This window comes from Pseudomonas sp. FW305-E2, assembly GCF_058782925.1.
The window spans coordinates 1-55,280 of the sequence record NZ_JBYSYE010000040.1; the positions used below are offsets into that span (position 1 = coordinate 1).

The window sequence follows — 55,280 nt, forward strand, 5'->3', positions numbered from 1 at the left end:
GGTAAACCCGCTCCTACGGGCGGGTTTACCCGCGAAAGGGCCGTAACAGGCACTGCAAAACCTGGCCTCTGCATTTATCTCAAAGCTTCTGATCAAAAGTTGGTCAAATCCTGAGCAATTTCCGATATAATTCGCGCCCCTCATTTTCGGCAGGCCCTGCGCGCGCTGTTAACCAATGAAACTTATCGTCAAAGTCTTCCCAGAAATCACCATCAAAAGCCGGCCGGTGCGCAAGCGCTTCATCCGCCAGCTTGGCAAGAACATCCGCAACGTGCTCAAGGATCTCGACCCTGAGCTCGCGGTCGATGGTGTCTGGGACAATCTCGAGGTGGTCACCCGCGTCGAAGACGAAAAAGTCCAGCGCGAGATGATCGAACGCCTCACCTGCACCCCGGGTATCACCCACTTCCTGCAGGTAGAGGAATACCCGCTGGGTGACTTCGACGACATCGTCGCCAAGTGCAAGCACCACTTCGGCCACCTGCTGGCCGGCAAGCACTTCGCCGTGCGCTGCAAGCGCGGTGGCCACCATGACTTCACCTCGATGGACGTCGACCGTTACGTCGGCAGCCAGCTGCGCCAGCAGTGTGGCGCCGCCGGGATCGAGCTGAAAAAGCCTGAAGTGCTGGTGCGCATCGAAATCCGCGACCAGCGCCTGTACGTGATCCACAACCAGCACAACGGCATCGGCGGTTATCCGCTGGGCGCTCTGGAGCAGACCCTGGTGCTGATGTCCGGTGGTTTCGACTCCACCGTTGCGGCGTACCAGATGATGCGCCGCGGCCTGATGACTCACTTCTGCTTCTTCAACCTCGGCGGCCGTGCTCACGAGCTGGGCGTAATGGAAGTGGCCCATTACCTGTGGAAAAAGTACGGCAGCAGCCAACGCGTACTGTTCATCAGCGTGCCGTTCGAAGAAGTGGTTGGCGAGATCCTCAACAAGGTCGACAACAGCTACATGGGCGTGACCCTCAAGCGCATGATGCTGCGCGGCGCCGCCCATATGGCCGACCGTCTGCAGATCGACGCGCTGGTGACCGGCGAAGCGATTTCCCAGGTGTCCAGCCAGACCCTGCCGAACCTGTCGATCATCGACTCGGCCACCGACAAGCTGGTGCTGCGCCCGCTGCTGGCCAGCCACAAGCAGGACATCATCGACCAGGCCACCGAAATCGGCACCGCGGACTTTGCCAAGCACATGCCGGAATATTGCGGCGTGATCTCGGTAAACCCGACTACCCATGCCAAGCGTCACCGCATGGAGCACGAAGAAAAGCAGTTCGACATGGCCGTGCTGGAGCGCGCGCTCGAGCGCGCCAAGTTCATTTCCATCGACCATGTGATCGATGAGCTGGGCAAGGACATCGAAATCGAGGAAGTGGCCGAGGCGCTGCCAGGCCAGATCGTCATCGACATTCGCCACCCCGATGCCCAGGAAGACGAACCTCTGGTGCTGGAAGGCATCGAAGTCCAGGCCATGCCGTTCTACGCCATCAACAGCAAGTTCAAGCACCTGGACCCCACGCGCCAGTACTTGCTGTATTGCGACAAGGGTGTGATGAGCCGTTTGCACGCACACCACCTGCTCAGTGAGGGACATGCCAATGTGCGTGTTTATCGTCCGACATAAGACGCCGGGGCTGTATGGCGGCAGTATCCGCCATCGCCCTCCCGACCGCCGGGCCCGCTGAGCCTTAAACAGTACATATTGGCCGCCTACACTGGGCGGCAACCGAATCCTCTGATCGAGATACACTTGTGATCGAAAATCTGCGTAACATCGCCATCATCGCCCACGTTGACCATGGTAAAACCACTCTGGTCGACAAACTCCTGCGTCAGTCCGGCACTCTGGAGCGTAACGAGCTCAATGACGAGCGCGTCATGGACTCCAACGACCAGGAAAAAGAGCGCGGTATTACCATTCTGGCGAAAAACACCGCCATCAACTGGAACGGCTACCACATCAACATCGTCGACACCCCCGGCCACGCCGACTTCGGTGGCGAGGTTGAGCGTGTAATGTCGATGGTCGACTCCGTGCTGCTGCTGGTCGACGCCCAGGACGGCCCGATGCCGCAAACCCGCTTCGTGACCAAGAAGGCTTTCGAAGCCGGCCTGAAGCCAATCGTCGTGATCAACAAGGTTGACCGTCCGGGCGCACGTCCTGACTGGGTTCTGGACCAGATCTTCGACCTGTTCGACAACCTCGGTGCCACCGACGAACAGCTGGACTTCAAAGTGGTCTACGCCTCGGCCCTGAACGGCATTGCCGGCCTGGACCACACTGCCATGGCCGAAGACATGACCCCGCTGTACCAGTCGATCATCGACAACGTACCTGCACCGTCTGTTGACCGCGACGGTCCGTTCCAGATGCAGATCTCCGCACTGGACTACAACAGCTTCCTCGGCGTTATCGGTGTTGGCCGCATCGCCCGTGGCCGCGTCAAGCCGAACACCCCGGTTGTCGCCATCGACACCAACGGCAAGAAGCGTAACGGCCGTATCCTGAAGCTGATGGGTCACCACGGTCTGCACCGCGTTGACGTCGAAGAAGCCCAGGCTGGCGATATCGTCTGCATCAGCGGTTTCGATGAGCTGTTCATCTCCGACACCCTGTGCGCCCCGGATGCGGTAGAAGCGATGAAGCCGCTGACCGTTGACGAGCCGACCGTTTCGATGACCTTCCAGGTCAACGACTCGCCGTTCTGCGGTAAAGAAGGCAAGTTCGTCACCAGCCGTAACATCAAGGACCGTCTGGACAAGGAGCTGCTGTACAACGTTGCTCTGCGCGTTCAGGAGACCGACTCCCCTGACAAGTTCAAGGTTTCGGGCCGTGGTGAGCTGCACCTGTCGGTGCTGATCGAAACCATGCGTCGTGAAGGCTTCGAAATGGCCGTGGGCCGTCCTGAAGTGATCATCCGCGAAGTCGAGGGCGTGAAGCAGGAGCCGTTCGAGAACGTCACCATCGACATCCCTGAAGAATCCCAGGGCAAGGTCATGGAAGAGATGGGTCTGCGTAAAGGCGACCTGACCAACATGGTTCCGGATGGCAAGGGCCGCGTTCGTCTGGAGTACAACATTCCAGCCCGTGGTCTGATCGGTTTCCGTAACCAGTTCCTGACCCTGACCAACGGTGCAGGCATCCTGACCTCGATCTTCGATCGCTACGACACCATGAAGTCGGGCCAGATGTCCGGCCGCCTCAACGGCGTACTGGTTTCGGTCGAGACCGGCAAGGCACTGACCTACTCGCTGGAAACCCTGCAGGCTCGCGGCAAGCTGTTCGTTGAACACGGCCAGGAGATCTACAACGGTCAGATCATCGGCCTGAACAGCCGTGACAACGACCTGGGCGTGAACCCGACCAAAGGCAAGAAGCTCGACAACATGCGTGCTTCGGGCAAAGACGAAGTCATCGCCCTGGTGCCACCAGTTCGCCACACCCTCGAGCAGGCCCTGGAATTCATCCAGGACGACGAGCTGTGCGAAGTGACGCCTAAGTCGATTCGTCTGCGCAAGAAGATCCTGGACGAAGGCGAGCGTACCCGCGCAGCCAAGAAAGCCAAGAACTGAGTTAGCTCAGGCTGAATGAAAACGCCCCCGGTCGAAAGGCCGGGGGCGTTTTTGTTTGCCTTGTGGAAAGCTCCAGTAGGAAGCGACTGTGTTTTGCAGGTGCTTGTTCGACGGCAAACCGAGGAGCCTTGTGACAATCAGAGGCCCTGCCTAGGTTGGCTGGCTCTTGCTTTGGAGCTTGGAACATGAATTGTCGTTACCTGTTGTTTATTCCGTGTCTCGCCGTCAGTTTTCAGGCCAGTGCCCAGCAGGCGTGTAGCGCGCTGCGACCGCAGGAATTAGCCCGCTGTCATGTCGAGAAGGTGAGACAGGCACCCTTGCAGTACCAGTTGGAGCAGAAGACACCCGCACAGGGCTATACGCTGTATCAATACCGGATGACCTCACAGACCTGGTCACCTGAGCCCGTTGTTGAGCCCCGCCTGTGGGAGCACCGCGTCGAACTGTTCGTGCCAGACGTGGCATTGGCGGAGAAAGCGTTGGTAGTGGTCAATAACGGTGTGAGGTTTGGTGAGGAACAACAAATCCCTGACTACTCGTCCGAGGCGTTGAGTGCCATTGCCGTGCAGACACAGACTGTTGTGGCGTCGATCAGCGATGTGCCCAACCAGTATGTGACCTTCCGTGATGCACAAGCGCCGATGCGCGAGGATGATGCCGTGGCCCACACCTGGGCGCATTGGCTGCGTAACGACGCGGCTGCCCCGGAGCTGCCGCTGCATGTGCCAATGGCCGCTGTCGCCAGCAGGGGCATGGACCTCATGGCTGACGCGTTGCCCGAGCTACGCCTCGAGCAGTTCATCATCACCGGTGCCTCGAAACGCGGTTGGAGTGCATGGCTGACGGCCATGGCCGATGATCGGGTAGTTGCCATCGTGCCCAGCGTCATCGATGTTGCCGACACTTCCAGCATGCTGGAGGGCTTGCGCAAGCGGTACGGTGGTTCATGGCCATTGGCGCTCTGGCCCTATCAGGCTGCGGAAGTCTTGCAGCAGTTGGGCAGCCCGGCCTTCGCTCGGTTGATGGCACTGATGGACCCGATGCAGTACCTGGATGAGCCGGGTGCTCGCCTGAAGATACCGAAATACCTGGTGTCCGCCAGCGGGGATGATTTCTTCGCCCCTGATCACGCCACGGACTACCTGCAGCGCCTGCCTGGCCAGACCAGCCTCAGGGTGCTGCCGAACTCGGACCATGGGGGCGTGCGTGCGCATGTTGTCACTACCCTCGTGCCGATGGTTCAGCGTATCCAGGCCAGCCTGCCCATGCCTCGCGTGCAAGTGGCTCCGGGCGAAGGAGCTGCGCATGTGCTGGTACGGCTTTCGGAAATGCCTGTAGCAGTGAAGGTGTGGACTGCGGCTAACCCCTTGGATCGGGACTTCCGCCATGCCTGTGGGGTACGCTACACATCGCAGACGATCATCCCCAGTGAGGCCTTCAGCCTTGACTGGGCGCCGCCGGCGCAAGGCTGGCAGGCGCAGTTTGTAGAGGCGCGGTTTGCTGATGGTTTCGTTGTCACCAGCCCGGTCAGCGTTTTGCCGCAGACTTATCCTGAGCATCCACCAGCGGATCAGGGGGGGGCTTGCCGGAGCTTCCCCGCTGGTTGAAATGGGAGCGGTGGGTTCAGTGCTTCATGCCCAACTCGGCATCGCCACAGAATCGAGCGCCGCCTGCGCGGCGCTCGATTTATGCCCCGGCGCAAGACTCAACGCCCAACCACCTTGGGCTTGTAGGCACAATACCCCGGCCGCGGCCCGACCTTGGGGTGGTTGCGGCAGGTATCCGGGCGCTTGTCATAAATGGTGCACAGCCGGCTTTTACGATCCAGGTACATGCAGTCGTCGTTGCTCATCCGGGTCAGGGTGAAGATCCCGGACTTCTGGTTGAAGCGCTCGATGATGCCTTCTTTTTGCAGGCGCTTGGCCACGTTCTTGGGGGGGTCGTCTTTTTCGAACTCGTCGACCACGCCGATACGGATCAGATCCTTGATCTTCACCTCCACCGGCAGGGTGCAGCAGGTCGAATGGCAGCCATGGCACATGTTGCTGGTATAGCGCTGCCAGGTCTCCAGGCGGTCGACTTCGGCCGCGGCGATCAGGGTCGTTTTCATCTTTATAGGGTGGATCACGGTCTTGGGGCGCGCGATGATACCGGAATTGTTCAATTTATGAACAACCTTTTGCCGGAATCGCAGAGTGGGCATGAAAACTGCGAACCGTAACTGTCGCTCTCTGTCGAAGGGTCTAGTCTCAACACTCTCCCTCCGCTTTCGTCAACTTGCCCGAGGATGCCGCATGTCCCAGGAACCCAAAGCACGTGACGCCGAAGTCGCGGATTTTCGCGCTGCTGTACTGAACAAGCTGACCTACGCGGTCGGCAAGGACCCCGAGCACGCCTTCGACCATGACTGGTTCGAAGCCATTGCCCTGGCCGCGCGCGATCACATGGTCGACCACTGGATGGATCACACCCGGCAGGCCTATCGGCGCAGCCAGAAGCGTGTCTACTACCTTTCCCTGGAGTTTCTCATCGGCCGCTTGCTGTACGACAGCCTGAGCAACCTGGGCCTGCTGGACGTCGCCCGCGATGCGCTGGAAGGGCTGAATGTGGACCTCGAACGCATTCGCCTGCTCGAGCCGGACGCCGCGCTGGGCAATGGTGGCCTTGGCCGTCTGGCTGCGTGCTTCATGGAGAGCATGTCTACCCTGGGTATCGCTGCCCATGGTTACGGCATCCGCTACGAGCACGGGCTGTTCCGTCAGGCCGTGGTCGATGGCTGGCAGCAGGAACAGACCGAGAACTGGCTGGATTTCGGCAACCCCTGGGAGTTCGAGCGCGCCGAGGTGATCTACCCGATCAGCTTTGGCGGCAGTGTCGAAACGGTGCACGATGCAAGCGGTAGCCAGCGCCAGGTATGGTGGCCTGGCGAGACGGTGCGGGCGGTGGCCTACGACACGCCGGTAGTCGGCTGGCGCGGATCCAGCGTCAACACCCTGCGCCTGTGGCGCGCGCGCGCGCTGGAAGAGCTGCACCTGGAGCGCTTCAACGCCGGTGACCATTTGGGGGCTGTGGCTGAAGTGGCGCGTGCCGAGAGCATTTCGCGTGTGCTTTACCCCGCCGACAGTACCGAGGCCGGTCAGGAACTGCGCCTTCGCCAGGAGTACTTTTTCGTCTCGGCTTCGCTGCAGGACTTGCTGCGGCGCCACCTGAACATGCACAAGGACCTGCTCAACCTGCCTGATGCAGCGGCCATCCAGCTAAACGACACCCATCCCTCGATTGCGGTGGCGGAGCTGATGCGGTTGCTGGTGGATCAGCACGAAGTGCCTTGGGAAAAGGCCTGGGAACTGACCGTCGGCACGCTCGCCTACACCAACCATACCCTGTTGCCAGAAGCCCTGGAAACCTGGCCGGTAGCGCTGATGGAGCGCATGCTGCCGCGGCACATGCAGATTATCTACCTGATCAATGCCTACCATATCGATGCGTTGCGGGCCAAAGGCCTGCACGACTTCGACGTGCTGCGCGCGGTTTCGCTGATTGAGGAAGACAACGGCCGACGGGTGCGCATGGGCAATCTGGCGTTTCTCGGCTCGCACAGCGTCAACGGCGTGTCGGCGCTGCACAGCAAGTTGATGAAAAGCACGGTGTTCTCCGAGCTGCACAAGCTCTACCCGCAACGGATCAACAACAAGACCAACGGCATTACCTTCCGCCGCTGGTTGTACCAGTCCAACCCTCAACTGACCGAGATGCTGGTCGAGGCGCTTGGGCCGGAACTCAAGGACGACCCACAGACGCGTCTGGCGGGCCTGGTGCCGTTCGCCGAAAAAGCCGGTTTCCGCAAGCAGTTCGCTGCCCAGCGGCTGCACAGCAAGCGCGCCCTGGCCAGCATCATTCAGGATCGTATCGGCGTCACGGTCAACCCCGAGGCGCTATTCGACGTTCAGGTCAAACGTATTCACGAATACAAGCGCCAGTTGCTCAACCTGCTGCACACCGTTGCACTGTACCAGGCCATACGCAACGACCCTGGCACCAACTGGGTGCCGCGGGTGAAGATCTTCGCTGGCAAGGCTGCGGCCAGTTACCACCAGGCCAAACTGATCATCAAGCTGGCCAACGACATCGCCCGTGTGGTGAACAACGACCCGACGGTGCGCGGCCTGCTGAAGGTGGTGTTCCTGCCCAACTACAACGTCAGCCTGGCCGAGAGCATCATCCCGGCGGCGGACCTTTCCGAGCAGATATCCACCGCAGGTTACGAAGCTTCCGGTACCAGTAACATGAAGTTCGGCCTCAATGGTGCGCTGACCATCGGCACCCTGGATGGTGCCAATGTGGAGATGTGCGAACAGGTGGGGGCCGACAACATGTTCATCTTTGGCCTGACCGCGCAGCAGGTTGAAGCGCGCAAGCGTGCCGGTGATTTTGGCGCCAATGCCGCCATCGCTGCTTCCAACCGCTTGACCGATGTGTTGCAGGCCATTCGCAGTGGTGTGTTCTCGCCAGACGACCCGTCTCGGTACACCGGGTTGATCGACGGCCTGGTGGCCTACGATCGCTTCCTGGTGTGTGCCGATTTCGATGCCTACTGGGATGCCCAGCGGCGGGTCGAGGATCTGTGGCACACACCGCAGGAGTGGTGGCGCAAGGCGGTGCTCAATACCGCGCGGATGGGCTGGTTCTCCTCGGATCGGACTATTCGCGAGTATGCGACCGAGATCTGGAAGGCGCTGGACTGAGGCGGGCCTGTGCTGGCTTGTTCGCGGGTAAACCCGCGCCTACAGGGCCCTTATCCACCTGTAGGCGCGGGCGCGTCCGCGAATGGCCCCACAACCAGACCACCGGCCTGGCGAAGGCTGAACTACCGACCTATTGTGCCGTCTGAGAGCCGTGGCGAGTCTCATCACTCGCTAGCCCGTCACTCTCCCTGTAAACTGCGGGGGTTTTTCATCCCCCCAATCCGTTCGGAGCCATACATGTCCCGCGTTACCCTGAGTCGCTATCTGATTGAGCAGACCCGCAGCAACAATACCCCTGCCGATCTGCGCTTCCTGATCGAAGTGGTAGCGCGTGCGTGCAAGGAAATCAGCCATCACGTGTCCAAAGGCGCCCTCGGCGGTGTGCTGGGCAGCATGGGCACTGAAAACGTGCAGGGCGAGGTCCAGAAGAAACTGGACGTGATTTCCAACGATATCCTGCTGGAAGCCAACGAGTGGGGCGGTCACCTGGCTGGCATGGCTTCCGAAGAAATGGACAACGCGTACCAGATCCCGGGCAAGTACCCGAAAGGCGCCTACCTGCTGGTCTTCGACCCGCTGGACGGTTCGTCGAACATCGACGTCAACGTGTCGGTCGGTACCATCTTCTCGGTTCTGCGTTGCCCTAACCAGTACCTGAGCCAGAACGAAAGCCTCAACGAAGAAGCGTTCCTGCAGCCAGGTACCGAGCAGGTTGCTGCCGGTTATGCCATCTACGGCCCGCAGACCATGCTGATCCTGACCCTGGGCAACGGCGTCAAGGGCTTCACCCTGGATCGCGAACTGGGCAGCTTCGTGCTGACTCACGAAAACATCCGCGTACCGGAGACCACCGCCGAGTTCGCCATCAACATGTCCAACCAGCGCCACTGGGAAGCCCCGGTACAGCGCTATGTGGGCGAACTGCTGGCAGGCGAGACCGGCCCGCTGAAGAAGAACTACAACATGCGCTGGATCGCCTCGATGGTGGCCGACGTGCACCGCATCCTGACCCGTGGCGGCCTGTTCATGTACCCACGTGACGCCCGCGAACCAAGCAAGCCGGGCAAGCTGCGCCTGATGTACGAAGCCAACCCGATGTCGTTCATCATCGAACAGGCCGGTGGCGCTTCCACCAACGGTTACGATCGCATCCTCGACATCAAGCCAGAAAGCCTGCACCAGCGCGTGTCGGTGATTCTCGGCTCGAAGGAAGAGGTCGAGCGCGTCACCGCTTACCACAAGGAGTAAGTCATGCTCGCACCTTGGCAGCCGTTGCTGGAGTGGTGGTTCGGTTGGGGCACCAGTGCCCAGGCCGTGGCTGACGAGAAGAGCACGCTGTGGTTCGGCAAGCATTACGATGCCGAGGCCCATGCGCTGTTTGGCGACCTGGTCGAGCATGCCCTGGCGGGTGGGCTCGAAGAGTGGCAGCAAAGCCCGCAGGGCTGGCTGGGCCTGCTGATTTTGCTCGACCAGCTGCCACGCATGATCTACCGCGACACGCCGCGCGCCTTCGAGGGCGACCGGCGTGCCCAGGTGGTCGCCATGCAGGGCCTGCAGAAGGGCTGGGACTACCAGCTGCTGCCGATCCAGCGCGTGTTCGTGCTGCTGGTACTGGAGCATGCCGAAGTGCTGGACTGGCAGAACCTGTGCGTGGAGCGTTATCGAATGCTGCTGGACGAACAGCCCGAGGCCAACCGCCGGCTGTTTGAAGGCTTCCTCGACTATGCCGAGCAGCACCAGCGGGTAATTGCCCGCTTCGGGCGCTTCCCGCACCGCAACCTGGTGTTGGAGCGGCCGAGCACCAGCGAAGAGATGGACTTTTTGCTGGAGCCTGGGTCCCGGTTCTGAGGCCCAAGGGGCCTGCTGTGCAGGCATCGCGACGCAAGGCCGCTCCCATTGGGGGCGGCCTTTTTTATTGGGCGCATGATTAATGCTTTGTGATTAATCGCACAGTAGTGGCCATCCGACCAATGGTGTAGGGACATAGGGGGTGGGGCAGGGAACCTGGGAGGGATTTTCACGTCGAAGGTCACTGCAGGCCACTCGCCTGTATCATCTTTCAGGAGTGTCCCTTCATGTCGTTGCGTTCCCTCGCCCTGTTGTCGCTGTGCGTCGTGCTGACTGCCTGCAGCAAGATCAATCAGGAAAACTATTCCAAGATCAAGGCCGGTATGAACAAGGCCGAGGTCGAGCAGTTGCTCGGCACGCCGACCGAGTGTTCTGGCGCGTTGGGCATGAGCAGCTGCACCTGGGGGGACGAGAAGAGCTTCATCAGCGTGCAGTACGCAGCTGACAAGGTGCTGATGTATTCCGGGCAGGGCCTCAAATGAGGCGTGCGTACCTGCTGATGGGGGTATGCCTGGCGTTGCTGCTGGGCGGTTGTGCAGGTTCCGTGCACGACCCGCTGGCGCCGAAAACCGCCGGCCATGTCGACCTCAAGCGCTACCAGGGCAAATGGTACGAGCTGGCGCGCCTGCCCATGCGCTTCCAGGAAGGCTGCGAGCAGTCCGAGGCCCATTACAACCTCAGGCCTGATGGCAGTTATGGCGTGCTCAACCGCTGCCGCACCATGGGTGATGAATGGCTTCGCGCCGAAGGGCATGCGAATATCCAGGAGCCGGGGCACACCGACAAGCTATGGGTCGAGTTCGATAACTGGTTCACCAGGCTGGTACCAGGCGTGGCGCGGGGTGAGTACTGGATTCTTTATGTGGACGAGCACTACCGTACGGCCATCGTCGGCAGCCCGGACCGCAAATACCTTTGGATTCTGTCGCGCACACCGACACTGCCGGCCTGGGAGCGTGAGAACCTGCTGTCCAGGGCGCGGCAGCAGGGGTATGACACCAGCCGCTTGATCTGGCGGGCGTCCGATCAGCAAATAGTAAAAATGCATTGAGTTTTTTTTGGGGGTTGCGTTGCAACCCTTCGCGGGCAAGCCCGCTCCTACAGGTTCTGCGCTGAACCCTGGGCTGCCCCCAAGACATTTTGTGGGCAGTCCAACCTGTGGGAGCGGGCAAGCCCGCGAAGGGCTGCAATGCAGCCCCGATACACTCAGCCCAAAAGCTGGCGCAACACCTCGGCAAACGCCCGCCCGCTTTCTTCTTCTTGCGCATGCCGCCCCTGGCGCACCACCCAGTGCCCATTCACCATCACATCGCGCACCTGGCGATCGCCGCCGGCAAACAGCCAACGGTTGAGAATGGCATCACCCTCCGCCATGGCGATGTAGGGGTCCTGCCCATCGAGCACCAGCCAGTCGGCACGCTTGCCCACCGCCAACTCGCCGACCGCCTGCCCCAGCGCCTGTGCACCACCGGCCAACGCCGCGTCATACAGCGTGCGCCCGACCATCGGTTGGTCGCCGCGATACAGGCGGTTGCGCCGCTGGTCCCGCAGGCGCTGGCCATATTCCAGCCAGCGCAGCTCCTCCACCACGCTCAACGACACATGGCTGTCCGAGCCAATGCCCATACGTCCGCCCTGTGCCAGGAAGTCCACTGCCGGGAAGATCCCATCGCCCAGGTTGGCTTCGGTGGTCAGGCACAACCCGGCCACTGCGCCGCTGCGGGCCATGGCAGTGACTTCGTCCGGTTCGGCATGGGTAGCGTGTACCAGGCACCAGCGGCGGTCCACGTCCACGTGCTCGTACAGCCACTGCAGCGGGCGCAGGCCGCTCCAGGCCAGGCAGTCGTCGACTTCCTTCTGCTGTTCGGCGATGTGGATATGCACTGGGCACTGCCTGTCGCTGGCCGCCAACACTTCGGCGATCTGCCCAGGCGTTACCGCCCGCAGCGAGTGGAAGCACAGGCCCAGTTGCTGCGCCGGTTGCGCGGCCAGCAGCGGGGCGAGCTGGGCTTGCAGCTGCAGGTACTGCCCGGTGGAGTTGATGAAGCGCCGCTGCCCGTCGTTCGGCGCCTGGCCGCCAAAGCCTGCATGGCTGTACAGCACCGGCAGCAAGGTCAGGCCGATGCCGCTGTCGGCTGCGGCCGCGCTGATGCGTCTCGACAGCTCGGCCGGGTCGGCGTAGGGCTTGCCGGCCTGGTCGTGGTGCACGTAGTGGAACTCCGCCACCGAGGTATAACCGGCCTTGAGCATCTCGATGTACAACTGGCGGGCGATGACCTGAAGCTGCTCTGGGCTGATCTGCCCGACCAGGCGGTACATCAGGTCTCGCCAGGTCCAGAAACTGTCGTTGGGGTTGCCGGCAACTTCCGCCAGGCCTGCCATGGCGCGCTGGAAGGCATGCGAGTGCAAGTTGGGCATGCCGGGCAGCAGCGGGCCGGCCAGGCGCTCGGCGCCTTCGGCCGAAGCGCCAGGCTCGATGCTGGCCACGCGGCCATCGCTGGCGACCTCGATACGCACATGGCTGGCCCAGCCCGTAGGTAGCAGGGCGCGTTCGGCGAAGTAGGCTGACATCGGTGGAATCCTGTTATTGTTAACTTGTATATACATATACAGGCGTTTGCCTGCCGGGTAAACTGCGGCAAGCTACCGCTCATTTCATTTGCACAAGGATCCATCGCCGTGCCGACACCTCCTGTCTCCGTGCTGGTTGCCCAGATGGGCGAGGGCCCGGCGCCGCTCTACGCCCGGGTCAAACAGATGATCATCCAGCAGATCGACAACGGCAGCTGGCCACCGCATCACCGGGTACCTTCCGAGAGCGAGTTGGTCAACGAGCTGGGTTTCAGCCGCATGACCATCAACCGCGCCCTGCGTGAACTCACCGCCGAGGGCCTGCTGGTGCGCATGCAAGGGGTCGGCACCTTCGTGGCCGAGCCCAAGGGCCGTTCGGCGCTGTTCGAGGTCAATAACATTGCCGATGAAATTGCCGCGCGCGGGCACCAGCATAGCTGCCAGGTGATCACGCTTGCCGAAGAAGCGGCCGGCTCCGAGCGGGCGCTGGCTCTGGACATGCGTGAAGGTCAGCGGGTGTTCCATTCGCTGATCGTGCATTTCGAGAACGGCGTGCCGGTGCAGATCGAGGACCGCTACGTTAACGCGGCCATCGCCCCCGACTACCTCAAGCAGGACTTTACTCGGCAGACGCCTTACGCCTACCTGTCCCAGGTGGCGCCGTTGACCGAAGGTGAGCATGTGGTCGAGGCGATCCTGGCCGAGCCGGAAGAATGCCGCCTGTTGCAGATCGAGCGGGGCGAGCCTTGCCTGCTGATTCGTCGTCGCACCTGGTCCGGCCGCCAGCCGGTGACCGCTGCACGGCTGATCCACCCCGGTTCCCGTCATCGCCTGGAAGGACGTTTCAGCAAATGAGTCAGCTGCAGTTGTTGCGTGCGCACGATTACCCGCGCATGCCGTGGAAGAACGGTGGCGGTTTCACCGAAGAGATTACCCGCGACAGTGGCGAGGGCCTGGACGGTTTTGGCTGGCGTCTGTCGATTGCCGATATCGAAGAGTCGGGCGGGTTTTCCACCTTTGCCGGCTACCAGCGGATCATCACCGTGCTGCAGGGCGACGGCATGCGCCTGCTGGTCGACGGCCAGGCCAGTCGGCCATTGCTGGCGTTCGATGCGTTTGCGTTCAGCGGCGAGAGCCAGGTCAGCTGTAAGTTGCTGGGCGGGGCGATCCGCGATTTCAACCTGATCTATGCACCTGAGCGTTATCGGGCGCGGCTGCAGTGGCTGGATGGCACCAGCCGGGTGTACAGCTCGGCGTCGACGGTGTTGTTGTTTGCTGCCAGCAGCCATGTTGAGGTGACCATCGTGGGGCGTGAAACGCAGCGGCTAGGGTTGTATGACTGCCTGCGGCTGGAGGGCAATGACGAATTGCTTGGGCTGGAGGTTCAGGGGCGGTTTTGCTTGATTGAGCTCATTTCTCGCTGATGGGCTTGGCGATACATTTTCATCGCCTGTGAGATCGAGCGCCGCCCGCGCGGCGCTCGATTTATGCGCCGCCGCAAAACTCAAGCCGGACCGACGCTCGCTTCACCCCCCCCCAAAAAAAAATCAAAGCAGGAACAACAGGTCCGAATATTTTGGTTGTCCATGCTTGTACATACAAGTAAAGGTGTGTTTGTATATTGACCACGACATACCCGCCCGCGGACGACCGCAGAGGACCTTTCCCGTGACCGACAACAACAAATACCGTGACGTTGAAATCCGTGCCCCACGTGGCAACAAGCTGACCGCCAAAAGCTGGCTGACCGAAGCGCCACTGCGCATGCTGATGAACAACCTCGATCCGCAGGTCGCGGAAAACCCGAAAGAGCTGGTGGTATACGGCGGTATCGGCCGTGCCGCGCGCAACTGGGCGTGCTACGACAAGATCGTCGAAACCCTGACCCGCCTGGAAGACGACGAAACCCTGCTGGTGCAGTCGGGCAAGCCTGTCGGTGTGTTCAAGACCCACAGCAACGCACCGCGCGTGCTGATTGCCAACTCCAACCTGGTGCCACACTGGGCCAACTGGGAACACTTCAACGAACTGGACGCCAAGGGCCTGGCCATGTACGGCCAGATGACCGCCGGCAGCTGGATCTACATCGGCAGCCAGGGCATCGTCCAGGGCACCTATGAAACCTTCGTCGAAGCCGGTCGCCAGCACTACGGCGGCAGCCTGAAAGGCAAGTGGGTACTCACCGCTGGCCTGGGCGGCATGGGCGGCGCCCAGCCACTGGCCGCGACCCTGGCCGGGGCTTGCTCGCTGAACATCGAATGCCAGCAGAGCCGTATCGACTTCCGCCTGGAAACCCGCTACGTCGACGAGCAGGCCACTGACCTCGACGACGCTCTGGCACGCATCGCCAAGTACACCGCCGAAGGCAAGGCCATCTCCATCGCCCTGCACGGCAACGCCGCCGAAATCCTCCCAGAGCTGGTCAAACGTGGCGTGCGCCCGGACATGGTCACCGACCAGACCAGCGCCCACGACCCACTGAACGGCTACCTGCCTGCCGGCTGGACCTGGGAACAGTACCGCGACCGCGCGCAGACCGAACCAGCTGCAGTGGTCAAGGCTGCCAAGCAGTCGATGGCCGTGCACGTGCAGGCCATGCTGGACTTCCAGAAGCAGGGCATCCCGACCTTCGACTACGGCAACAACATCCGCCAGATGGCCAAGGAAGAGGGCGTGGCCAATGCCTTCGACTTCCCAGGCTTCGTCCCGGCCTACATCCGCCCACTGTTCTGCCGCGGGGTCGGCCCGTTCCGCTGGGCGGCGCTGTCCGGTGAAGCCGAGGACATCTACAAGACCGACGCCAAGGTCAAGGAACTGATCCCCGACGACGCCCACCTGCACCGCTGGCTGGACATGGCCCGCGAGCGCATCAGCTTCCAGGGCCTGCCGGCACGTATCTGCTGGGTGGGGCTGGGCCTTCGCGCCAAGCTGGGCCTGGCTTTCAACGAAATGGTCCGCAGCGGCGAGCTGTCGGCACCGGTGGTGATCGGCCGTGACCACCTCGACTCCGGCTCGGTATCCAGCCCGAACCGCGAAACCGAGGCCATGCGTGATGGTTCGGACGCTGTTTCCGACTGGCCGCTGCTCAACGCCCTGCTGAACACCGCAGGCGGCGCCACCTGGGTATCGCTGCACCACGGCGGTGGCGTGGGCATGGGCTTCTCGCAGCACTCGGGCATGGTCATCGTCTGCGACGGTACCGATGAGGCCGCCGAGCGCATCGCCCGGGTACTGACCAACGACCCAGGGACTGGCGTCATGCGTCACGCCGATGCCGGTTATGACATCGCCATCGACTGCGCCAAGGAGCAGGGCCTGGACCTGCCGATGATCACCGGCTGATCACCACGCTTTGGATCGCACCCTGCAAGGGGTGATACTGAACAACAAGAAGGAGCGCGCAGGCACCCACAAGCGGGCCTGCGGCTCCACGCGATTTGGAGTAGTAACGTGACCGAACTCACCCTCAAGCCTGGCACCCTGACCCTGGCCCAGCTGCGCGCGATCCATGCCGCGCCCGTGCGCCTGCAACTGGATGCCAGTGCCGCGCCGGCCATCGACGCCAGCGTCGCCTGTGTCGAGCAGATCATTGCCGAAGACCGTACTGCGTACGGCATCAACACGGGTTTCGGCCTGCTGGCCTCGACCCGCATCGCCAGCCATGACCTGGAGAACCTGCAGCGTTCGCTGGTGCTGTCCCACGCCGCCGGTATCGGCGCGCCGCTGGATGACGACCTGGTGCGGTTGATCATGGTACTGAAGATCAACAGCCTCAGCCGTGGTTTCTCCGGCATCCGCCGCAAAGTCATCGACGCGCTGATTGCCCTGGTCAACGCCGAAGTCTACCCGCACATCCCGCTGAAAGGCTCGGTCGGCGCATCCGGTGACCTTGCGCCGCTTGCGCATATGTCGCTGGTGCTGCTGGGTGAAGGCAAGGCACGCTACAAGGGCCAGTGGCTGCCGGCCACCGAGGCCTTGGCGATTGCCGGCCTCGAGCCACTGACCCTGGCCGCCAAAGAGGGCCTGGCCCTGCTCAACGGTACCCAGGCCTCCACCGCCTATGCCTTGCGTGGCCTGTTCCAGGGCGAAGACCTGTATGCCGCTGCCATCGCCTGCGGTGGCCTGAGCGTCGAAGCTGCGCTGGGCTCGCGTTCGCCGTTCGATGCGCGTATCCACGAAGTGCGTGGCCAGCGTGGCCAGATCGACACCGCTGCCTGCTTCCGTGACCTGCTGGGCGACTCCAGCGAAGTGTCGCTGTCGCACAAGAACTGCGACAAGGTCCAGGACCCGTACTCGCTGCGCTGCCAGCCGCAGGTCATGGGTGCCTGCCTGACCCAGCTGCGCCAGGCCGCCGAGGTACTGGGCATCGAAGCCAACGCCGTGTCGGACAACCCGCTGGTGTTCGCTGCCGAAGGTGATGTGATCTCCGGCGGCAACTTCCACGCCGAACCGGTGGCCATGGCCGCCGACAACCTGGCCCTGGCCATCGCCGAAATCGGTTCGCTCAGCGAGCGCCGCATCTCGCTGATGATGGACAAGCACATGTCCCAATTGCCGCCGTTCCTGGTGGAAAACGGTGGGGTCAACTCTGGCTTCATGATCGCCCAGGTCACCGCTGCCGCCCTGGCAAGCGAGAACAAAGCGCTGTCGCACCCGCACAGCGTCGACAGCCTGCCAACTTCGGCCAACCAGGAAGACCACGTGTCGATGGCCCCGGCTGCCGGCAAGCGCCTGTGGGAAATGGCCGAAAACACCCGTGGCGTGCTGGCCATCGAATGGCTGGGCGCGTGCCAGGGCCTGGACCTGCGCAAAGGCCTGAAGACTTCGGCCAAGCTGGAGCAAGCGCGCCAGGCGCTGCGCAGCGAGGTGCCGCATTACGACCGTGACCGTTTCTTCGCGCCGGATATCGAAAAGGCCGTGGACCTGTTGGCCAAGGGTAGTCTGACCGGCTTGCTGCCGGCGGGTGTGCTGCCAAGCCTGTAATGCCCCTTGGGGCCGCTTGGCGGCCCTTCGCGGTCAAGCCTGCTCTACACAGCTTGCGATCTGCAAACGCTATCCATGTAGGAGCGGGCTTGCCCGCGAAGGGGCTGCGCAGCAGCCGCTCAATCTCACGACCACAAAAACAATTCAAGGACGTGACATGCAACAAGCTCAAGGTCTCAAGCGCGGGCTAAGTGCCCGCCACATCCGTTTCATGGCCCTCGGCTCCGCCATCGGCACCGGCCTGTTCTACGGTTCTGCCTCGGCCATCCAGATGGCAGGCCCGGCCGTGCTGCTGGCCTACCTGATCGGCGGCGCCGCCGTGTTCATGGTCATGCGCGCCCTTGGCGAAATGGCCGTGCACAACCCGGTGGCCGGCTCCTTCGGCCACTACGCCACGACCTACCTCGGCCCCATGGCCGGTTTCATCCTTGGCTGGACCTACGCTTTCGAGATGGTCATCGTCGCCATCGCCGACGTCACCGCGTTCGGTATCTACATGGGCTTCTGGTTCCCGGAGGTAGCCCGCTGGATCTGGGTGCTGGGCATCGTTTTCCTGATCGGCGGCCTCAACCTGTGCAACGTCAAGGTATTCGGCGAAATGGAATTCTGGTTGTCGCTGCTCAAGGTCGGCGCCATCGTGGCGATGATCCTGGCCGGCCTCGGCATCATGGCCTTCGGTTTCAGCCAGGTGGGTACCGGGCATGCCGTAGGCATGAGCAACCTGTTCGACCACGGCGGCTTCATGCCTAACGGCGTGGGGGGCTTGATTGCGTCGTTTGCCGTGGTGATGTTCGCCTTCGGCGGTATCGAGATCATCGGCGTCACCGCCGGTGAGGCAAAAGACCCGCAGCGCGTCATTCCCAAAGCGATCAACGCGGTGCCACTGCGTATCCTGCTGTTCTACGTGCTCACCCTGTTCGTGCTGATGTGCCTGTACCCATGGCCGCAGATCGGTAGCCAGGGCAGCCCGTTCGTGCAGATCTTCAGCAACCTGGGCATTGGCTCTGCCGCTGCCGTGCTGAACGTCGTGGTGATTTCCGCTGCCATCTCTGCCATCAACAGCGACATCTTTGGCGCTGGCCGCATGATGTATGGCCTGGCCCAGCAAGGCCACGCCCCGCGCGGCTTCAGCAAGTTGTCGAAACATGGCGTACCGTGGATGACCGTCGTGGTGATGGGGGCTGCGCTGCTGATCGGCGTATTGCTCAACTACCTGATCCCGGAAAATGTGTTCCTGCTGATTGCCTCGATCGCCACCTTCGCCACGGTGTGGGTGTGGCTGATGATCCTGCTCACCCAGGTAGCCATGCGCCGCAGCATGAGCCGCGAGGAAGTGGCACAGCTCAAGTTCCCGGTACCGTTCTGGCCATACGGCCCGGCCATGGCCATTGCGTTCATGGTGTTCATCTTTGGCGTGCTCGGTTACTTCCCGGACACCCAGGCGGCATTGATCGTCGGCGTGATCTGGGTGGTGTTCCTGGTGGCGTCCTACCTGCTGTGGTGCAAGCCGCGCGCAGGGCAGGGCCAGCCGGTAGCGGAGCCGGCAGAGTTGCACCGCTAGCAAAGGAGATTGTGCATGAGAACCCTCTGGCAGCATTGCCATGTTGCAACCATGGCCGATGGCCGTTACTCGGCCATCGAGGACGCGGCGATCGTCACCAGCGCCGGGCTGATCGAGTGGATAGGCCCGCGCGCCGAACTGGCACCGGTCGAAGCTGACCGCACGGTTGACCTGGGGGGTGCCTGGGTCACCCCCGGGCTGATCGACTGCCACACCCATGCGGTGTTCGGTGGCAACCGCAGCGGCGAGTTCGAGCAGCGCCTGCAGGGCGTGAGCTATGCCGAAATCGCCGCGCAGGGCGGGGGTATCGCGAGTACCGTGCGGGCTACCCGGGCGGCAAGCGAAGACGAGCTGTTCGCCAGTGCTCGCCAGCGCGTTCAGGCATTGATGCGCGATGGCGTGACCACCCTCGAGGTCAAGTCCGGCTACGGCCTGGACTTGGCCAATGAGCGCAAGATGCTGCGAGTGGCCCGGCGCCTGGCCGACGAGCTGCCGCTGACGGTGCGTGCCACGTGCCTGGCGGCGCACGCTTTGCCCCCGGAGTACGCGGGTCGGGCCGACGACTACATCGCGCACATCTGTGACGAAATGTTGCCGGCCCTGGCCGGCGAAGGCCTGGTGGATGCGGTGGATGCCTTCTGCGAACACCTCGCGTTCTCGCCGGCCCAGGTCGAGCGGCTGTTCATCAAGGCGCGCGAACTGGGCCTGCCGGTCAAGCTGCATGCCGAACAGCTGTCATCGTTGCACGGCTCAAGCCTTGCCGCGCGTTACCAGGCACTGTCGGCTGACCACCTGGAGTTCATGACAGAGGAGGACGCCGTGGCCATGGCAAACGCCGGCACGGTCGCCGTGCTGTTACCGGGTGCTTTCTACTTCCTGCGTGAAACCCAGCTGCCGCCAATGGATGCATTGCGCCGCCACGGGGTAAAGATTGCCCTGGCCAGCGACCTCAACCCCGGCACCTCGCCAGGCTTGTCGCTGCGGTTGATGCTGAACATGGGCTGCACCTGCTTCCGCATGACACCGGAAGAGGCCCTGGCAGGCGTTACAGTGCACGCCGCCACGGCGCTGGGCCTGGGTGACAGTCACGGCTCGCTGCAAGTGGGCAAGGTGGCCGACTTCGTTGCCTGGCAAATCGAACGCCCCGCCGACCTGGCCTACTGGCTGGGTGGCGACCTGCCCAAGCGCGTAGTGCGCATGGGCCACGAAATCTCCAACTGAGCGAGGCACGATGGACAAGGTATTGAGTTTTCACCAAGGTCGCCTGCCGCTACTGATCAGCATGCCGCACGCTGGCTTGCGTCTGACCGACGCCGTGCGCGACGGCCTGGTCGACCAGGCGCAAAGCTTGCCGGACACCGACTGGCACATCCCGCAGTTGTACGACTTTGCCCGTGACTTGGGTGCCAGCGTGGTAGCCGCAGAGTACTCACGCTTCGTCATCGACCTGAACCGTCCGGACGACGACAAGCCGCTGTACGCCGGCGCCACCACGGGCTTGTACCCGGCGACCTTGTTCGGCGGCGAACCCCTCTTCAAAGACGGGCTGGCGCCGTCTGGCGAAGAGCGCAAACGCTATCTGGAGCAAATCTGGCGCCCTTATCACGCGACCATTCGTCGTGAACTGGACCGCTTGCGTGAGCAGTTTGGCTATGCGCTGCTGTGGGATGCCCATTCGATCCGTTCGCTGATCCCGCACCTGTTCGACGGCAAGCTACCGGACTTCAACCTGGGTACTTTCAACGGCGCCAGTTGCGATCCGGCACTGGCTGAGCGGCTGGAGGGTGTGTGCGCCGAGGTGCAAGGTTACAGCCATGTGCTTAATGGTCGGTTCAAAGGCGGTCACATCACCCGGCATTATGGCGACCCGGCCAACCATATCCATGCTGTGCAACTGGAGCTGGCGCAAAGCACCTATATGGAGGAAGTCGAGCCGTTTGCCTACCGGGAAGACTTGGCGCAACCGACGCAAGCGGTCTTGAGGCAGCTTCTGCAAGCGCTGCTGGCCTGGGGCGACGCGCGTTACAAGCGTTGAGTGGAGGCGGCGACGCTATTGGCGTCGCCAGGCACCGTGGGAGGCAGTTGCCGGAAATCTGCGCAATGGCCCATTCGCGCCGTTCGAACGCGTCAGCAAGGACGGTGCTGAAAGCGCAATTCAGGTTTATGATGGCCCACGGCCGAATAATCCTCACACGGAGTGCGCAATGCAGACCCTCTACCCGCAGATCAAACCCTACGCCAGGCACGATCTGGCCGTGGAAGCGCCGCACGTGCTTTATGTCGACGAAAGCGGCTCGCCGGAAGGTCTGCCCGTGGTGTTCATCCACGGAGGCCCTGGCGCTGGCTGCGACGCCCAGAGCCGCTGCTACTTTGATCCCAACCTGTACCGCATCATCACCTTCGACCAGCGCGGCTGTGGCCGCTCCACGCCCCATGCGAGCCTGGAGAACAACACCACCTGGCACCTGGTCGAAGACCTGGAGCGCATTCGCGAACACCTTGGCATAGACAAGTGGGTGCTGTTCGGTGGCTCTTGGGGCTCGACCCTGGCCCTGGCCTACGCTCAGGCTCACCCAGAACGCGTGCACGGCCTGATCCTGCGCGGCATCTTCCTGTGCCGGCCGCAGGAAATCGAGTGGTTCTACCAGGAAGGCGCCAGCCGCCTGTTCCCCGACTACTGGCAGGACTACATCGCACCGATTCCACCGGAGGAACGCGGCGACCTGGTCAGGGCCTTCCACAAACGCCTGACCGGTAACGACCAGATCGCCCAGATGCACGCCGCCAAGGCGTGGTCCACCTGGGAAGGCCGTACCGCCACCCTGCGCCCCAACCCGCTGGTGGTCGACCGCTTTTCCGAACCGCAGCGGGCGCTGTCGATCGCCCGCATCGAATGCCACTACTTCATGAACAACGCCTTCCTCGAACCGGACCAGCTGATCCGCGATCTGCCCAAAATCGCCCACCTGCCGGCGGTGATCGTGCATGGGCGCTACGATGTGATCTGCCCATTGGACAACGCCTGGGCGTTGCACCAGGCCTGGCCGAACAGTGAGTTGAAAGTGATCCGTGACGCCGGTCACGCGGCTTCCGAGCCTGGTATCACCGATGCCTTGGTGCGTGCCGCCGACCAGATGGCCCGGCGCCTGCTCGACCTGCCTCTGGAAGAAGCATGAGGGGCCTGCTGCAGCGCGTGCGCGGTGCGCGGGTTGAAGTGGCGGGGGAGGTGGTCGGCGCCATCGACCAAGGGTTGCTGGTGCTGGTCGCGGTCGAGCCTGAAGATTCCCGTGAACAGGCCGATAAGCTGTTGCACAAGCTGCTGAACTACCGTGTGTTCAGTGACGAGCAGGGCAAGATGAACCTGTCGCTCAAGGATGTCGGGGGTGGCCTGCTACTGGTGTCACAGTTCACCTTGGCGGCCGACACCCGCAACGGCATGCGCCCAAGCTTCTCGACCGCAGCGCCACCGGCCCTCGGCGCCGAGTTGTTCGACTATCTTTTGCAACAGGCAAAAGCTCAGCACGCCGACGTGGCCAGCGGCCGTTTCGGCGCGGATATGCAGGTGCACCTGGTCAATGATGGGCCCGTAACATTTATGTTACAAATATGACGTCAAAAAACCCGTTGTTCACAGGAAAACAAGGGGTTTTGTACGATAAATAGTTGCTCCAGCCTGATGCGTTGTCACGCAACCTGCTGGATAATCGCGCGCTGCATGGACCTGCGTTCGTAGGTCCGTTTCACTCTGACTCGAGCATTGTCTGGATCCGTTTGGGGAATCATTACGCCCTCGCGGGGTCCGAACAGTGCTCGCCAACCCGGCATTTGTCGCTGGCCGTTGGTTTCATGATCTGTTTTCGGCGAGGGTTGCTCGTGATTGTTAGTCCCCAAAAAGCATCAAGAATCCCCAGCGTCGGGCTACGCAAGGCGCTGATGGCCAGTGTGGCTCTGGTCGGCCTGATGAGCGCGGGCCAGCTGTGGGCATTCAATCTTGACGATGTTGCTGCCAAGGCAAAGGATCTGGCCGGCCAGAAGTACGACGCGCCCAAAAGCAACCTGCCGGCCGTGTTCCGCGACATGAAGTTCGCGGACTACCAGAAAATCCGTTTCCTGCAGGAAAAGGCCGAGTGGGCCAAGGACAAGACCCCGTTCAAACTGTCGTTCTATCATCAGGGCATGCACTTCGACACCCCGGTGAAAATCAACGAGGTCACCGCCACCAAGGTCGAGGAAATCAAGTACGACCCGGACCGCTTCGAGTTCGGTGACGTGCCGCACGACCCGGAAACCACCAAAAACCTCGGTTATGCCGGTTTCCGCGTGCTGTACCCGATCAACAAGGCCGACAAGCAGGACGAGATCATGACCCTGCTTGGCGCCAGCTATTTCCGCGTAGTCGGCAAGGGCCACGTGTACGGTCTGTCTGCCCGTGGCCTGGCCATCGACACCGCCCTGCCGTCGGGCGAAGAATTCCCGCGCTTCACCGAGTTCTGGGTTGAAAAGCCCAAGCCAGCCGACAAGCACCTGGTGATCTACGCGCTGCTGGATTCGCCGCGCTCTACCGGCGCCTACAAGCTGACCTTGCGTCCAGGCAACGACACCGTGGTCGACGTGCAGTCCCGCGTGTTCCTGCGTGACCATGTCAGCCGCCTGGGCATTGCGCCGCTGACCAGCATGTACCTGTTCGGCCCCAACCAGCCGTCCAAGGTGCTCAACTACCGCCCGGCCCTGCATGACTCCGAAGGCCTGTCGATCCATGCCGGCAACGGCGAGTGGCTGTGGCGCCCGCTGAACAACCCGAAACACCTGGCTGTAAGTAACTTCAGCGTCGAGAACCCGCGTGGTTTCGGCCTGATGCAGCGTCAGCGTGCTTTCAGCGACTACGAAGACCTCGACGACAACTACCAGAAGCGCCCAAGCGCCTGGATCGAGCCGAAGGGTGACTGGGGCAAGGGTAGCGTCGACCTGGTCGAAATCCCGACCGCCGATGAGACCAACGACAATATCGTGGCCTTCTGGAGCCCGGAGAAACTGCCGGAGCCAGGCAAGCCGTTCGAGTACGCCTACCGCCTGCACTGGACCATCGACGAGCCGAAGTTCCAGGCCCCTGACCTGGGCTCGGTCAAGCAGACCCTGCGTTCCACGGGTGACGTCAAGCAGTCCAACCTGATCCGCCAGCCAGATGGCAGCGTGGCATTCCTGGTCGACTTCGCCGGCCCGGCGCTTGCCGCCCTGCCGGAAGACACCGCCGTGCGCAGCCAGATCAGCGTGGGCGACAACGCCGAGGTGGTCGAGAACAATTTGCGCTATAACCCTGAGACCAAGGGCTGGCGCCTGACCCTGCGCCTGAAGGTCAAGGAAGCCAACAAGTCGACCGAAATGCGCGCCGCACTGGTGCGTGATGTACCGGTCGAGCCCGCCAAGCCTGCCCAGGACGCCAAGCAGGACAAAGCCGCAGCCAAGCATGCCAAGGCCGAGAAAGCCGTCAAGGCTGAGCAATCTGCCAAGGCCGAACAACCTGCCGCCGATGCGGCGCCCACCAACGGGGCCCCGGCCACCACCGAGAAGGTGCTGACCGAGACCTGGAGCTATCAGTTGCCTGCCGATGAGTAACTCAAGCGCAAGGCCGGAATCGCTTGGCGAGTACCTGGCCCACCTACCCCTGAGCGACGAGCAGCGGGCTGAACTTGCCAGCTGCACCTCGTTCAGTGAGCTACACCAACGCTTGGCGGCCAACCCGGCCGCCAGCTCTGCCGAGGCCGTGCAGGCCTCGGTGGGCCCGCGCCTGACCGTGGGCAGCGCCGCCGAGCTGGAAGACGCCGAAATGCTCGGCGTTGACGGCAGCGGTCGCCTGTGCCTGAAGATCGCCCCGCCGATCAAGCGCACCAAGGTCGTGCCCGAGCCATGGCGCACCAATGTGCTGATCCGCATGTGGCGACGCATGACCGGCCGCCCCAACGCCCCGCAGCCGCCCAAGCGCGAGCTGCCGCCGGCCCGCTGGCGCACGGTTGGCTCGATCCGCCGTTACATCCTGCTGGCGCTGATGATCGGCCAGACCATCGTCGCTGGCTGGTACATGAAAGGCATCCTGCCGTACCAGGGCTGGTCGTTCGTGGACTTTGACGAAATCGTCAACCAGCCGCTGTGGGACACGGTGGTGCAGGTGTGGCCGTATGCCCTGCAAACTTCCATCCTGATCCTCTTCGGCATCCTGTTCTGCTGGGTGTCGGCGGGCTTCTGGACCGCGCTGATGGGCTTCCTCGAGCTGCTCACCGGGCGCGACAAATACAAGATTTCCGGCAGCAGCGCAGGCAACGAGCCGATCGCGCCCGAGGCGCGTACCGCGCTGGTGATGCCGATTTGCAACGAAGACGTGCCGCGGGTGTTCGCCGGCCTGCGCGCAACGTTCGAGTCGGTGGCTGCCAGCGGCAACCTCGACCGGTTCGACTTCTTTGTGCTCAGCGACACCAACGACACCGACATTGCCGTGGCCGAGCAACAGGCCTGGCTGGATGTGTGCCGCGAAACCAAAGGCTTTGGCCGCATCTTCTACCGCCGCCGTCGGCGCCGTGTGAAGCGCAAGAGCGGCAACCTCGACGACTTCTGCCGTCGCTGGGGTGGCGAGTACAAGTACATGGTTGTGCTCGACGCCGACAGCGTCATGAGTGGCGAGTGCCTGAGCAGCCTGGTGCGCCTGATGGAGGCCAACCCGGACGCCGGCATCATCCAGACCGGGCCGAAAGCCTCGGGCATGGACACCCTGTATGCACGCATGCAGCAGTTCGCTACCCGCGTGTACGGCCCACTGTTCACTGCCGGTCTGCACTTCTGGCAGTTGGGTGAGTCGCACTACTGGGGCCACAACGCGATCATCCGCATGAAGCCGTTCATCGAGCACTGCGCCCTGGCGCCGTTGCCGGGCAAGGGCGCGTTCGCCGGTGCCATCCTTTCCCACGACTTCGTCGAAGCCGCGCTGATGCGCCGTGCCGGCTGGGGTGTGTGGATTGCCTACGACTTGCCGGGCAGCTACGAAGAACTGCCGCCAAACCTGCTCGACGAGCTCAAGCGCGACCGCCGCTGGTGCCACGGCAACCTGATGAACTTCCGCCTGTTCCTGGTCAAGGGTATGCACCCGGTTCACCGTGCGGTGTTTCTCACCGGGGTGATGTCTTACCTGTCGGCGCCGCTGTGGTTCCTGTTCCTGGTGCTGTCGACCGCGCTGCTGGCGACCAACACGCTGATGGAGCCGCAGTATTTCATCGAGCCGTACCAGCTTTACCCGCTGTGGCCGCAGTGGCACCCGGAGAAGGCTGTGGCGCTGTTCTCCACCACCATTGTGCTGCTGTTCCTGCCCAAGCTGCTTAGCGTCATCCTGATCTGGGCCAAGGGCGCCGTCGAGTACGGTGGACGCGTCAAGGTCACCTTGTCGATGCTGATGGAGATGCTGTTCTCCATGTTGCTGGCACCGGTACGCATGATCTTCCACACCCGCTTCGTGCTGGCCGCGTTCCTCGGCTGGGCTGCGACCTGGAACTCGCCGCAGCGTGACGACGACTCCACGCCGTGGGGCGAAGCGGTGCGCCGGCATGGCCCGCAGACGCTGCTGGGCGTTGCCTGGGCCGCACTGGTGGCGTGGTTGAACCCGAGCTTCCTGTGGTGGCTGGCGCCTATCGTCGGTTCGCTGGTGCTGTCGATCCCGGTATCGGTGATTTCCAGCCGCACCCGCCTGGGCCTGGCGGCCAAGGATGAGAAGCTGTTCCTCATCCCAGAGGAATACGCCACGCCACAAGAACTGTTGGCTACCGACCAGTACACCCACGAAAACCGCTGGCATGCCTTGCATGATGGTTTCGTGCGGGCCGTGGTCGACCCGCGGCAGAACGCCCTGGCTTGCGCCATGGCCACTGCCCGCCATGGCCAGGCGGCACCGATCGAAGCGTTGCGTGCCGAGCGCGTTGCCAAGGCAATTGAAGTCGGGCCAAAAGGCCTGGACCTCAATACTCGCCTGGCTCTGCTCAGCGACCCGGTGGCACTGAGCCGCCTGCACGAGCAGGTGTGGGCCGAGCACAATGCGGCCTGGATCGATGTGTGGCGTGCGTCGATCAACAATGACCCGCATTCGCCGCTGTTGCCGTTGCACCCGGAAAACGCAGGCCAACCGGCACTCGTCGGCGCCTGATCGGGCCTGTTCGCGGCGGTTCGGCGCCCCGGTGGACCCGCCCCTACGGGGCGCCTGATAGGGCCTCTTCGCGGGTGAACCTGCTCCTGCCAGGGATACACATTCCCTTGTAGGAGCGGGTTCACCCGCGAAGCTTTTTGGCCTAGCCCCCTCATTTTGGCCAACAAAGTCCCCCCGCGGCTCTAGGTCCTCGGGCCGCCATGCGTTAGCATCCCTCTCCGATACGACGCTTCGGCCAGTACGGCCGTGCCAACACAATAAGATTCGCTACTTTTCTTGCTAGGGGACTTGGTGATGATCAAGAAATACCTTTCGCGACTGCTGGTCGGTGTGACCGCCCTGGTCGCCGTGACCGCGGCCCAGGCGGGCGCCATCGATGACGCGGTCAAGCGCGGTACCTTGCGGGTGGGCATGGACCCAACCTACATGCCGTTCCAGATGACCAACAAACGTGGCGAGATCATCGGCTTCGAAGTCGATATCCTCAAAGCCATGGCCAAGTCCATGGGCGTGAAGTTCGAGGCAGTGTCCACCGCCTATGACGGCATCATCCCGGCCTTGCTGACCGACAAGTTCGACATGATCGGCAGCGGCATGACCCTGACCCAGGAGCGCAACCTGCGCCTGAACTTCAGCGAACCCTTCATCGTGGTTGGCCAGACCCTGCTGATCCGCAAGGAGCTGGCTGGCGAGATCAAGTCGTACAAGGACCTGAACAACGAGAAGTACCGCCTGACGTCCAAGCTTGGCACCACCGGCGAAATGGTGTCCAAGAAGCTGATCAGCAAAGCCAAGTACCACGGTTACGACAACGAGCAGGAAGCGGTGATGGACGTGGTCAATGGCAAGGCCGACGCCTTTGTCTATGACGCGCCGTACAACGTGGTGGCGGTAGAGAAAGCCGGCGCCGGCAAGCTGCTGTTCCTCGAAGAACCCTTCACCTACGAGCCGCTGGCCTTCGGCCTGAAGAAAGGCGACTACGACAGCATCAACTTCATCAACAACTTCCTGCACCAGATCAAGCACGACGGGACCTACGATCGTATTCACGATAAGTGGTTCAAGAACAAGGACTGGCTGAAGGAAATGGAATAAGGCTCAGGCCACAAGCCCGGCTTTATGACCCCGACGCGCAGGCAAACCCTGCGCGTTCGCATTTACGGAAGTACCCCACGTGATCAAACACAAGAAAGCCCAGTGGCCTTGGCATGGGTTGACTGCCCTGGTCCTGGTAGGCCTGGCGCTCAGCCTTTACATGGCCACCTCGATGATTTCCTACGAGTGGCGCTGGAACCGCGTACCGCAGTACTTCGCCTACAAGGCCGAGGAAACACAACGCGCTGCCGGCTACGGCACTGTGCAGGAAATCGTCATCTCCGGTGACAACGCTCGCGTCACGCTGAAGGACGAAAGTGGTGCCGAGCAAGTGCTCGATGTGGCCAAGGACAGCCTGCAACTGAGCCGCGGCGACGATGTTGCCGAAGGCGACCAGATTGGGGTAACCCGCCATTGGGCCGCTGGCCCGCTGGCATGGGGCCTGTGGACCACCTTGTGGATCTCGGTGGTGTCCGGGGCGCTGGGCCTGGTGATCGGCCTGTTCGCCGGATTGTGCCGGTTGTCGAACAACCCGACCCTGCGCGACCTGTCGACCGTGTATGTCGAGCTGGTGCGCGGCACGCCGCTGCTGGTGCAGATCTTCATCTTCTACTTCTTCATCGGCACCGTGCTCAACCTGTCCCGCGAGTTTGCCGGGGTAGCGGCGCTGGCATTGTTTACTGGTGCTTACGTGGCCGAAATCGTCCGTGCAGGCGTGCAGTCGATCGCCAAGGGCCAGAACGAGGCTGCGCGGTCGCTGGGCCTGAACGCTGGCCAGTCGATGCGCCATGTGATCTTGCCGCAGGCGTTCAAGCGCGTGCTTCCGCCCCTGGCCGGCCAGTTCATCAGCCTGGTCAAGGACACCTCGCTGGTGTCGGTGATCGCCATCACCGAACTGACCAAGAGTGGCCGTGAGGCCATCACCACCTCGTTCTCTACCTTCGAGATCTGGTTCTGCGTGGCAGGCCTGTACCTGCTGATCAACCTGCCGCTGTCGCACATTGCCAGCCGGCTCGAGCGGAGGCTTGCGCAAAGTGATTGAAGTCCGTGATTTGCTGAAAGTCTTCGACACCCGTGGCCAGGTGGTAAGGGCTGTGGATAACGTCACCACTCAGGTCGCCAAGGGCGAAGTGGTGGTCGTGCTCGGCCCGTCGGGGTCGGGCAAATCGACGTTCCTGCGCTGCCTAAACGGCCTGGAGCATTTCGACCAAGGCCATGTGGCCATCGATGGCCTGCAACTGGCCGACCCTAAGACCGACATCAATGCCTACCGCCGCGAAGTTGGCATGGTGTTCCAGCACTTCAACCTGTTCCCGCACATGACTGTGCTGGAAAACCTGTGCCTGGCGCAGAAGGTGGTGCGCAAGCGCAACAAGGCTGACCGCGAGGCCAAGGCCCGGGCGCTGCTGGAAAAGGTCGGTATCGCGCAGAAGGCCAACGAATTCCCGTCCCGGCTTTCTGGCGGCCAGCAGCAGCGGGTCGCGATTGCCCGGGCCCTGGCGATGGACCCGAAAGTGATGCTGTTCGACGAGCCTACCTCGGCGCTCGACCCGGAAATGGTCGGTGAGGTGCTGGACGTGATGAAGACCCTGGCCCAGGAAGGCATGACCATGGTTTGTGTCACCCACGAAATGGGCTTCGCCCGCGAAGTGGCTGACCGCGTGCTGTTCTTCGACCACGGCAAACTGCTGGAAGATTCGGCCCCGGCCGCGTTCTTCGCTGCACCGAAAGACCCGCGTGCGCAGGCGTTCCTGCGCCAGGTGCTGTAACCGCGCTGGCTTCTTCGCGGGCAAGCTCGCTCCTGCATGTCCACCACTGCCTTGATGGGGGTGATGTACCTGTGTGAGCGGGCTTGCCCGCGAAGAGGGCGAGGCGAAATCAGAGGCTGAACCGCCCCACCATCCCCCGCAATTGCTGCCCCAGATGCTCCAGTTCTCCACTCGAGGCTGCCGTCTGCTCACTGGCCGCGCTGGTCTGATCCGAAACATCCCGCACATTGATCACACTTCGGTTGATCTGCTCGGCCACCACGCTCTGCTCTTCACTGGCGGTGGCGATCTGTTGGTTCATGCCCTGAATGCTCGATACCGTGTCGGTGATCTGGCTCAGTGCGTGCCCGGCCCTGCGGCTCAGCTCCACGCTCTGTTCGGTCAGGCTCTTGCTGCTGTCCAGCAAGCGGGTCACTTCGTCGGTACCGTTGTGCAGACTGTCGATCAGTTGGCCGATCTCTTCGGTCGCCGTCGACGTGCGCTGTGCCAGGCCACGCACCTCATCGGCCACCACGGCAAAGCCGCGCCCGGCTTCACCAGCCCGTGCCGCTTCGATCGCTGCGTTCAGCGCCAACAGGTTGGTCTGTTCGGACACCGACTTGATCACATCGAGAATGCTGCCAATCCGCTGGCTCTCGCCTGCCAGGTGCTGCATGGCCGCCAGGCAATGGTCCATCTGCCCGGCCAGCTGTTCGATACGGCCGATGGCTTCGGCGACGACCTGGTCACCCACCTGGGCCTGCTGGTCAGCGCTGGTCGCGGCCAGCGAGGCTTGCTCGGCGTTCTGTGCCACTTCCTGCACAGTGGCGCTCATCTGGTTCATGGCAGTCGCCACCTGGTCAGTTTCCTCGCGCTGCTGATTGATGCGCAGCTTGGTGTCTTCGCTACTGGCCGCCAACTGTGTGGCGGCCTGTGACAGCTGGCCGACACCCTGATCAATGCCACCGATCAGCTCGCGCAGGCTCAAGGTCATCTCGCGCATGCTGGTTTGCAGCTGGCCCATTTCGTCGCGACGTTGCACGCTGTCGACCTGGCTCAGGTCACCCTTGGCGATGCGGGCAGCCACGGCCAGTGTCTGGCGCAACGGCTGGGTGATCTGCAAGGTGATCAGCCAGGCGGCCAGCGCCCCTACCACCATGGCCAGCAGCGCCACACTGGTCAGCAGCGACCGGGCGGCCAGGGCCTCACTGTCGCGTTGTTCGACCTTGCGTTTGCCCAGTTCGAGGCTCACCGTTCGCAGCTCGTTGCCCATGTTTTCCATGTTGTTCTGCAACTGCTCCACACGTACGGCGGCGCGGCGGTACTGATCCAGGCTGGTGCGGTATTTGCTCAGCTCGACACCCGGTTGCTCAGTGATGGCGCGTGGCAAGCCCAACGGCGCAAGGCCTTCAAGCAGTTGCGCAAGGCTATTGTCGGCGGCATCCAGGGCGTTATCACCGACTTTGGCAAAATCCTCGACCGGGGCGAAGGTGTAGGCTGGAACCAGGCTTTGCTGGTTGGCACCTTCGACATGTCGGCTGAGGGTATCCATCAGGCCCAGCACACCACTTTGCTGACTGTTGTCAGGCATTTTCAGCAAGGCCTGGGTCTGCAGTTGGTCAATCGCCTCGCTGAGTGCATGCTCCTGTGACTGCAGGGCTTCGCGCAGGGCCACACGGCTGGCGACGCTGCGCTGCAGTTCGCTGAAGGTGTCGCCCAGGCTCTGCAACAATGCCATTTTCTCTGTCAGCAACTGCCGTGACTCATCGACGTTGCTGCGTTGTTGCAGGGTGGTCAGCATGCTGTTGAGCTGGTCGAGGATGTTGCTGATGCGTGCTCTGCTGGCATCGTCGTTGAGCACGCGGTAGGTGATGCGTTCCGCGCGCAGGTCTTTTGTCAGGTCGTTGATCAGGCCTATTTCGCTGAGTTGCTGTGAGCGCACGATGGCACCATCCAGGGCACGCCAGCCGCTGATGGTGGTGGCCAGGGTGAGCAGCAGGACCACGGCGAAGCCGAGGGCCAGCTTGGCGGCGACACTGATGTTGCCGAGCTTGCGGTTGAGGGAGCCAAGCATGGGGAATCTCCGAGCGAGTGAGAGAAAGGATGCAGGCGCATGGCTGGCATCACATCTCTGCCCATCGGCAGTGGAGCTGTAGGACTTGACCTGATAATCAGGTAGGAAAGTTCGCCGCGAACAGTAGGATATATTTCGTCCTGTGCCGTCCTCTTCGCGGGTAAACCCGCTCCTACGACAGCCTATGCATGTGTGTAGGCGCGGGTTTACCCGCGAATACGGTAGTGCCGGCAACGGTGAACGGCGGGTGGAAATTGGCCAGCAGGGCCGGCCCATTCGCGGGTGAACCCGCTCCTACGACGGCCTGTGCATGTGTGTAGGCGCGGGTTTACCCGCGAAGAGGCCCGACCGGGCGACCGCTGGTTCAGATCACAGCCGGAACCGCCCAACCAACCCTTGCAAATGGGTACCCAACCGCGCCAGTTCCACGCTGGAGCTGGCCGTCTCCTCACTCGCCGCCGAGGTCTGGTCGGAAATATCACGCACATTCATCACGCTGCGGTTGATTTCTTCGGCCACCGCCGTCTGCTCCTCGGCCGCTGTGGCAATCTGCTGGTTCATTGCCTGGATCGACGACACCGTGCGGGTGATGGTTTCCAGCGAGCTGCCGGCGCGGCGGGTCAGCTCGACGCTGCTGTCGGTCAGTTGGCGGCTGTTGTCCATCACGCTGGCCACCCGTTGGGTGCCGCTTTGCAGGCCGGCAATCAACTCTTCGATCTCTTCGGTCGACTGCTGTGTGCGCTGGGCCAAGCTGCGTACTTCGTCGGCAACCACGGCAAAGCCACGCCCGGCCTCTCCGGCGCGGGCGGCTTCGATTGCTGCGTTGAGGGCCAGCAGGTTGGTTTGCTGGGCCACCGATTTGATTACGTCGAGTACGCTGCCGATCTTGTCGCTCTCGGTCTTGAGCAGGTTCATCGCTTCGCTGGAGTTGATCACTTCGCTTGCCAGGCGCTCGATCTGTGCCACTGCCTCGCCCACCACGCGATCGCCCTCGCGGGCCTGCTGGTCGGCCATCAAGGCGGCTTCCGAAGCCTGCTCGGCATTGCGTGCCACTTCGTGCACGGTGGCAGTCATCTGGTTCATCGCGGTCGCCACCTGGTCGGTTTCGACCTTTTGGTTGTTGACCCCGGCGCTGGTCTGCTCTGTGACCGCCGACAGCTCCTCGGCAGCGCTGGCGATCTGCGTCACGCCATCGCCAATACCGCCGATCAGTTCACGCAAACCTTGGGTCATACGATGCATGCTGGCCTGCAATTGGCCCAGTTCGTCGCGGCGTTGCACCTGCAGGCTCTGGGTCAGGTCTCCGCTGGCCACACGCTCTGCGGCGCGCAGTGTTTGGCGCAGAGGGATGATGATCTGCCGGGTAATGGCCCAGGCGGCCAGCAGGCCAAGGGCCAGTGCCAGCACGGTGGCAACTGCCAGCAGTGTTTTGGCCTGCGCGGCCGCGGCATCGCGCACCTCAGTTTGCGAGGTGGTCATCATCTGGCTGGCCTGCAGCAGTACCGTGCCTTGTTCAACCATGCGTTGCAGCGCTTGCTCACTGGCAAGCTGGGCATTGCCGAATTGGGTCACCGCATCGCGGTAGCCGCCCATGGCCGTGGCGGCATCATCCAGGCTGGCAGCATGTTCGGCTGGCACTTTGGCCGGCAGTGCACGCAGCTCGGCCAAGGCCTGGTCGATGGCCTTCAGTGCCGTTTGCTGGTAATCGGCATTGCCGCTGTAGGTGTAGCCACGCACCTGGAAACGCGCTTGTTGCAGCAGGGCGCTGACGTCCACCGCGTGCTGGTACTGGTTGATGTTTGCGCCTTGCAGCAGGCTACGCTGTACGCGGCCTATCAACTCCACGGCTTTATCGGCGCTGCTACCCAGTACATCACGGCTGGCTTCGCGACGTTGGTCGGCTTGCTTAAGCTCGTTGAATGCCTGCTGGTAGATGCGCACTGCCTCGCGTTGCTGTTCGAGGCGTTGGCGGTCGGCGGGTTGTTCGATCTGGCCAAGCATCCGCTGCACCTGGCGGTCGAGGTTGCTCAGGGCTTTTTCCAGTTCTGCCAGCGAAGCGTCGTCGCGGCGGCGATCGTAATGCTGGCGGGCGATACGCAATTCCTGGGTGTATTGCTGGATAACAGAGATGTTTCCCAGCTTGTCGCCACGGTCGATGATGCTGTCCATGCCGTGCCAGCCGGTCAGGGTAATCGCCAGGGTAAACAGCAGCACCAGGCCGAAACCCAGCCCCAGTTTGCGATTGACGCTCACATCGCCCAGCGATTGGGCTAACCATTGATACATGTTCGACTCCCCGGCGGCTTGGCAGCACAAATAATTGTATTGTTGCCAAGGCCATCGGCCCGGGAGAGGGAAACTTGATGGGCGGAAAAGTGGTGTTTGTGTCAGAAAATACGCGAAAGCAGCGCGGTGACGGCGGTCTCCACCCGCAAGATGCGATCACCCAGCTGTACCGGCGCCAGGCCTGCCTTGCCCAGCAGGTCGATCTCGTAGGGGATCCAGCCACCCTCGGGGCCAATGGCCAGGGTAACGGTTTGTTCTACGGCGCGCGGACAGGCTGGGTAGGGGCCGGGATGGCCGACCAGGCCCAGGGTGCCGGCGGCGATGGTGGGCAGGCGGTCTTCGACGAAAGGCTTGAAGCGTTTTTCAATGATCACCTCGGGCAACACGGTGTCGCGCGCCTGTTCCAGGCCCAGGATCAGGTTTTCGCGAATGCTCTCGGGCTGCAGAAAAGGTGTTTGCCAGAAGCTTTTCTCGACTTTGTAGCTGTTCAGCAGGATCAGCCGCGGCACGCCTAATGTGGCCACGGTCTGGAACAGCCGTCGCAGCATTTTTGGCCGAGGCACCGCCAGCACCAGGGTCAGCGGCAGCTTGGCCGGTGGCTGCTGGTCGAAGGCCACTTCAAGTTCGGCTTCGTGCCTCTCCAGGCGCAGCACCGTGGCCTTGCCCATCAGGCCATTGATACGGCCCACGCGCAGGTTGTCGCCCACTGCCACGCGGTGGATTTCCTGCATATGGGTGAAGCGCCGATCAGCAAGAACGACACGGTTGGCCGAGACGAAGTCGGCCTCTTCAAGAAGCAGCAGGTTCACGGTTGGGTCGCTGGTGGCTGGTCGTTATGGTCATCGGCGGTTTCGTCGTGGGCGCTGCGCTTTCGGATCAGGCTGCCGCACAGCACGCCGATCTCGAACAGCAGCCACATGGGCACGGCCAGCAGGGTCTGGGAGAAGATGTCCGGTGGGGTGAGGACCATGCCGACCACGAAGCAGCCGATGATCACATAAGGGCGTACTTTCTTCAGGTACTTCACGTCGACCACGCCGATCCACACCAGCAGCACCACCGCCACCGGGATTTCGAAGGCCACGCCAAAGGCGAAGAACAGCGTCATCACGAAGTCGAGGTAGCTTGCGATGTCGGTCATCATCGAAACGCCTTCTGGCGTGGCGCTGGCGAAGAAACCGAAGATCAGCGGGAATACAAGGAAGTAGGCGAATGCCATGCCGGCATAGAACAGGAAGATGCTCGACACCAACAGTGGAATGGCGATGCGCTTTTCATGGCGGTACAGCCCTGGCGCGATAAAACCCCAGATCTGCTGAAGGATGAACGGGATGGCCAGGAACAGCGCCACGATCATGGTCAGCTTGAACGGCGTGAGGAACGGCGAGGCCACATCGGTGGCGATCATCGTTGCGTTGGCCGGCAAGTGCTCGCGCAGCGGCGCGGAAACCAGTGTGTAGATCTGCTGGGCGAAGGAGAACAGCCCGGCAAAGATCAGGAAAATGACGGCAACACAGCGCAGCAGGCGGGTGCGCAGTTCGGTCAGGTGCGAAACCAGCGGCATCGGCTGGTCGTGTTCCGGATTCTCGCTCATGGGGCTCGCGGCGGTTGAGGCGGTTGAGGCGGTTCAGACGGTGCGGCCGGGGCAGCAGGTGCTTCGACCGGCCTGGCTTCGAGCCCGGCAGGTGGCTGCACGCTGGCCGTGGTGACCGGCGGCTTCGCGGGTGGCGTCATTGGGTTGAGGATGCGCTTGGCTTCCTCTTCCATCTGCAGGATGTGCTCGTTATGCAGCTGGCGGCGGATGTCGTCGGCGCCAATTTCGCGCTCCACTTCCATCTTGATGCTGTTGAAGCTGCGCTTGAGCCGGCCGATCCACAGGCCTGCCGTGCGCGCGGCACCCGGCAGGCGCTCGGGACCGAGCACCAGCAGGGCGACCAGGCCGACGAGCAGGAGCTCGCTGAAACTGATGCCGAACATGGGTCAGTCTTTCCGCTGCGGCTCTTGGACCGGGTGGGCCTGGCCTTCGATGGTGTGGCCTTGCTGCGGCTGCGCGGTGCTTTGCACCGGTGGCACAGGTTGGGCAGGCGGCGGAGTCTGCTCGGCCGGCTTGCTCTCTTCTTCGTTCATGGCCTTGCGGAAGCCCTTGATCGACTCGCCCAGGTCGCTGCCGAAGTTCTTCAGCTTCTTGGTGCCGAACACCAGGACCACGACGACCAGCAGGACGATCCAGTGTTTCCAGTCAAAGATACCCATTTCGTACTCCTGAAAATTGTGTGTACAGCATATCGATGCGGCAACCCGGCGCCTGTGGGAGCGGGCGTCCCCGATAAAACATCAGGCAGATGGCTGGCGTGCGGCCTTTTCATCATGCCCGGAAAGCCCGAAGCGGCGTTCCAGCTCATCCAGCACGGCTTGCGGATGCTGGCCCAGCGCACTGAGCATCACCAGGCTATGAAACCACAGGTCGGCGGTTTCGTAGATGACATCGCTGTAATCCTTGCTGATCTGGGCATCCTTGGCAGCAATGATCGTTTCGACCGACTCTTCGCCGAGCTTTTCAAGGATCTTGTTCAGGCCCTTGTGGTACAGGCTGGCCACGTAGGAGCTGTCAGGCGCCGCTTGCTTGCGTTCTTCAAGCACTTCGGCCAGGCGGTTGAGGGTGTCGCTCATGTCAATGTCCTGCGCTGTAGATGGCATCCGGGTCCTTCAGGACCGGGTCGACGATTTTCCACTGGCCGTCTTCATAGACGCGGTAGAAGCAGCTTTCACGACCGGTATGGCAGGCGATATGGCCCAGTTGCTCGACCATCAGGATGATCACATCGGCGTCACAGTCCAGGCGCAACTCATGCAGTTTTTGCACATGCCCGGACTCCTCGCCTTTACGCCACAGCTTGCCACGCGAACGCGACCAGTAGATGGCACGCTGCTCGGCGGCGGTCAGGGCCAGCGATTCACGGTTCATCCAGGCCATCATCAGCACGCGTCCGGTCTTGTGGTCCTGGGCGATCGCCGGTACCAGGCCATCGCTGTTCCACTTGATCTCGTCCAGCCAGTCTTTCATCGTCGACTCCAAAACGGGCCCGCTCCTGTGCCGGGCCCTTTGCGCTAGTGTGCCAGCCACAGGCGCGGCTGGCTATTGGCGCACGATCAGGTAAAGGCCCGCAGCCAGCATCAACCAGGCTGGCCAGGCGGCCGGGGCGGCCAGGCTGGCGGTTTCGGCAGCGCCTGCAGCCAAAACTGCGCCACCGCCAAGCAGGCCGGCGCCCAGCAGGCGCAGCGCCCAGCGGTCGCCCTGGCGGCGCCGTTCCGGCAGTTGTGGATCGTGCAGGTGAGGCTGCGACAGGCGCTCGAGCAGGTCGCGGGTCATGCCGGCCAGGTGCGGCAGTTGCTCTACCTGGCTGTGCAGGTTGCCGAACACGGCCTTGGGGCTATAGCGGTCGCGCATCCAGCGTTCGAGGTACGGCTTGGCGGTGCTCCACAGGTCCAGGTCGGGGTACAGCTGTCGGCCCAGGCCTTCGATGTTGAGCAGGGTTTTCTGCAGCAATACCAACTGTGGCTGCACTTCCATGTTGAAGCGCCGTGCGGTCTGGAACAGGCGCATCAGCACCTGGCCGAAGGAAATATCTTTTAACGGTTTTTCAAAGATCGGCTCGCACACGGTGCGAATCGCTGCTTCGAACTCGTTGACCTTGGTGTTTGCCGGCACCCAACCCGAGTCGATGTGCAACTGGGCGACGCGGCGGTAGTCACGCTTGAAGAAGGCAAACAGGTTGCGCGCCAGGTAGTCCTGGTCCTCGGCGGTGAGGCTGCCGACGATGCCGCAGTCGATGGCAATGTACTGTGGGCTCCACGGTTTGACCGTGCTGACGAAGATGTTGCCAGGGTGCATGTCGGCATGGAAGAAGCTGTCGCGGAACACCTGGGTGAAGAACACTTCCACGCCGCGCTCGGCCAGCAGCTTCATGTCGGTGCGCTGGTCGGCCAAGGTGGCCATGTCGGTCACCGGTACGCCGTAGATGCGCTCCATCACCAGCACCTTGGGGCGGCACAGGTCCCAGTACACCTGGGGCACGTACATCAGCTCGGAGTCTTCGAAGTTGCGCCGCAGCTGGCTGGCGTTGGCAGCCTCGCGCAGCAGGTCGAGCTCGTCGTAGATGGTTTTTTCGTAGTCGCCGACGATTTCCACCGGGTGCAGGCGACGGGCATCCGCCGAGGCGCGTTCGGCGGCCTTGGCGATCAGGAACAGCCAGGCCAGGTCCTGGGCGATGACCGGCTTCAGGCCCGGGCGCACCACCTTGACCACCACCTCTTCGCCGGTTTTCAGGCGTGCGGCGTGCACCTGGGCCACCGAGGCCGAGGCCAGAGGCTCGACGTCGAAACGGCTGAACACCTCGCCGACCTTTGCACCGAGCTGTTCCTCGATCAAGGCCACGGCTTTTTTCGGGTCGAACGGTGGCACACGGTCCTGCAACAGCATCAGCTCGTCGGCGATGTCGGGGGGCAGCAGGTCGCGGCGGGTGGACAGCAGCTGGCCGAACTTGATGAAGATCGGCCCCAGGTCCTGCAGTGCCAGGCGCAGGCGCGCGCCACGGCTGAGTTCGGTGGGCTTGCGTGGCAGCCAGCGCCACGGCATCAACAGGCGCAGGCTGGCCAGCCACCAGGGCAGCAAGGGCTGGTCGAACAGCAGGTCATCGAGGCGGTAGCGGATCACCACACGCTGGATGCGAAAAAGACGTCGGACGGCGAGCAGCTTCATGCGTTATCGCTGGTATCAAGGGATCGGGAGAGGCGCTTGAGGCGCGCTTCGAGGCGTTCTGTATCAAGCTTCAAGGCATCGAGCTCGCTGAAGGCGGCTTCGGCTTCGCGCTTGCCGACCAGGGTACGGGATTCTTCGGCCAGGTATTCGGACAGGTTCTGGCTGAAACGTGCCAGGCCTTGGCGAGTCCAGCGAGCGCGCAGGCGGATGTGGCCGGCCAGCATTGCCGTGGCGACCGGGCCAAGCCAGCGTTGCAGCTCGTGCTCCCAGTCCAGCTCCAGGTCCTGCAGCACACCGAAGAGGTCGAGCAATACGGCGCTGTCGCCGTGCAGCTCGACCTGCGGGCTGTGCAGTACAGCGGTCTTGTCCTTGACCAAGGCCAGTTGCGCCAGGCTACCGGCGGGGGCGCGCAGGCGGCAGTCGACCTCGCCCTCCCAATGGGCGGCGAGCATCAGGCCTTCTTCATCGGGCAGGATAAACACCTGCAGGGCCGGTTGGCGGCAGTCGATCTCGATGACTTTGCCTTCCAGCGCGGCCAGCCGCGGCAGGGCCGTGCTGTCCAGGCGCAGGACGCGGTTCAGGCCATGTTCGACGCTGGCGAGCAGCCCGGCCAGCAACATCAGGGCTTGATTCCCCGGTGCACGGCAACGATGCCGCTGGTCATGTTGTGGTAGGTGACGCGGTCGAAACCAGCCTCGACCATCATGCTCTTCAGGGTTTCCTGGTCAGGGTGCATGCGGATCGACTCGGCGAGGTAACGGTAGCTCTCGGCGTCATTGGTGATCAGCTTGCCAGCCAGCGGCATGAAGGCGAACGAGTAGGCGTCGTAGGCCTTGGACATCAGCTTGTTGGTCGGCTTGGAGAACTCCAGGATCAACAGGCGGCCACCGGGCTTGAGTACGCGCAGCATCGAACGGATGGCGGCGTCCTTGTGGGTAACGTTGCGCAGGCCGAAAGCGATGGTCACGCAGTCGAAGTGGTTGTCCGGGAACGGCAGCTTTTCAGCGTCGGCCTGGACGAACTCGATGTTGCCGGCTACGCCACGGTCAAGCAGGCGGTCACGGCCAACCTTGAGCATCGAATCGTTGATGTCGGCCAGCACCACTTGCCCGGTCGGCCCGACAAGACGCGAGAACTTGGCCGCCAGATCACCGGTACCGCCGGCGATGTCCAGCACGCGGTTACCGCTGCGCACGCCCGACAGCTCGATGGTAAAGCGCTTCCACAGGCGGTGCATGCCGCCGGAAAGCACGTCGTTCATCAGGTCGTACTTGGCTGCTACCGAGTGGAACACTTCGGCGACTTTCTTCGCCTTCTGGCTTTCAGGCACGTCCTGGTAGCCGAAATGGGTGGTGGGTTCGGCGTGGTCGCCTTTGCGCTGGTCGTTCATATCGCTTCACCGGAAAAAATTACCGACATTCTAGGGCGAACGGGCGGATTTGTCTTGGCGGGGTGTGCCAGTGGGCAGGGGCGGGCATAATGCTCATTATGTCTACATCTTCAGGAACGCCCGCATGACCCAGATCAGCGTCGAACGCAAACACTCCCTCGGCCGTGATGCCGCCCGCGCCAAGGCCGAAGCGCTGGTCGACAAGCTCAGCCGCGAGTACGACCTCAAGGCCACCTGGAACGGTGACCGCGTGGACGTTGCGCGCAGTGGCGCCAATGGCAGTGTGCACATTGGCGACGACAGCATCCGCGTCGAGTTGAAGCTGGGCATGATGCTGTCGATGATGAGCGGCACCATCAAGGGTGAGATCGAGCGGGCGCTGGACAAGGCCCTGGCCTGAGCCGGCGCCGCTGTCTGGCTACTGCGGCGCGTCCGCCGGGAAAGGAATGATGCCAATCACCTGCTCCAGGCGCAGATCGCCGCGGTAGATCGCGATGCGCTCGCGTGCGTCTGCGGCCTGCTCGAGCATGGCCTTGCGGCCCCTTACACCTGCATCCCAGAACTTGAGGTGGCCCTTGACGAAGTCATGCCCTCTCGCTTCGAGGCTGGAATAATGAAAGTGCGCCTCCCACAGTAGCCGCTGTGGCGCTTGCACATCGCGAATCTCGTAGACGTCGAGGTAATCATTGGCGTGACGTAGCTGCCGGCGAATCACGGTCTGCCTGACACGAATCCGCTTCTGCTCAGCCAGGAAACGAAGGGCCTTGCCGTCGGGATGGCGGGTGTTCAGATACGCGTCGGTGAGCAGCCGAAGCCTTTCGTGATGGACGCGGTCTACGGCTGCCCGAAGGAGGTCGACCAAGCTGGAATCCAGTGGGTTGTTCAGCTCGGTCAGTTGCTGCTGAACTTCGCGCATGTCACCGGCCGGCCATTCCAGGAAGTCGCTCAGGCTGTTGGGCTCATCGGCATAGTGAGCGGCGAAGGCGATTTTTCCATCCACCTCTGCCAGCAGGCGGTTTGCTCGCTGGCGAAGCTGTGCTCGGTCGCGCGGGGCCGGCCGTGCTTGCTCAGGCACGGCATGCCACACCCCGTCGCGTTGAGCGAAGCTGCCCGCAGGCTCCTGGTTGAATGCACTGCGCTGGATGGCCCGATTGCCCATTTGGTCGATTTCCACTAGCAACGGTCGACCTCGGTCGACACGGATGACCCGGCGCCTGATCGTTGCCGGGCGATGGTAGGGCGCTGGCGAGGGGGGACTGATGCCGCTGTCGAGGTTGGTCAAGCTCGCGCTCAGTTGCTGCTCCGTGATCTGGGTGATCGTGGACAGTTCGCGTATGTATTCGTCCAGCACGTCAGCCACCAGCGCAGGGGAGTCCAACGTCTTCATGTATTGGGCGCGGTCCAGCACGGTACGGTATTTCTGAAGGATATCCTCAAGCAGTTCGGCTTTGACCTGGGCCGTCTCTTCGGTGGCTGCCAGGCCGTCGTGGCTCCATACCGTGCGGCTGAATTCGATGCCGCTGAGCGGTGCGCGCATTGCAAGCAAATGCTCGGCCGTGTCCGCAGAGAGCCGAGACTTGTCCACGGCGAGGTAGGCCAGGTCACTGAGCAGTTGGGCCCGAATGACCAGCGTCGAATACGTCCTGCGTTGAATGGTCTGAGCGAGTTTCGTGGCTTTATTGGCAAAATCGATCTTGGGGTCCTGCAGTGTTTCCGCCAGGATCCGATCCAGCCGCTGGCTGACGACAAGCAGGCGGCGGCTGGCCTGGCAGGAATCGCGTACCCGTTCACGATGATCGAGGTATTGCTGAATCTGCTCGGCTGTCTCTGGAAAGCGGGGCAGCCCGATGGCCTGTGCGCTCAGTGCCTGATGGTCGACCTGCTCCAGCAGGCGGCGGCACAGCAGCATGTCGTTTTCGATGGCTGCACCGTACCAATTGCCGTATCGCCGTCGGTTCGGGGCTCGGGTGTCGAATTTGCTGAACCGTGGTTCAGCCATCTCCTTGAATACTTCGATGTTTCCATGCAGCAGCGTGCTCTGCCGTTCCAGGTAGAGCGCGGATGCCCGGATTTCCGGCAAATGGCGCAGGCGTTGGGCTTTGAGTGCCTGCCTCTGAAGCTGCAATGCTGGCGGCGGTGAAGCGCGCTCCTGTGCAGGCAGTGCGTCGATAGCCATGCTGTACTCCTGAGCGAGGTCGTCATAAGCCTGCAGTTGCACTTGGCTGCGTTCCATAAGTGGCGCCATCTGATTAAGCATTTGTTGATTCGCCGTGGCGGTTGCGCTCAACGTGTCGAACCGTTGGCGGTTTTCAGCGTTGATGGTGTGCCTGTCCTTTGGCATGCCGCCAAAGAGGCTCACGTTCAAAGTCCATTGTTCATGCCAGCGCGTAAGCCATGGCCCTTTTTGCCGTTCACGACCTACGATGTGATAACCGTCCGGGTCGCCATTCCATTGCGACACCCATTCGCTGCTGCTCGGCTCGGGCCCGATGATCTGCATGCCGTTCCAGGTCTCGATGACCTCATAGGCGTCATCGCCGAGCTTGACGTAGTACCGGCCGGCGATGCTGTACAGGCCCCGCAGACGGCCCTTAGCCAGTGGCAGGTGCCCTTCCAGCGGCTGCAAAGCCTGCAATTGGGCCATTGACTGACGCACCTGGGGCGACAGCTTGCTCAGGCTCTGCTCCTCACGCCAGGCATTTACCCGCATGATCCTGGGCTGCGGCGGCTCGACGGGGGCCTGCCAGGGTTTCTCCTGTGGCTGCTCGACCGCTGGCGGCGGGGAATCTTCCTTCGGCGCAGGGCCTGAAAAACGGAGCGTAGCGGGCTCTTCGCTGTTGGTGGGTGGCGTTGCAGGGCGGTGGGCAAGGAGCAAGGCCAGGTTGGTGATCAGGTCTATGGCTGCGACGATCTTGTTGTCACCGCTGCGCTTGATCAGCGCCTCCACGTCTTCCTTGGCTGCCGACAGCGCCACCACCAGCCACACCAGCGTGGTCATCGGGCCATGCCAAAGTTGGGTGACGGTATTGAAGATCGCCCACGCAGCCTCCTTCACCAAAGCCCGCACTTCTTGAGCATTGGAGACGCTGTTGCTGGCTGAGGCCAATAACATGGTCTCGATACGCGCGTTGAACAGGTAGGTGTCCAGATCTTCCGTCCACGCCTGGAACGAGACCTGGACCGGGCGTCTGAGGCGTTGCAAAAGGCCGTCCAGTAGCTCGACCGGCACATTGAGCAGGTGCGTCAGCGCTTTAATGTTCGGGTGCAAGTGCGGGTGCTTGAACCCGTCGTTCTGGTAAATCGGGCGCGCGTCATCGTCGAGCCAGGCCAATACGCTCTCTTGCAGTTCGCCCCTGCTGCGGATTGCGTCCATTAGCAATTCGAGGGTCGGAAATTCCTGCAACGCTCTGCCGGCATAGAATGGGCGGTACAAGACCCAGGTGCCGCTTGCCGGTATTTCGATAATGAACATCCCGTGCGCCACATCGCTTGCCGAAGCGCCAGGTGCGCAAAGAAACGCCAGGGGGGCGATGCGCAGAAGGTCCACGCCATTGGACATGCCCTGGCAGAACCTGAGAATTGCCTGGCTTGCCGTTTCGCCAAGCTGTTGCTCGATCTTGGCCTTCAGGGTGCTGAACCGAAGGGCGTAACGCCATTCCCTGGCATGCTGTCGGATTCGCTCGGCCCTGCGCGGTTGGGTGTTGACTTGGTCCTTCAGGTAGGAGGGGTAGTGACCGCCGATGTCGACCTGATGAATCAGGCCCCTGATCTGGTCGATGCTCAGCCAGTCGGTGACAGGCGAGCCGTCCTCGAAATTCATCCCGCTCATCACCTCGCCAGCCTCCAGCCGCAGGCGTGAAACTGCCAAGTCGGTCAGGGGCACCGTGCGCAAGAACAGTGACTGCCCTTGTGTGCCGGCGCCGATGATGGCCTGGGAAATGCGGATGTGCACCTCGTTCGGATCGTGCACCGCCTTGTCTGGGTAGCTGGTCTGCAGGGTCTCACGCAAGCGGCGAGCGGCGTAATCACGGATATCCTCGACATCGCCCAGCGATGTGCGACCCTTCGACCGACCTTGGTTCGCCGCCAGATCGAGCAGTGCAGTGTGATAGGCATAGCGGTCCTCAGCGCTGGCATTGAGCAGCCATCGCGGCGGACTGACGGCGGGTGCAGTTCGTTCCTGCGAAGGCAGGTCGAGGAAGTAAGCTGACGGGTCGCTCACCTGGCGCAGTTGTCGCTCCAACTCGTCGACGGTTGCCAGGCCAGCAAGACGCAGGCGTCCGATGTCGTCAAGGATATCGTTCAGCAGCTGCCTGGCCTGGAAGGCGAAAGGCCGTCCGATCACCGGCGTGTGCGCCCAGGACAATGCCTCGAAGCGATAGCGTTGCGCTAGCTGCCGTTGCAGCGCAGTGGCAAAGCTGGGCAGGTCAACATGGCGACGAACCGAACCGCAGGGCTTGCATTGCAGAACCAGGTTGCGGTTGCCGCTTGTGGTGATGAGCAACAGATCCGGTAGGGTAACGGTGTGTGCCCCGCCATCCGTTCCGAGCGTGACTTGTATCGCCTCGACAGCCAGGCTGTCGTGTACCCCGTCGAGCAGGGCGTACATTGCAGCTTTTGCATCATCTGCCAGACCTTGGCGAGGGAGGTTCTCGAGCAATGCAGCCTTGATGGTGTGCTCCAGCCAGAGCATGCGCGAGACTTGGCTGTCTTCGTCGAGCCCGTTCCAGAAGCCGATCTGGGCTTGCTGGAAGGCGGGTATCAACGCGCCAAGCACTGTATCGAAGTCATCGTTGAGCTTCGACAGGTCCGGCATGATTTCGGGTTGGCGGAGGTTGTCCTGGCTTTGCTCCTGAATTTGAAACACATGGGGAGGGCTGATGCTCAGCCTGTCTGCGGCGCCCAGTTGCACACGTTCCTTGGCCAGAAAATGCTTGAGAAGCTCGTCCACCAGCCCGCTCTGACGTGAGAGGTCATCGGTGCTGGCCGGTGCATGCAGGATGACGAAAGGATCGAGCGATGTGATGTGAGGGTGGTTGCGGTGCACCCATGGATACCGGTCGCTGAAAACCTGGAATGCTTCTTTTGATAAAACGTCCCGCAGGCTGGGTCGTTTGGAGAAACAGGCTGCCACGCGTTGCTTGAACGTCAGCCTGGGTGGGTTTGCTACAGCAGTCATGGCGTCGATGTCCGTGAGGTGAGGCCTGCGACGCTAGCGCTATGGTGAACGGGGCTTGCGGTATATAGATGCGACAACGAAGACCTTAGGGTGAGGTTTCTAATTTTCTTCCCTACCTTATGCACAAGCCCAGCCTCCATGGGCGGTTTTCCACCACTCATGAGCATGAGGTACACAGCATGGCCAAAGTGATTGCGAAGAAAAAAGACGAAGCCCTGGACACGCTTGGCGAGGTGCGCGGCTATGCGCGCAAGATCTGGCTGGCCGGTATCGGCGCCTACGCCCGCGTCGGTCAGGAAGGCGCTGACTACTTCAAAGAGCTGGTCAGGGCGGGTGAAGGTGTCGAGAAGCGCGGCAAGAAGCGCATCGATAAAGAACTCGATGCCGCCAACCATCAGCTCGACGAAGTCGGTGAAGAAGTGAGCCGCGTACGCGGCAAGGTAGAAATTCAACTCGACAAGATCGAAAAAGCTTTCGACGCACGGGTCGGTCGCGCCTTGAATCGCCTGGGTATTCCGTCTAAACATGACGTTGAGGCGTTGTCGATCAAGCTTGAACAGTTGCATGAGCTGCTTGAGCGCGTCGCGCACAAACCATAAGGAGAGCAGGATGGCTGGCAAGAAGAACACCGAAAAAGAAAGCAGCTCCTGGGTCGGCGGGATCGAGAAATACTCCCGCAAGATCTGGCTGGCGGGGCTGGGTATCTATTCGAAGATCGACCAGGACGGCCCGAAGCTGTTCGACTCGCTGGTGAAGGATGGCGAGAAGGCCGAGAAGCAGGCGAAAAAGACGGCTGAAGATGTTGCCGAGACTGCCAAGTCTTCGACCACTTCGCGGGTGACGGGCGTGAAGGACCGTGCGCTGGGCAAGTGGAGCGAACTTGAAGAAGCCTTCGACAAGCGCCTTAACAGCGCCATCTCGCGCCTGGGTGTGCCGAGCCGCAACGAGATCAAGGCACTGCACCAGCAGGTGGATAGCCTGACCAAGCAGATTGAGAAGCTGACCGGTGCTTCGGTTACGCCGATTTCGTCGCGCACTGCAGCAACCAAGCCGGCTGCGAGCAAGGCTGCGGCCAAGCCACTGGCCAAGGCAGCAGCCAAGCCTGCGGCGAAAACGGCGGCGGCCAAACCTGCTGCTAAAACCGCAGCGGCAAAACCCGCAGCCAAAACCGCAGCGGCAAAACCTGCAGCCAAGCCTGCAGCAGCCAAGCCTGCGGCGAAGCCGGCAGCGGCCAAGAAACCTGCGGTGAAGAAGGCGCCGGCCAAACCGGCAGCCGCCAAGCCGGCGGCCCCAGCGGCCAGCGCTGCGCCTGCTGCGACCACTGCACCGGCACCTGCCGCTACCCCGGCCAGCAGCACGCCATCGGCACCTACCGGCACCGGTACCCTGATCTGATACCGCGTCGCCTTCTTCGCGGGTAAACCCGCTCCCACAAGATGCGCCAAACCTTGTAGGAGCGGGTTTACCCGCGAATGCGTCGGCTGCAACACCACATCTCCAGCAGGCCTACCCCTCCAGGTACTTCACTGCCAGCTGCTCCGCCGCCGCCCGGGCCTGGGCCTGCAGATGCGGCGCCACCAGCATCATCACCTGATACACCACGATCCCCACATCCCCCTCGCGCCCCAGCACACGCTGATAATCCAGCGAGAACATCAGCGTCAGTGTGATCTGCTCAACCAGTTGCCCCAGCGCCTGGGTATCACTCTCCACCAGCCCCTGGCGCTTCAGGCTGGCCAACAGCGCCGCCAGCGTGCGTTTGATTGCATTGATCAGGCTGCGCATGCCTCGGGCGAGCTTGGGCAGGCGCCCGGTCAGGTTGGACAGATCCTGGAACAGGAAGCGGTACTGAGCCATGCGCTCGACGATCAAGTGCAGAAACAGCCAGTAGTCCTCTGCGTCCAGGCGCACCTCCAGCGGCGGGTCCAGCAACGGCATCAACGCTTCTTCAAAACGCTCGAACAAGCCCAGTACCAAGGGCTCCTTGCCATGGAAGTGGTAGTACAGGTTGCCTGGGCTGATGCCGAGTTCGTTGGCAATTTCCAGGGTGGATACGTTGGGTTCGCCCTGCTGGTTGAACAACTGCAGGGCGCATTCAAGGATACGGTCGCGGGTTTTCATCCAGTCAGCAGCTCATCGGGTCAGCACGTAGGTGCCTGGCGCGGGGCCTAGCGGTGGGTAAGTGGCGTTGCCCAGTTCAGTGCGCGGTGCCTTGAGCAGGCCGGAGCGTGCGGTGATCCACTCCAGCCACAACGGCCACCAGCTGCCTTCACTGCGCTTGGCGTCGTGGAACCAGGCGCGTGGGTCGCTGCTCAGCTTGGGGTTGGCCAGGTAGTAGGCCTTGGGGTTGCCTGGCGGGTTGATGATGCTCTGGATATGCCCGCTGTTGGCCAGCACGAAGCGCCGTTCGCCACCCAGCAGCAAGGCCGAGCGGTACACCGCGTCCCATGGCGTGATGTGGTCGTTGCTGCCGGCCACGGTAAAGCTGTCGATATTGACCTGCTGCAGGTCAATCGGGGTACCGCACACCTCCAGCCCGGACGCGTAGGTCAAGGGGTTGAGCTTGAAAAACTCCAGCAGGTCGCCATGCAGCGCGGCGGGCAGGCGCGTGCTGTCGGCATTCCAGTACAGGATGTCGAACGCCGGCGGTGTCTTGCCGAGCAGGTAGTTGTTGACCCAGTAGTTCCAGATCAGGTCGTTGGGCCGCATCCAGGCGAAGATCCGCGCCACTTCGCCACCGTCCAGCACGCCGCGCTGATAAGAGCGGCGCTTGGCCGCTTCGATGGTCTGCTCATCGGCGAACAGGCTGGCCGGGCTTTCGAACTTGCTGTCCAGCAAGCTGACCAGGTAGGTGGCACTGCGTACCCGGCGCAATTGCTGCTTGGCTTGCAGGTGGCCTTGCAGTGCGGCCATGGTCAGGCCACCGGCACAGGCGCCCATCAGGTTGGGGTCGCGGTTGCCGCTGATACTGCGGCAGGCATTAAGCGCTTCCTCCAGGGCTTGCACGTAGCTGGAAAGGCCCCATTCACGGTGGCGTGGGTCGGGGTTGCGCCAGCTGACCATGAACACCTGCAAGCCGCTTTTGAGCATGTACTGGACAAAGCTGTTGGTAGCGCTGAGGTCGAAGATGTAGAACTTGTTGATCTGAGGCGGCACGACCAGCAGTGGGCGTGCGTGCTGCTTTTCGCTCATCGGCGAGTACTGGATCAGCTCCAGCAGCTCGTTGCGAAATACCACTGCGCCAGGGGTCGCCGCCAGGTTGGCGCCTACTTCGAAGGCGCGCTCGTCCACCTGACGCGGCAGCCCATCGTTGTGACGCAGGTCGTCGAGCAGGTGGGCCACGCCGCGCACCAGGCTCTGGCCGCCGGTGTTGAACAGCTCCTTGACCGCCAGCGGATTGAGCAGTGAGTTGCTGGGCGCCAGCGCATCGTTGATCAGGTTGAACAGGAAGTGGGCGCGGGCTCGATCATCGTCGTTTAAATGGCTTTCATCGATCCACTGGCGTGTCTGCTTCTGCCAGGCCAGATAGGCCTGCAGGCCGCGGCGGTAGAACGGGTTCTGGCTCCAGGTCGGGTCACTGAAGCGTGCGTCACGCGGGTTCGGCTGGTAGGGCGTGTCCCCCAGCATCACCCGCCCCAACTGCCCGCCAAGCGCCAGCAGATGATGCGCGGTATGCAGCGGGTGGCGCAGGCCGTGGCGGCCGACGTTGCGCAGCGTGGAAAGCAGGTCGCGGCCGCGCAGGCCGAGGATGGCGTTCTGCACGTTCATGCGGGTGGCGGGGAGCGTTGTCGATCCTTTGGCCGGTTTGTCTTTCATGGCAACACTCCCTCGTCTGATCCATTTCCCCTGTCAGGCCGCAGCTGTTTCACCCCCCCGAGGCCGGACGGGGATGCATGACCGCACGCTGACGTTCTTCCTGCAGGAACTTCATGATGATCGGGGCGACGGCTTCGGCACGGGTGATCAGGAACAGATGGCCGTCGTCGATAATGTGTAGCTGGGCATTGGGAATCCGCCAGGCCAGCAGGCGCATGTTGATCAGCGGGATCAGCGGGTCGTCGTCACCGGCCAGTACCAGGGTGGGCTGCTGGATCTTGTGCAGCCAGTGGATGCTGGTCCAGCCCAGCCCTGCGAACAGCTGCCAGTAGTAGCCCAGCTTGCCGCCGGAGCGCACCTTGGCGGCATGGTGCATGGCCAGGTCGGGGTCACGTCGGAAGCCGCCGCCATAGATCATCGGTGCAATGCGGATGACATGCGACGGCTGCACGTAACGCCGGGGGCTGGCCATCATCCACAGCACCTTGGGCTTGCCTGGCACCATTACCGCACCGGCAGCGGTGGCGGCCAGCACCAGTTTCTTGCAGCGCTCGGGGTAATCGTGAGCAAACTGCTGGGCCAGGGCGCCGCCCCAGGACACGCCGATGACGTTGACCTGGCCGTAGTCGAGGTAGTCGAGCATGCGTGCGGTCAGCTTGGCCAGCCCAGGGAAGCGATACGGGTGGCGTGGTGTGGACGAGCCGCCGACCCCAGGCACATCGAAGGCGATGACTTCCAGGTCCGGGTCAAGTGCATCGATGAACGGGAACACCAGCTCGAGGTTGGCGCCGATGCCGTTGAAGATCAGCAACGGCGTCAGGTGCGGTTTGCCAGGGCGAACAGCGGTGCGGATGGACTGGTGGTCCAGCTCGACGGTCCTGAAAATATAGGGTTGCGGCATGCACGTGACTCTTGGGTGAAGTAAACACCGTGGCGCCCCGCAGGCCGCCACGGCGCTGTAACTCAACGCTCGTGAACGTAGGTGCCTGGGGAGGCTTCGCCGGCGGCGTAGGCACGGTTGCCCAGGCGGGTCGGTGCCTTTTTCAGCGCGCCGGCACGCTCGCCCAGCCAACTTTGCCAGTGCAACCACCAGGAGTCTGCATGCTTGGTGGCGTTTTCCTGCCAGGCCACCGGGTCCCCCGGGCGGTCGGCACCGGTCATGAAACGTGCCTTCGGGTTGCCCGGCGGGTTGAGGATGCTCTGGATATGCCCGCTGTTGGACAGTACGAATTCGATCTTGCCACCGAACAGATGTGCCGAGCGGTAGCATGACGGCCATGGGGTGATGTGGTCGTTGGTGCCGGCGAGGCTGTAGATGTCGCATTTGACCTGTTTCAGGTCGATCGCGGTGCCACACACTTCCAGGGCATCGGGGCGGGTCAGCGGGTTGCTCTTGAACATTTCGATCAGGTCGCCGTGGAAGGCGGCCGGCAGGCGCGTGGTGTCGTTGTTCCAGAACAGGATGTCGAACACGGGGGGCTCATTGCCCAGCAGGTAGTTGTTAACCCAGTAATTCCAGATCAGGTCGTTGGGGCGCATCCAGGCGAACACCTTGGCCATTTCGCTGCCTTCCAGCACGCCCGCCTGATAAGAGTGGCGCTTGGCGGCCTCCAAGGTCTGCTCGTCGACAAACAATGCAACCTGGTTGTCCATGGTGGTGTCCAGCACGCTGACCAGCAGGGTCAGGGCGTTGACCTTGTTCTCGCCAATGGCGGCATAGTGGCCCACCAGTGCGGTACAGGTGATGCCGCCGGAGCAGGCACCGAGCATGTTCAAGTCTTTGCTGCCGGTAATCGCCAGTACCGCGTCGACGGCTTCTTTCAGCGCATCGATGTAGGTGGACAGGCCCCACTCGCGCTGGGCCTTTGTCGGGTTGCGCCAGCTGATGATGAAGGTCTGCTGCTGCGAGCGCAGGCAGAAGCGCGCCAGGCTCTTTTCCGGGCTGAGGTCGAACACGTAGAACTTGTTGATCTGCGGTGGCACCACCAGCAGCGGGCGGGCATGCACCTGCTCGGTGATGGGGCTGTACTGGATCAGTTCCAGCACATCGTTGCGGTACACCACCGCGCCTTCGCTGGTGCCCAGGTTCTTGCCCACTTCGAAGGCATCCATGTTCACCTGGCTGGGCATGCCGCCGTTATTGACCATGTCCTTGGCCAAGTTGGACAGGCCATCGAGCAGGCTCTTGCCGCCGGTTTCGAAGAAGCGTTTGACCGCAGCCGGGTTGGACAGGGTATTGGTCGGCGCCATGGCCTCGGTCATCAGGTTGATGACGAACTGGCCGCGGCTGATGTCCTGGGGGGACAGGTCGCTGCTGCTGACCCAGTCCTGCAGCTCCTTGCGCCAGGCCAGGTAGGTTTGCAGGTAGCGGCGGTACAGCGGGTTGTTGCTCCAGGCCGGGTCATTGAAGCGACGGTCGTCGCTGTCCGGGGCCAGGCTGGATTTGCCCAGCAACACGTTCTTCAGCTCCAGGCCAAAGTGAGCCACATGCTTGGCGCTGTGCAGCGGTTGGCGCACGGCCTGGCGCAGCACGGTGCGTGCCGAGCTCAACAGGTCCTTGCGGCGGATGCCGATGACCGGGTTCAGCCCCAGGGTGTTTTCCGAGGCCTGCCGCTGCAGCTCATCGTTGTTCTTGTTACTCATCTACGACGCTCCGTTGTCCTGAGACGAGTACCGGTTGCTGTGGTGGGTGCACAGCCCTGAGCCCGGTACTGCTACTCGGGTGACCAGTGATAAGGAACAGCGGTGCTGCGTGGGTGCTGACGACCTGCAAAGTGATGCAGGGAACTTGCCACACCCATTGGTTACCCGACTTTCGTGTAATGCGCAAGACAGCCCTTCACTGGGCTGTCTGCAAGTCATTCAAACAGATGAATTTAGAAAATGCGCTCTAAACCCCTCAGGCCTTGCGCTAGAGCATGAGCTTGACCACAGATTCGGCTGGGTCGCGGGATTTGCCGGCCTTGTGCAACTCGTCGAGGTATTCCGCCCACAGTTGTTCCTGGCGCAGGCACAGTTGCTCAAGGTATTCCCAGGTGAACAAGCCGCTGTCATGGCCGTCGTCGAAGGTCAGTTTCAGTGCATATTGGCCGGCAGGTTCCAGGCCACTGAGGCCGACGTTGATCTTGCCGAACTGCAGGATGGGGTTGCCGTGGCCCTGGACCTCGGCGGAGGGAGAGTGCACGCGCAGGAACTCGGCGGGCAGGTGGTAGACCTCGCCGGGCGCGTAGGTGAGGCTGAGGGTTTTGGAGGCTTTGTGCAGGTTGATGGCGGTAGGCAGGCGGGCCATGGGCAGAATCTCTCGGGAGCTGATGAAGCACAGCTTCCAGCTTATGGGGGAGGGATTCAAGGGCCTCTTCGCGGGCAAGCCCGCCCCTGCACGGATCACCACAGGCCCAAGGGATGGGGTGACATGTGCAGGAGCGGGCTTGCCCGCGAAACTGTCGAAAACGGTCTTACAGGATGTAACGCGACAGGTCTTCGTTCTGTGCCAGCTCACCCAGGTGGCTGTTCACATACGCCGCGTCGATCTGGATCGGCGCTTCGTCATGGGTGCTGGCCAGGTCGCCCGCACTGAACGACACCTCTTCGAGCAAACGCTCGAGCAGGGTGTGCAGGCGGCGGGCACCGATGTTTTCGGTCTTCTCGTTGACCTGGTAGGCAATCTCGGCCAGGCGCTTGATGCCGTCGGCGAGGAACTCGATGTTCAGGCCTTCGGTCTTCAGCAATGCCTGGTACTGCTCGGTCAGCGACGCGTGCGGCTCCTGCAGGATACGCTCGAAGTCTTCCGGGGTCAGTGCCTTCAGCTCGACACGAATCGGCAGGCGGCCTTGCAGCTCGGGCACCAGGTCGCTCGGCTTGCTCAGGTGGAATGCACCCGAGGCAATGAACAGAATGTGATCGGTCTTGACCATGCCCAGCTTGGTGTTGACGGTGCAGCCTTCGATCAGCGGCAGCAGGTCGCGCTGCACGCCTTCACGGGACACATCGGCGCCGCCAACGTTGCCGCGCTTGGCAACCTTGTCGATTTCGTCGATGAACACGATGCCGTGCTGTTCGACCGCTTCCAGGGCCTTCGCCTTGAGTTCTTCCTCGTTGACCAGGCGGCTCGCTTCTTCATCGCGAACCATCTTCAGCGCTTCTTTCACCTTCAGCTTGCGCGCTTTGCGCTTGCCCTTGCCCATGTTGGCAAACAGGCTCTGCAGCTGGTTGGTCATTTCTTCCATGCCGGGCGGCGCAGCAATTTCGACACCGACGGCATCGGCCACTTCAATCTCGATTTCCTTGTCGTCCAGCTGGCCTTCGCGCAGGCGCTTGCGGAACAGCTGGCGGGTGTTGGAGTCGCTGCTGGTCTGCGCGGCTTCTTCGCTGAAGCTGGTGACGCGTGCCTGGGGCAGCAGGGCGTCGAGGATGCGGTCTTCGGCGGCGTCTTCAGCGCGGTGGCGCACGCGGATGATCTCCTGCTCGCGCAGCATCTTCAACGCGGCATCGGCCAGGTCACGGATGATCGACTCGACGTCGCGGCCCACGTAGCCCACTTCGGTGAACTTGGTGGCTTCGACCTTGAGGAACGGCGCGTTGGCCAGTTTGGCCAGCCGGCGGGCGATTTCGGTCTTGCCGACGCCGGTAGGGCCGATCATCAGGATGTTCTTGGGGGTGACTTCGGCACGCAGCTCGGCAGGGAGCTGCATGCGCCGCCAGCGGTTGCGCAGGGCAATGGCCACGGCGCGCTTGGCGTCGTCCTGGCCGATGATGTGGCGGTTGAGTTCGTGGACGATCTCGCGGGGGGTCATGGACATGATCAATACGGTCCTTGGGCAGGTGAGTCAGCGTGGAAAAGCCCCTTCACCGGGAAGGGGCGCCAGAACAGCTGAATCAGTCGGCCAGGTCCTGCTCCTCGATGGTCAGGTTGTGGTTGGTGAACACGCAGATGTCGCCGGCGATGTTCAGGGCGGTCTCGGCGATTTCGCGGGCCGAGAGGTCGGTCTTGTTCAGCAGGGCACGGGCTGCGGCCTGGGCATAGGCGCCGCCGGAACCCATGGCGATCAGGCCATCTTCGGGTTCGACCACGTCACCGTTGCCGGTGATGATCAGGGATGCATCCTTGTTGGCCACGGCCAGCATGGCTTCCAGGCGGCTCAGTGAGCGGTCGGTACGCCATTCCTTGGCCAGCTCGACGGCGGCGCGTACCAGGTGGCCCTGGTGTTTTTCCAGCTGACCTTCAAAGCGCTCGAACAGGGTAAAGGCGTCGGCAGTGGCGCCGGCGAAGCCCGCGATGACCTGGCCGTGGTACAGGCGGCGCACCTTCTTGGCGTTGCCTTTCATCACGGTGTTGCCAAGGGATACCTGGCCGTCGCCGCCCATGACGACTTTGCCGTTACGGCGGACAGAAACGATTGTGGTCAAGGGGAGAGTCTCCACGCAGCGGGGCGAAAGTGCCTGATGCAGACTCATATGGGGGTGGGGG

46 protein-coding genes and 2 pseudogenes are annotated in these 55,280 nt (G+C 62.4%); 25 read left to right on the forward strand and 23 right to left on the reverse strand.

What is annotated here, in order from left to right:
• The first annotated feature begins 175 nt into the window (after positions 1-175).
• The 3 genes from thiI (at position 176) to AC3WLP_RS22515 (ending at position 5,186) form a co-directional block, all read left to right on the forward strand.
• Positions 176-1,630: a tRNA uracil 4-sulfurtransferase ThiI gene (thiI, locus tag AC3WLP_RS22505; RefSeq protein WP_003249221.1), complete on the forward strand. Its 1,455-nt coding sequence runs from the start codon at positions 176-178 to the stop codon at positions 1,628-1,630.
• A 128-nt stretch (positions 1,631-1,758) separates the two neighbouring features.
• Positions 1,759-3,579, forward strand: coding sequence for a translational GTPase TypA (typA, locus tag AC3WLP_RS22510; protein ID WP_088512564.1), 1,821 nt, complete (start codon positions 1,759-1,761; stop codon positions 3,577-3,579).
• Positions 3,580-3,764: 185 nt separating this feature from the next.
• Positions 3,765-5,186, forward strand: a complete 1,422-nt coding sequence (locus AC3WLP_RS22515; protein ID WP_088512563.1) for a PhoPQ-activated pathogenicity-related family protein — start codon at positions 3,765-3,767, stop codon at positions 5,184-5,186.
• A 98-nt stretch (positions 5,187-5,284) separates the two neighbouring features.
• On the opposite strand, the gene AC3WLP_RS22520 is transcribed toward AC3WLP_RS22515, so the two are convergent.
• Positions 5,285-5,689 (reverse strand): YkgJ family cysteine cluster protein, encoded by a 405-nt coding sequence (locus AC3WLP_RS22520; RefSeq protein ID WP_054888596.1) that lies wholly within the window; start codon positions 5,687-5,689, stop codon positions 5,285-5,287.
• 184 nt (positions 5,690-5,873) lie between these two features.
• On the opposite strand from AC3WLP_RS22520, the gene AC3WLP_RS22525 reads away from it, so the two are divergent.
• The 5 genes from AC3WLP_RS22525 to AC3WLP_RS22545 all read left to right on the forward strand — a co-directional run bounded on the left by AC3WLP_RS22525 (position 5,874) and on the right by AC3WLP_RS22545 (position 11,223).
• Positions 5,874-8,324 (forward strand): glycogen/starch/alpha-glucan phosphorylase, encoded by a 2,451-nt coding sequence (locus AC3WLP_RS22525; RefSeq protein ID WP_012053932.1) that lies wholly within the window; start codon positions 5,874-5,876, stop codon positions 8,322-8,324.
• Between the two features lie 237 nt (positions 8,325-8,561).
• A complete protein-coding gene (locus AC3WLP_RS22530; protein WP_003249230.1) occupies positions 8,562-9,572 on the forward strand; it encodes a class 1 fructose-bisphosphatase in 1,011 nt (336 codons plus the stop codon).
• 3 nt (positions 9,573-9,575) lie between these two features.
• Positions 9,576-10,172, forward strand: coding sequence for a DUF924 family protein (locus tag AC3WLP_RS22535; RefSeq protein ID WP_012053931.1), 597 nt, complete (start codon positions 9,576-9,578; stop codon positions 10,170-10,172).
• 227 nt (positions 10,173-10,399) lie between these two features.
• Complete coding sequence (bamE, locus tag AC3WLP_RS22540; RefSeq protein ID WP_003249234.1) at positions 10,400-10,654, forward strand: outer membrane protein assembly factor BamE domain-containing protein; 255 nt, start codon at positions 10,400-10,402, stop codon at positions 10,652-10,654.
• Positions 10,651-11,223, forward strand: a complete 573-nt coding sequence (locus AC3WLP_RS22545; RefSeq protein WP_010955593.1) for a lipocalin family protein — start codon at positions 10,651-10,653, stop codon at positions 11,221-11,223. Before bamE ends, AC3WLP_RS22545 begins: the two co-directional genes overlap by 4 nt.
• Before the next feature lie 155 nt (positions 11,224-11,378).
• Here AC3WLP_RS22545 and AC3WLP_RS22550 read toward each other — a convergent pair whose 3' ends face one another.
• A complete protein-coding gene (locus AC3WLP_RS22550) occupies positions 11,379-12,743 on the reverse strand; it encodes a formimidoylglutamate deiminase (RefSeq protein WP_088512562.1) in 1,365 nt (454 codons plus the stop codon).
• A gap of 144 nt (positions 12,744-12,887) precedes the next feature.
• Between AC3WLP_RS22550 and hutC the strand changes: the two genes are divergently transcribed.
• The 14 genes from hutC (at position 12,888) to AC3WLP_RS22620 (ending at position 30,330) form a co-directional block, all read left to right on the forward strand.
• Positions 12,888-13,598 (forward strand): histidine utilization transcriptional repressor HutC, encoded by a 711-nt coding sequence (gene hutC, locus AC3WLP_RS22555; protein ID WP_173881450.1) that lies wholly within the window; start codon positions 12,888-12,890, stop codon positions 13,596-13,598.
• On the forward strand, positions 13,595-14,167 hold the full coding sequence (locus tag AC3WLP_RS22560) for a HutD/Ves family protein (RefSeq protein ID WP_088512561.1): 573 nt from the start codon (positions 13,595-13,597) through the stop codon (positions 14,165-14,167). Before hutC ends, AC3WLP_RS22560 begins: the two co-directional genes overlap by 4 nt.
• Before the next feature lie 244 nt (positions 14,168-14,411).
• The gene (hutU, locus tag AC3WLP_RS22565) at positions 14,412-16,085 is read left to right on the forward strand and encodes a urocanate hydratase (RefSeq protein ID WP_004577162.1); all 1,674 of its coding nucleotides are present in this window, start codon (positions 14,412-14,414) and stop codon (positions 16,083-16,085) included.
• Positions 16,086-16,193: 108 nt separating this feature from the next.
• Positions 16,194-17,726, forward strand: a complete 1,533-nt coding sequence (hutH, locus tag AC3WLP_RS22570; RefSeq protein WP_003249248.1) for a histidine ammonia-lyase — start codon at positions 16,194-16,196, stop codon at positions 17,724-17,726.
• A gap of 157 nt (positions 17,727-17,883) precedes the next feature.
• Entirely contained in the window at positions 17,884-19,287 is a 1,404-nt protein-coding gene (locus tag AC3WLP_RS22575; protein WP_003249253.1) for an amino acid permease, read from the forward strand.
• Positions 19,288-19,302: 15 nt separating this feature from the next.
• The gene (gene hutI / locus AC3WLP_RS22580) at positions 19,303-20,508 is read left to right on the forward strand and encodes an imidazolonepropionase (protein ID WP_012053928.1); all 1,206 of its coding nucleotides are present in this window, start codon (positions 19,303-19,305) and stop codon (positions 20,506-20,508) included.
• A 10-nt stretch (positions 20,509-20,518) separates the two neighbouring features.
• Positions 20,519-21,322: an N-formylglutamate deformylase gene (gene hutG / locus AC3WLP_RS22585; RefSeq protein ID WP_012053927.1), complete on the forward strand. Its 804-nt coding sequence runs from the start codon at positions 20,519-20,521 to the stop codon at positions 21,320-21,322.
• Between the two features lie 169 nt (positions 21,323-21,491).
• On the forward strand, positions 21,492-22,463 hold the full coding sequence (gene pip / locus AC3WLP_RS22590; protein ID WP_003249260.1) for a prolyl aminopeptidase: 972 nt from the start codon (positions 21,492-21,494) through the stop codon (positions 22,461-22,463).
• Positions 22,460-22,897, forward strand: a complete 438-nt coding sequence (gene dtd, locus AC3WLP_RS22595) for a D-aminoacyl-tRNA deacylase (RefSeq protein ID WP_012053926.1) — start codon at positions 22,460-22,462, stop codon at positions 22,895-22,897. The genes pip and dtd overlap by 4 nt, the downstream gene beginning before the upstream one ends.
• A 263-nt stretch (positions 22,898-23,160) precedes the next feature.
• Complete coding sequence (locus AC3WLP_RS22600) at positions 23,161-24,900, forward strand: glucan biosynthesis protein G (protein WP_003249263.1); 1,740 nt, start codon at positions 23,161-23,163, stop codon at positions 24,898-24,900.
• A complete protein-coding gene (gene mdoH / locus AC3WLP_RS22605; protein WP_012053925.1) occupies positions 24,893-27,466 on the forward strand; it encodes a glucans biosynthesis glucosyltransferase MdoH in 2,574 nt (857 codons plus the stop codon). Before AC3WLP_RS22600 ends, mdoH begins: the two co-directional genes overlap by 8 nt.
• Before the next feature lie 297 nt (positions 27,467-27,763).
• The gene (locus AC3WLP_RS22610) at positions 27,764-28,561 is read left to right on the forward strand and encodes a transporter substrate-binding domain-containing protein (protein ID WP_029380729.1); all 798 of its coding nucleotides are present in this window, start codon (positions 27,764-27,766) and stop codon (positions 28,559-28,561) included.
• Positions 28,562-28,640: 79 nt separating this feature from the next.
• Positions 28,641-29,603: an amino acid ABC transporter permease gene (locus AC3WLP_RS22615; protein ID WP_003249268.1), complete on the forward strand. Its 963-nt coding sequence runs from the start codon at positions 28,641-28,643 to the stop codon at positions 29,601-29,603.
• A complete protein-coding gene (locus AC3WLP_RS22620) occupies positions 29,596-30,330 on the forward strand; it encodes an amino acid ABC transporter ATP-binding protein (RefSeq protein ID WP_003249271.1) in 735 nt (244 codons plus the stop codon). The genes AC3WLP_RS22615 and AC3WLP_RS22620 overlap by 8 nt, the downstream gene beginning before the upstream one ends.
• A 109-nt stretch (positions 30,331-30,439) precedes the next feature.
• On the opposite strand, the gene AC3WLP_RS22625 is transcribed toward AC3WLP_RS22620, so the two are convergent.
• The 13 genes and pseudogenes from AC3WLP_RS22625 to ubiE form a co-directional block, all read right to left on the reverse strand.
• Entirely contained in the window at positions 30,440-31,312 is an 873-nt protein-coding gene (locus AC3WLP_RS22625) for a methyl-accepting chemotaxis protein (protein WP_370626949.1), read from the reverse strand.
• Positions 31,295-32,659 (reverse strand): annotated as a pseudogene (locus AC3WLP_RS22630) (methyl-accepting chemotaxis protein); the annotation flags it as partial. The gene AC3WLP_RS22625 and the pseudogene AC3WLP_RS22630, both read right to left, overlap by 18 nt.
• A 93-nt stretch (positions 32,660-32,752) precedes the next feature.
• On the reverse strand, positions 32,753-33,625 hold the full coding sequence (locus tag AC3WLP_RS22635; protein ID WP_371920361.1) for a methyl-accepting chemotaxis protein: 873 nt from the start codon (positions 33,623-33,625) through the stop codon (positions 32,753-32,755).
• Positions 33,608-34,669 (reverse strand): annotated as a pseudogene (locus tag AC3WLP_RS22640) (methyl-accepting chemotaxis protein); the annotation flags it as partial. The pseudogene AC3WLP_RS22640 and the gene AC3WLP_RS22635, both read right to left, overlap by 18 nt.
• Positions 34,670-34,770: 101 nt before the next feature.
• Positions 34,771-35,478 carry a 16S rRNA (uracil(1498)-N(3))-methyltransferase gene (locus AC3WLP_RS22645; protein ID WP_088512557.1) on the reverse strand — a complete coding sequence of 236 codons (708 nt, stop codon included), beginning with the start codon at positions 35,476-35,478 and terminating at the stop codon, positions 34,771-34,773.
• On the reverse strand, positions 35,475-36,263 hold the full coding sequence (gene tatC, locus AC3WLP_RS22650) for a twin-arginine translocase subunit TatC (RefSeq protein ID WP_003249278.1): 789 nt from the start codon (positions 36,261-36,263) through the stop codon (positions 35,475-35,477). The genes AC3WLP_RS22645 and tatC overlap by 4 nt, the downstream gene beginning before the upstream one ends.
• Positions 36,260-36,646, reverse strand: a complete 387-nt coding sequence (gene tatB / locus AC3WLP_RS22655) for a Sec-independent protein translocase protein TatB (RefSeq protein WP_014754683.1) — start codon at positions 36,644-36,646, stop codon at positions 36,260-36,262. Before tatB ends, tatC begins: the two co-directional genes overlap by 4 nt.
• A 3-nt stretch (positions 36,647-36,649) precedes the next feature.
• On the reverse strand, positions 36,650-36,922 hold the full coding sequence (locus AC3WLP_RS22660) for a twin-arginine translocase TatA/TatE family subunit (RefSeq protein ID WP_088512556.1): 273 nt from the start codon (positions 36,920-36,922) through the stop codon (positions 36,650-36,652).
• Positions 36,923-37,003: 81 nt separating this feature from the next.
• Positions 37,004-37,339: a phosphoribosyl-ATP diphosphatase gene (locus tag AC3WLP_RS22665; protein WP_003249283.1), complete on the reverse strand. Its 336-nt coding sequence runs from the start codon at positions 37,337-37,339 to the stop codon at positions 37,004-37,006.
• A 1-nt stretch (position 37,340) separates the two neighbouring features.
• Positions 37,341-37,733 carry a phosphoribosyl-AMP cyclohydrolase gene (gene hisI / locus AC3WLP_RS22670; RefSeq protein ID WP_003249284.1) on the reverse strand — a complete coding sequence of 131 codons (393 nt, stop codon included), beginning with the start codon at positions 37,731-37,733 and terminating at the stop codon, positions 37,341-37,343.
• A gap of 72 nt (positions 37,734-37,805) precedes the next feature.
• Positions 37,806-39,428 (reverse strand): ubiquinone biosynthesis regulatory protein kinase UbiB, encoded by a 1,623-nt coding sequence (gene ubiB, locus AC3WLP_RS22675; RefSeq protein ID WP_004576731.1) that lies wholly within the window; start codon positions 39,426-39,428, stop codon positions 37,806-37,808.
• Positions 39,425-40,048: a ubiquinone biosynthesis accessory factor UbiJ gene (locus AC3WLP_RS22680; protein ID WP_003249286.1), complete on the reverse strand. Its 624-nt coding sequence runs from the start codon at positions 40,046-40,048 to the stop codon at positions 39,425-39,427. The genes ubiB and AC3WLP_RS22680 overlap by 4 nt, the downstream gene beginning before the upstream one ends.
• A complete protein-coding gene (gene ubiE, locus AC3WLP_RS22685; protein WP_004576729.1) occupies positions 40,048-40,818 on the reverse strand; it encodes a bifunctional demethylmenaquinone methyltransferase/2-methoxy-6-polyprenyl-1,4-benzoquinol methylase UbiE in 771 nt (256 codons plus the stop codon). Before ubiE ends, AC3WLP_RS22680 begins: the two co-directional genes overlap by 1 nt.
• A 124-nt stretch (positions 40,819-40,942) precedes the next feature.
• Here ubiE and AC3WLP_RS22690 point away from each other — a divergent pair, with 124 nt between their 5' ends.
• Positions 40,943-41,218: a polyhydroxyalkanoic acid system family protein gene (locus AC3WLP_RS22690; RefSeq protein WP_003249289.1), complete on the forward strand. Its 276-nt coding sequence runs from the start codon at positions 40,943-40,945 to the stop codon at positions 41,216-41,218.
• 18 nt (positions 41,219-41,236) lie between these two features.
• On the opposite strand, the gene AC3WLP_RS22695 is transcribed toward AC3WLP_RS22690, so the two are convergent.
• Positions 41,237-45,997 carry a DUF6543 domain-containing protein gene (locus tag AC3WLP_RS22695; protein ID WP_219732901.1) on the reverse strand — a complete coding sequence of 1,587 codons (4,761 nt, stop codon included), beginning with the start codon at positions 45,995-45,997 and terminating at the stop codon, positions 41,237-41,239.
• A 179-nt stretch (positions 45,998-46,176) separates the two neighbouring features.
• On the opposite strand from AC3WLP_RS22695, the gene AC3WLP_RS22700 reads away from it, so the two are divergent.
• Together AC3WLP_RS22700 and AC3WLP_RS22705 are read left to right on the forward strand one after the other, a co-directional pair.
• Entirely contained in the window at positions 46,177-46,596 is a 420-nt protein-coding gene (locus AC3WLP_RS22700) for a phasin family protein (RefSeq protein WP_010955571.1), read from the forward strand.
• Positions 46,597-46,606: 10 nt separating this feature from the next.
• Entirely contained in the window at positions 46,607-47,392 is a 786-nt protein-coding gene (locus AC3WLP_RS22705; RefSeq protein ID WP_088512554.1) for a phasin family protein, read from the forward strand.
• Between the two features lie 111 nt (positions 47,393-47,503).
• Here the strand turns inward: AC3WLP_RS22705 and AC3WLP_RS22710 are convergent, their stop codons facing one another.
• The 7 genes from AC3WLP_RS22710 to hslV all read right to left on the reverse strand — a co-directional run bounded on the left by AC3WLP_RS22710 (position 47,504) and on the right by hslV (position 55,219).
• Positions 47,504-48,118 carry a TetR/AcrR family transcriptional regulator gene (locus tag AC3WLP_RS22710; protein ID WP_012053918.1) on the reverse strand — a complete coding sequence of 205 codons (615 nt, stop codon included), beginning with the start codon at positions 48,116-48,118 and terminating at the stop codon, positions 47,504-47,506.
• A gap of 12 nt (positions 48,119-48,130) precedes the next feature.
• Positions 48,131-49,813, reverse strand: coding sequence for a class II poly(R)-hydroxyalkanoic acid synthase (phaC, locus tag AC3WLP_RS22715; RefSeq protein WP_004576726.1), 1,683 nt, complete (start codon positions 49,811-49,813; stop codon positions 48,131-48,133).
• Positions 49,814-49,862: 49 nt separating this feature from the next.
• Positions 49,863-50,714: a poly(3-hydroxyalkanoate) depolymerase gene (phaZ, locus tag AC3WLP_RS22720; RefSeq protein WP_003249302.1), complete on the reverse strand. Its 852-nt coding sequence runs from the start codon at positions 50,712-50,714 to the stop codon at positions 49,863-49,865.
• Between the two features lie 62 nt (positions 50,715-50,776).
• The gene (gene phaC / locus AC3WLP_RS22725; RefSeq protein ID WP_004576724.1) at positions 50,777-52,456 is read right to left on the reverse strand and encodes a class II poly(R)-hydroxyalkanoic acid synthase; all 1,680 of its coding nucleotides are present in this window, start codon (positions 52,454-52,456) and stop codon (positions 50,777-50,779) included.
• Positions 52,457-52,724: 268 nt separating this feature from the next.
• Positions 52,725-53,102 (reverse strand): gamma-butyrobetaine hydroxylase family protein, encoded by a 378-nt coding sequence (locus AC3WLP_RS22730; RefSeq protein WP_003249306.1) that lies wholly within the window; start codon positions 53,100-53,102, stop codon positions 52,725-52,727.
• Positions 53,103-53,268: 166 nt separating this feature from the next.
• A complete protein-coding gene (hslU, locus tag AC3WLP_RS22735; RefSeq protein ID WP_003249308.1) occupies positions 53,269-54,612 on the reverse strand; it encodes an ATP-dependent protease ATPase subunit HslU in 1,344 nt (447 codons plus the stop codon).
• 76 nt (positions 54,613-54,688) lie between these two features.
• Entirely contained in the window at positions 54,689-55,219 is a 531-nt protein-coding gene (gene hslV, locus AC3WLP_RS22740) for an ATP-dependent protease subunit HslV (RefSeq protein WP_003249309.1), read from the reverse strand.
• Positions 55,220-55,280 lie beyond the last annotated feature (61 nt).

Excerpts from the sequence above, each read along its gene's own strand:
- AC3WLP_RS22635 (WP_371920361.1), bottom strand. The coding sequence starts at position 33,625 with ATGCATCGTATGACCCAAGGTTTGCGTGAACTGATCGGCGGTATTGGC.
- bamE (WP_003249234.1), top strand. The coding sequence starts at position 10,400 with ATGTCGTTGCGTTCCCTCGCCCTGTTGTCGCTGTGCGTCGTGCTGACT.
- AC3WLP_RS22545 (WP_010955593.1), top strand. The coding sequence starts at position 10,651 with ATGAGGCGTGCGTACCTGCTGATGGGGGTATGCCTGGCGTTGCTGCTG.
- ubiE (WP_004576729.1), bottom strand. The coding sequence starts at position 40,818 with ATGAACGACCAGCGCAAAGGCGACCACGCCGAACCCACCACCCATTTC.
- AC3WLP_RS22730 (WP_003249306.1), bottom strand. The coding sequence starts at position 53,102 with ATGGCCCGCCTGCCTACCGCCATCAACCTGCACAAAGCCTCCAAAACC.
- AC3WLP_RS22535 (WP_012053931.1), top strand. The coding sequence starts at position 9,576 with ATGCTCGCACCTTGGCAGCCGTTGCTGGAGTGGTGGTTCGGTTGGGGC.
- dtd (WP_012053926.1), top strand. The coding sequence starts at position 22,460 with ATGAGGGGCCTGCTGCAGCGCGTGCGCGGTGCGCGGGTTGAAGTGGCG.
- tatC (WP_003249278.1), bottom strand. The coding sequence starts at position 36,263 with ATGAGCGAGAATCCGGAACACGACCAGCCGATGCCGCTGGTTTCGCAC.
- AC3WLP_RS22550 (WP_088512562.1), bottom strand. The coding sequence starts at position 12,743 with ATGTCAGCCTACTTCGCCGAACGCGCCCTGCTACCTACGGGCTGGGCC.
- AC3WLP_RS22710 (WP_012053918.1), bottom strand. The coding sequence starts at position 48,118 with ATGAAAACCCGCGACCGTATCCTTGAATGCGCCCTGCAGTTGTTCAAC.
- AC3WLP_RS22665 (WP_003249283.1), bottom strand. The coding sequence starts at position 37,339 with ATGAGCGACACCCTCAACCGCCTGGCCGAAGTGCTTGAAGAACGCAAG.
- tatB (WP_014754683.1), bottom strand. The coding sequence starts at position 36,646 with ATGTTCGGCATCAGTTTCAGCGAGCTCCTGCTCGTCGGCCTGGTCGCC.
- AC3WLP_RS22520 (WP_054888596.1), bottom strand. The coding sequence starts at position 5,689 with ATGAAAACGACCCTGATCGCCGCGGCCGAAGTCGACCGCCTGGAGACC.
- phaC (WP_004576724.1), bottom strand. The coding sequence starts at position 52,456 with ATGAGTAACAAGAACAACGATGAGCTGCAGCGGCAGGCCTCGGAAAAC.
- AC3WLP_RS22660 (WP_088512556.1), bottom strand. The coding sequence starts at position 36,922 with ATGGGTATCTTTGACTGGAAACACTGGATCGTCCTGCTGGTCGTCGTG.
- hutC (WP_173881450.1), top strand. The coding sequence starts at position 12,888 with ATGGGCGAGGGCCCGGCGCCGCTCTACGCCCGGGTCAAACAGATGATC.
- AC3WLP_RS22680 (WP_003249286.1), bottom strand. The coding sequence starts at position 40,048 with ATGTTGCTGGCCGGGCTGCTCGCCAGCGTCGAACATGGCCTGAACCGC.
- AC3WLP_RS22705 (WP_088512554.1), top strand. The coding sequence starts at position 46,607 with ATGGCTGGCAAGAAGAACACCGAAAAAGAAAGCAGCTCCTGGGTCGGC.
- AC3WLP_RS22525 (WP_012053932.1), top strand. The coding sequence starts at position 5,874 with ATGTCCCAGGAACCCAAAGCACGTGACGCCGAAGTCGCGGATTTTCGC.
- phaZ (WP_003249302.1), bottom strand. The coding sequence starts at position 50,714 with ATGCCGCAACCCTATATTTTCAGGACCGTCGAGCTGGACCACCAGTCC.
- AC3WLP_RS22700 (WP_010955571.1), top strand. The coding sequence starts at position 46,177 with ATGGCCAAAGTGATTGCGAAGAAAAAAGACGAAGCCCTGGACACGCTT.
- AC3WLP_RS22695 (WP_219732901.1), bottom strand. The coding sequence starts at position 45,997 with ATGACTGCTGTAGCAAACCCACCCAGGCTGACGTTCAAGCAACGCGTG.
- thiI (WP_003249221.1), top strand. The coding sequence starts at position 176 with ATGAAACTTATCGTCAAAGTCTTCCCAGAAATCACCATCAAAAGCCGG.
- AC3WLP_RS22530 (WP_003249230.1), top strand. The coding sequence starts at position 8,562 with ATGTCCCGCGTTACCCTGAGTCGCTATCTGATTGAGCAGACCCGCAGC.
- mdoH (WP_012053925.1), top strand. The coding sequence starts at position 24,893 with ATGAGTAACTCAAGCGCAAGGCCGGAATCGCTTGGCGAGTACCTGGCC.
- AC3WLP_RS22625 (WP_370626949.1), bottom strand. The coding sequence starts at position 31,312 with ATGCGCGAGATGACCTTGAGCCTGCGCGAGCTGATCGGTGGCATTGAT.
- AC3WLP_RS22575 (WP_003249253.1), top strand. The coding sequence starts at position 17,884 with ATGCAACAAGCTCAAGGTCTCAAGCGCGGGCTAAGTGCCCGCCACATC.
- ubiB (WP_004576731.1), bottom strand. The coding sequence starts at position 39,428 with ATGAAGCTGCTCGCCGTCCGACGTCTTTTTCGCATCCAGCGTGTGGTG.
- AC3WLP_RS22515 (WP_088512563.1), top strand. The coding sequence starts at position 3,765 with ATGAATTGTCGTTACCTGTTGTTTATTCCGTGTCTCGCCGTCAGTTTT.
- hutG (WP_012053927.1), top strand. The coding sequence starts at position 20,519 with ATGGACAAGGTATTGAGTTTTCACCAAGGTCGCCTGCCGCTACTGATC.
- hutI (WP_012053928.1), top strand. The coding sequence starts at position 19,303 with ATGAGAACCCTCTGGCAGCATTGCCATGTTGCAACCATGGCCGATGGC.
- hisI (WP_003249284.1), bottom strand. The coding sequence starts at position 37,733 with ATGAAAGACTGGCTGGACGAGATCAAGTGGAACAGCGATGGCCTGGTA.
- AC3WLP_RS22690 (WP_003249289.1), top strand. The coding sequence starts at position 40,943 with ATGACCCAGATCAGCGTCGAACGCAAACACTCCCTCGGCCGTGATGCC.
- phaC (WP_004576726.1), bottom strand. The coding sequence starts at position 49,813 with ATGAAAGACAAACCGGCCAAAGGATCGACAACGCTCCCCGCCACCCGC.
- pip (WP_003249260.1), top strand. The coding sequence starts at position 21,492 with ATGCAGACCCTCTACCCGCAGATCAAACCCTACGCCAGGCACGATCTG.
- hslU (WP_003249308.1), bottom strand. The coding sequence starts at position 54,612 with ATGTCCATGACCCCCCGCGAGATCGTCCACGAACTCAACCGCCACATC.
- AC3WLP_RS22560 (WP_088512561.1), top strand. The coding sequence starts at position 13,595 with ATGAGTCAGCTGCAGTTGTTGCGTGCGCACGATTACCCGCGCATGCCG.